Origin of the sequence: Brevundimonas abyssalis TAR-001, assembly GCF_000466985.1 — a bacterium.
GTDB lineage: Bacteria > Pseudomonadota > Alphaproteobacteria > Caulobacterales > Caulobacteraceae > Brevundimonas > Brevundimonas abyssalis.
Map to the genome: position 1 here is coordinate 1 of NZ_BATC01000014.1, position 49,633 is coordinate 49,633.

46 protein-coding genes, 1 tRNA gene, 1 other RNA gene and 5 pseudogenes are annotated in these 49,633 nt (G+C 69.0%); 14 read left to right on the plus strand and 39 right to left on the minus strand.

Annotated features, from left to right (window positions below; genetic code table 11):
* Window positions 1-108 (minus strand): 7-cyano-7-deazaguanine synthase (locus MBEBAB_RS16095; protein ID WP_200865109.1); only part of this gene is annotated, 108 nt, incomplete at its 3' end.
* A gap of 51 nt (window positions 109-159) precedes the next feature.
* Between MBEBAB_RS16095 and cutA the strand changes: the two genes are divergently transcribed.
* The 6 genes from cutA to MBEBAB_RS17340 all read left to right on the plus strand — a co-directional run bounded on the left by cutA (window position 160) and on the right by MBEBAB_RS17340 (window position 3,961).
* Window positions 160-498, plus strand: coding sequence for a divalent-cation tolerance protein CutA (cutA, locus tag MBEBAB_RS05675; protein WP_021696986.1), 339 nt, complete (start codon window positions 160-162; stop codon window positions 496-498).
* Between the two features lie 92 nt (window positions 499-590).
* Window positions 591-2,219: a response regulator gene (locus tag MBEBAB_RS05680; RefSeq protein WP_021696987.1), complete on the plus strand. Its 1,629-nt coding sequence runs from the start codon at window positions 591-593 to the stop codon at window positions 2,217-2,219.
* A 219-nt stretch (window positions 2,220-2,438) separates the two neighbouring features.
* A complete protein-coding gene (locus tag MBEBAB_RS18605; RefSeq protein ID WP_373852867.1) occupies window positions 2,439-2,897 on the plus strand; it encodes a PaaI family thioesterase in 459 nt (152 codons plus the stop codon).
* Window positions 2,791-3,126: a PaaI family thioesterase gene (locus MBEBAB_RS05685; protein ID WP_373852868.1), complete on the plus strand. Its 336-nt coding sequence runs from the start codon at window positions 2,791-2,793 to the stop codon at window positions 3,124-3,126. Before MBEBAB_RS18605 ends, MBEBAB_RS05685 begins: the two co-directional genes overlap by 107 nt.
* 65 nt (window positions 3,127-3,191) lie before the next feature.
* Complete coding sequence (locus MBEBAB_RS05690) at window positions 3,192-3,545, plus strand: hypothetical protein (RefSeq protein ID WP_021696989.1); 354 nt, start codon at window positions 3,192-3,194, stop codon at window positions 3,543-3,545.
* A gap of 230 nt (window positions 3,546-3,775) precedes the next feature.
* Window positions 3,776-3,961, plus strand: a complete 186-nt coding sequence (locus MBEBAB_RS17340; RefSeq protein WP_021696990.1) for a hypothetical protein — start codon at window positions 3,776-3,778, stop codon at window positions 3,959-3,961.
* Window positions 3,962-4,064: 103 nt separating this feature from the next.
* On the opposite strand, the gene MBEBAB_RS05700 is transcribed toward MBEBAB_RS17340, so the two are convergent.
* A complete protein-coding gene (locus MBEBAB_RS05700; protein ID WP_045318928.1) occupies window positions 4,065-4,307 on the minus strand; it encodes a hypothetical protein in 243 nt (80 codons plus the stop codon).
* Between the two features lie 221 nt (window positions 4,308-4,528).
* Here MBEBAB_RS05700 and MBEBAB_RS05705 point away from each other — a divergent pair, with 221 nt between their 5' ends.
* Window positions 4,529-5,161 (plus strand): S24 family peptidase, encoded by a 633-nt coding sequence (locus tag MBEBAB_RS05705; protein ID WP_021696991.1) that lies wholly within the window; start codon window positions 4,529-4,531, stop codon window positions 5,159-5,161.
* Window positions 5,162-5,218: 57 nt separating this feature from the next.
* Here MBEBAB_RS05705 and MBEBAB_RS05710 read toward each other — a convergent pair whose 3' ends face one another.
* The 11 genes and pseudogenes from MBEBAB_RS05710 to murC form a co-directional block, all read right to left on the minus strand.
* Window positions 5,219-5,758, minus strand: a complete 540-nt coding sequence (locus tag MBEBAB_RS05710) for an SH3 domain-containing protein (protein ID WP_021696992.1) — start codon at window positions 5,756-5,758, stop codon at window positions 5,219-5,221.
* A gap of 297 nt (window positions 5,759-6,055) precedes the next feature.
* Complete coding sequence (locus MBEBAB_RS05715; RefSeq protein ID WP_021696993.1) at window positions 6,056-7,732, minus strand: lysine--tRNA ligase; 1,677 nt, start codon at window positions 7,730-7,732, stop codon at window positions 6,056-6,058.
* Between the two features lie 52 nt (window positions 7,733-7,784).
* On the minus strand, window positions 7,785-8,684 hold the full coding sequence (gene lpxC / locus MBEBAB_RS05720) for a UDP-3-O-acyl-N-acetylglucosamine deacetylase (protein WP_021696994.1): 900 nt from the start codon (window positions 8,682-8,684) through the stop codon (window positions 7,785-7,787).
* A gap of 153 nt (window positions 8,685-8,837) precedes the next feature.
* Window positions 8,838-10,430: a cell division protein FtsZ gene (gene ftsZ, locus MBEBAB_RS05725; RefSeq protein WP_021696995.1), complete on the minus strand. Its 1,593-nt coding sequence runs from the start codon at window positions 10,428-10,430 to the stop codon at window positions 8,838-8,840.
* A 232-nt stretch (window positions 10,431-10,662) separates the two neighbouring features.
* On the minus strand, window positions 10,663-11,316 hold the full coding sequence (locus MBEBAB_RS17940; protein ID WP_158332121.1) for a TonB-dependent receptor domain-containing protein: 654 nt from the start codon (window positions 11,314-11,316) through the stop codon (window positions 10,663-10,665).
* Window positions 11,301-13,967 (minus strand): annotated as a pseudogene (locus MBEBAB_RS05735) (TonB-dependent receptor domain-containing protein); the annotation flags it as partial. The gene MBEBAB_RS17940 and the pseudogene MBEBAB_RS05735, both read right to left, overlap by 16 nt.
* Before the next feature lie 206 nt (window positions 13,968-14,173).
* On the minus strand, window positions 14,174-15,496 hold the full coding sequence (gene ftsA / locus MBEBAB_RS05740) for a cell division protein FtsA (protein ID WP_021696997.1): 1,323 nt from the start codon (window positions 15,494-15,496) through the stop codon (window positions 14,174-14,176).
* A 12-nt stretch (window positions 15,497-15,508) separates the two neighbouring features.
* Window positions 15,509-16,393 carry a cell division protein FtsQ/DivIB gene (locus tag MBEBAB_RS05745; protein ID WP_045318931.1) on the minus strand — a complete coding sequence of 295 codons (885 nt, stop codon included), beginning with the start codon at window positions 16,391-16,393 and terminating at the stop codon, window positions 15,509-15,511.
* Complete coding sequence (locus tag MBEBAB_RS05750) at window positions 16,381-17,319, minus strand: D-alanine--D-alanine ligase (RefSeq protein ID WP_021696999.1); 939 nt, start codon at window positions 17,317-17,319, stop codon at window positions 16,381-16,383. Before MBEBAB_RS05750 ends, MBEBAB_RS05745 begins: the two co-directional genes overlap by 13 nt.
* A 15-nt stretch (window positions 17,320-17,334) precedes the next feature.
* A pseudogene (gene murB / locus MBEBAB_RS05755) lies at window positions 17,335-18,233 on the minus strand (UDP-N-acetylmuramate dehydrogenase).
* A gap of 148 nt (window positions 18,234-18,381) precedes the next feature.
* Window positions 18,382-19,824: a UDP-N-acetylmuramate--L-alanine ligase gene (gene murC / locus MBEBAB_RS05760; RefSeq protein WP_021697001.1), complete on the minus strand. Its 1,443-nt coding sequence runs from the start codon at window positions 19,822-19,824 to the stop codon at window positions 18,382-18,384.
* A gap of 83 nt (window positions 19,825-19,907) precedes the next feature.
* Here murC and MBEBAB_RS05765 point away from each other — a divergent pair, with 83 nt between their 5' ends.
* On the plus strand, window positions 19,908-20,378 hold the full coding sequence (locus tag MBEBAB_RS05765; RefSeq protein WP_045318932.1) for a surface-adhesin E family protein: 471 nt from the start codon (window positions 19,908-19,910) through the stop codon (window positions 20,376-20,378).
* Here the strand turns inward: MBEBAB_RS05765 and MBEBAB_RS05770 are convergent.
* Entirely contained in the window at window positions 20,323-21,465 is a 1,143-nt protein-coding gene (locus MBEBAB_RS05770; protein WP_021697003.1) for a mechanosensitive ion channel family protein, read from the minus strand. The genes MBEBAB_RS05765 and MBEBAB_RS05770 overlap by 56 nt on opposite strands.
* Before the next feature lie 113 nt (window positions 21,466-21,578).
* Between MBEBAB_RS05770 and MBEBAB_RS05775 the strand changes: the two genes are divergently transcribed.
* Window positions 21,579-22,049, plus strand: coding sequence for a hypothetical protein (locus tag MBEBAB_RS05775; RefSeq protein ID WP_021697004.1), 471 nt, complete (start codon window positions 21,579-21,581; stop codon window positions 22,047-22,049).
* Here the strand turns inward: MBEBAB_RS05775 and murG are convergent.
* The 15 genes and pseudogenes from murG to sppA all read right to left on the minus strand — a co-directional run bounded on the left by murG (window position 22,046) and on the right by sppA (window position 38,014).
* Window positions 22,046-23,132, minus strand: a pseudogene (gene murG / locus MBEBAB_RS05780) (undecaprenyldiphospho-muramoylpentapeptide beta-N-acetylglucosaminyltransferase). The gene MBEBAB_RS05775 and the pseudogene murG overlap by 4 nt on opposite strands.
* Window positions 23,129-24,316 (minus strand): putative lipid II flippase FtsW, encoded by a 1,188-nt coding sequence (gene ftsW / locus MBEBAB_RS05785; RefSeq protein WP_021697006.1) that lies wholly within the window; start codon window positions 24,314-24,316, stop codon window positions 23,129-23,131. Before ftsW ends, murG begins: the two are co-directional and overlap by 4 nt.
* Entirely contained in the window at window positions 24,313-25,752 is a 1,440-nt protein-coding gene (murD, locus tag MBEBAB_RS05790; RefSeq protein ID WP_021697007.1) for a UDP-N-acetylmuramoyl-L-alanine--D-glutamate ligase, read from the minus strand. Before murD ends, ftsW begins: the two co-directional genes overlap by 4 nt.
* A gap of 1 nt (window position 25,753) precedes the next feature.
* Window positions 25,754-26,865 (minus strand): annotated as a pseudogene (gene mraY / locus MBEBAB_RS05795) (phospho-N-acetylmuramoyl-pentapeptide-transferase).
* The gene (locus tag MBEBAB_RS05800) at window positions 26,862-28,295 is read right to left on the minus strand and encodes a UDP-N-acetylmuramoyl-tripeptide--D-alanyl-D-alanine ligase (protein ID WP_021697009.1); all 1,434 of its coding nucleotides are present in this window, start codon (window positions 28,293-28,295) and stop codon (window positions 26,862-26,864) included. The pseudogene mraY and the gene MBEBAB_RS05800 overlap by 4 nt, the downstream one beginning before the upstream one ends.
* Window positions 28,295-29,731 carry a UDP-N-acetylmuramoyl-L-alanyl-D-glutamate--2,6-diaminopimelate ligase gene (locus tag MBEBAB_RS05805; protein WP_045318935.1) on the minus strand — a complete coding sequence of 479 codons (1,437 nt, stop codon included), beginning with the start codon at window positions 29,729-29,731 and terminating at the stop codon, window positions 28,295-28,297. Before MBEBAB_RS05805 ends, MBEBAB_RS05800 begins: the two co-directional genes overlap by 1 nt.
* Before the next feature lie 23 nt (window positions 29,732-29,754).
* Complete coding sequence (locus MBEBAB_RS05810) at window positions 29,755-31,491, minus strand: peptidoglycan D,D-transpeptidase FtsI family protein (RefSeq protein WP_021697011.1); 1,737 nt, start codon at window positions 31,489-31,491, stop codon at window positions 29,755-29,757.
* Window positions 31,488-31,856, minus strand: a complete 369-nt coding sequence (gene ftsL / locus MBEBAB_RS05815) for a cell division protein FtsL (RefSeq protein ID WP_021697012.1) — start codon at window positions 31,854-31,856, stop codon at window positions 31,488-31,490. The genes MBEBAB_RS05810 and ftsL overlap by 4 nt, the downstream gene beginning before the upstream one ends.
* Window positions 31,853-32,809, minus strand: a complete 957-nt coding sequence (rsmH, locus tag MBEBAB_RS05820) for a 16S rRNA (cytosine(1402)-N(4))-methyltransferase RsmH (protein WP_148291451.1) — start codon at window positions 32,807-32,809, stop codon at window positions 31,853-31,855. Before rsmH ends, ftsL begins: the two co-directional genes overlap by 4 nt.
* Window positions 32,806-33,282, minus strand: coding sequence for a division/cell wall cluster transcriptional repressor MraZ (locus tag MBEBAB_RS05825; protein WP_021697014.1), 477 nt, complete (start codon window positions 33,280-33,282; stop codon window positions 32,806-32,808). Before MBEBAB_RS05825 ends, rsmH begins: the two co-directional genes overlap by 4 nt.
* Window positions 33,283-33,549: 267 nt before the next feature.
* An RNA gene (gene rnpB / locus MBEBAB_RS15050) (RNase P RNA component class A) lies at window positions 33,550-33,932 on the minus strand.
* Between the two features lie 39 nt (window positions 33,933-33,971).
* Entirely contained in the window at window positions 33,972-34,880 is a 909-nt protein-coding gene (locus MBEBAB_RS05830) for a hypothetical protein (RefSeq protein ID WP_021697015.1), read from the minus strand.
* Window positions 34,881-34,969: 89 nt separating this feature from the next.
* Window positions 34,970-35,737 (minus strand): N-acetylmuramoyl-L-alanine amidase, encoded by a 768-nt coding sequence (locus MBEBAB_RS05835; RefSeq protein ID WP_021697016.1) that lies wholly within the window; start codon window positions 35,735-35,737, stop codon window positions 34,970-34,972.
* A gap of 42 nt (window positions 35,738-35,779) precedes the next feature.
* Window positions 35,780-36,112, minus strand: a complete 333-nt coding sequence (locus tag MBEBAB_RS05840) for a hypothetical protein (protein ID WP_021697017.1) — start codon at window positions 36,110-36,112, stop codon at window positions 35,780-35,782.
* A gap of 126 nt (window positions 36,113-36,238) precedes the next feature.
* Window positions 36,239-38,014 carry a signal peptide peptidase SppA gene (gene sppA / locus MBEBAB_RS05845; RefSeq protein WP_021697018.1) on the minus strand — a complete coding sequence of 592 codons (1,776 nt, stop codon included), beginning with the start codon at window positions 38,012-38,014 and terminating at the stop codon, window positions 36,239-36,241.
* Between the two features lie 210 nt (window positions 38,015-38,224).
* Between sppA and panD the strand changes: the two are divergent.
* Window positions 38,225-38,580 (plus strand): annotated as a pseudogene (gene panD, locus MBEBAB_RS05850) (aspartate 1-decarboxylase).
* 165 nt (window positions 38,581-38,745) lie between these two features.
* Here the strand turns inward: panD and MBEBAB_RS05855 are convergent.
* Window positions 38,746-39,540, minus strand: coding sequence for an SIMPL domain-containing protein (locus MBEBAB_RS05855; RefSeq protein ID WP_021697021.1), 795 nt, complete (start codon window positions 39,538-39,540; stop codon window positions 38,746-38,748).
* Window positions 39,541-39,735: 195 nt separating this feature from the next.
* On the opposite strand from MBEBAB_RS05855, the gene MBEBAB_RS05860 reads away from it, so the two are divergent.
* Window positions 39,736-39,808, plus strand: a tRNA-Ile gene (locus tag MBEBAB_RS05860).
* A gap of 59 nt (window positions 39,809-39,867) precedes the next feature.
* On the opposite strand, the gene MBEBAB_RS05865 is transcribed toward MBEBAB_RS05860, so the two are convergent.
* Genes MBEBAB_RS05865 through MBEBAB_RS18295 form a run of 4 tightly spaced genes read right to left on the minus strand, consistent with a single transcriptional unit; the run spans window position 39,868 to window position 42,876 of the window.
* On the minus strand, window positions 39,868-40,974 hold the full coding sequence (locus tag MBEBAB_RS05865; protein WP_021697022.1) for a hypothetical protein: 1,107 nt from the start codon (window positions 40,972-40,974) through the stop codon (window positions 39,868-39,870).
* Between the two features lie 25 nt (window positions 40,975-40,999).
* The gene (locus MBEBAB_RS17345; RefSeq protein WP_021697023.1) at window positions 41,000-41,368 is read right to left on the minus strand and encodes a hypothetical protein; all 369 of its coding nucleotides are present in this window, start codon (window positions 41,366-41,368) and stop codon (window positions 41,000-41,002) included.
* Window positions 41,369-41,380: 12 nt separating this feature from the next.
* The gene (locus MBEBAB_RS05875; protein ID WP_021697024.1) at window positions 41,381-42,382 is read right to left on the minus strand and encodes a tetratricopeptide repeat protein; all 1,002 of its coding nucleotides are present in this window, start codon (window positions 42,380-42,382) and stop codon (window positions 41,381-41,383) included.
* Window positions 42,343-42,876 (minus strand): hypothetical protein, encoded by a 534-nt coding sequence (locus MBEBAB_RS18295; RefSeq protein ID WP_021697025.1) that lies wholly within the window; start codon window positions 42,874-42,876, stop codon window positions 42,343-42,345. The genes MBEBAB_RS05875 and MBEBAB_RS18295 overlap by 40 nt, the downstream gene beginning before the upstream one ends.
* Before the next feature lie 253 nt (window positions 42,877-43,129).
* Between MBEBAB_RS18295 and msrC the strand changes: the two genes are divergently transcribed.
* Complete coding sequence (gene msrC / locus MBEBAB_RS05880; RefSeq protein WP_021697026.1) at window positions 43,130-43,621, plus strand: free L-methionine (R)-S-oxide reductase MsrC; 492 nt, start codon at window positions 43,130-43,132, stop codon at window positions 43,619-43,621.
* Here msrC and MBEBAB_RS05885 read toward each other — a convergent pair.
* The 4 genes from MBEBAB_RS05885 to MBEBAB_RS17950 are packed head-to-tail and all read right to left on the minus strand — an operon-like array spanning window position 43,618 to window position 47,667.
* Complete coding sequence (locus MBEBAB_RS05885) at window positions 43,618-43,899, minus strand: SemiSWEET family sugar transporter (protein ID WP_021697027.1); 282 nt, start codon at window positions 43,897-43,899, stop codon at window positions 43,618-43,620. The genes msrC and MBEBAB_RS05885 overlap by 4 nt on opposite strands.
* 32 nt (window positions 43,900-43,931) lie before the next feature.
* Window positions 43,932-45,422, minus strand: coding sequence for an amidase (locus MBEBAB_RS05890; protein ID WP_045318936.1), 1,491 nt, complete (start codon window positions 45,420-45,422; stop codon window positions 43,932-43,934).
* On the minus strand, window positions 45,422-47,047 hold the full coding sequence (locus MBEBAB_RS17945; RefSeq protein WP_277905834.1) for a S9 family peptidase: 1,626 nt from the start codon (window positions 47,045-47,047) through the stop codon (window positions 45,422-45,424). The genes MBEBAB_RS05890 and MBEBAB_RS17945 overlap by 1 nt, the downstream gene beginning before the upstream one ends.
* Complete coding sequence (locus tag MBEBAB_RS17950) at window positions 46,993-47,667, minus strand: DPP IV N-terminal domain-containing protein (protein WP_277905835.1); 675 nt, start codon at window positions 47,665-47,667, stop codon at window positions 46,993-46,995. Before MBEBAB_RS17950 ends, MBEBAB_RS17945 begins: the two co-directional genes overlap by 55 nt.
* A 142-nt stretch (window positions 47,668-47,809) precedes the next feature.
* Between MBEBAB_RS17950 and MBEBAB_RS05900 the strand changes: the two genes are divergently transcribed.
* On the plus strand, window positions 47,810-48,625 hold the full coding sequence (locus MBEBAB_RS05900) for a ferredoxin--NADP reductase (RefSeq protein WP_021697030.1): 816 nt from the start codon (window positions 47,810-47,812) through the stop codon (window positions 48,623-48,625).
* Between the two features lie 42 nt (window positions 48,626-48,667).
* Window positions 48,668-48,994 (plus strand): chorismate mutase, encoded by a 327-nt coding sequence (locus MBEBAB_RS05905; RefSeq protein ID WP_021697031.1) that lies wholly within the window; start codon window positions 48,668-48,670, stop codon window positions 48,992-48,994.
* Here MBEBAB_RS05905 and MBEBAB_RS05910 read toward each other — a convergent pair.
* Window positions 48,991-49,633 (minus strand): ATP dependent DNA ligase (locus tag MBEBAB_RS05910; RefSeq protein WP_045318934.1); only part of this gene is annotated, 643 nt, incomplete at its 5' end. The two genes, MBEBAB_RS05905 and MBEBAB_RS05910, sit on opposite strands and share 4 nt — an antisense overlap.

Consider the following 49,633-nt stretch of genomic DNA (forward strand, 5'->3'; position numbering starts at 1 on the left):
GACCCGCGCGAAACGGCCCAGCGCCCAGGCCAGGCACGTGGCGCTGTCCTGCCCGCCCGAGAACAGAACCAGGGCGGAGGACGAAGGGTTGATCGAGGAAGCGCTCATGACAAATCTGCGGTCGGCCCGGGGGCCGCGCGCATGCAAGGGAGTCCAGTGATGAAAAACGAAGTGGCGGTGCTTTACACCACATGGCCCGATGCGGAAAGCGCGGCGGCGGCCGGGCGGACTCTGGTGGGTGAGCGGCTGTGCGCCTGCGTCAACATCCTGGGGCCCATGCGGTCGATCTATCGCTGGGAGGACGCGGTGGAGGAGAGCGTGGAGATCCCGGCCCTGTTCAAGACCACCGCCGACGTCGCGGCCGTCCTGAAGAGCCGCATTCTGGCGCTGCACCCCTACGATACCGCCTGCGTCCTGATGCTACCGGTATCAACGGAGGGGTCCTCAGGGGCCTTCACCGCCTGGGTCACGGACAATGTAACAGCGATATCAGAATGATTTTGCTGACCTTTCCCGATTCATCCCCAGCTTAACCCTTCCGCAAAGCCTGCTGGGGCATTGTCGCTCGGTAACAGGGAGTTCTCGGCCGTATGCCGACGATCGAGTCCATTGCCGAACGGGCCACCCCGGCCGGCCTCAAGACCCTCGGTCACGAGGTGTACGCGCGGTTCCAGGCGGAGCCCGACACCCTTGTCATACCTGTCGTCGAGAACGGTCGCCCGATCGGCCTGATCGAACGGGATAATTTCCTGCTGAAGTTCGCCGGCGATCACGGTCATGCCCGCTACGCCCACCGGACCATCGACATTGTCATGGACGCCGAGCCCGCCGTTGTGGAGGCCGGGGTCCACATCGACGCCTTCGCCGGCCCCATCCTGAACAGCGGCCCCGGCGCCCTTCTGCGCGGCTTCATCGTCACCCGTGACGGGGCCTACTGGGGCGTCGGCTCGGCCGTGGCCCTGCTGCGCGCGGCCAGCGAGGGCAAGGATCGTCAGATCCGCGCCCTGGCCGAACAGGAAGAGACCCGCGCCCAGGAGCAGGAACGCGCCGTGGCCGTGGCGCGCGGCCGCTATGATTTTCTCAATGCCCTGAACCATGACCTGCGCACCCCCCTGAACGGGGTGCTGGCGGTGGGCGAACTGTTGCAGCGTCAACCGCTGGGCGCCAACGCCCAGGCTCACGTGCAGACCATCGTGGACTCCTCCGAGACCCTGCTGCGCATCCTGCAGGACGCCATGGACCTGAGCCGCGCCGAGGCGGGCGAACTGGCGCTGGAGCCCGCGCCGACGGTGCTGCGCGGCGTCATGGACGCGATCCAGGCCGAGTGGGAGCCCCGGGCCCTGAACCAGGGTGTGCGCCTGATGGTCCGCTACGACGGCGACACCGAACTGGCCGCAGAGATCGACAGCCGACGTCTGAAACAGGTGTTCGACAATCTGATCGGCAACGCCCTTAAATTCTCCCGCGGCGGTCTGGTGGAAGCCGGACTGAAGACCCGCGCCGCCAGCGGTTCGGTGGTGATGGAAGCGCGGGTCCGCGACAGCGGCTCGACCCTGGCGGACCTGAAGGACGACGACCTGTTCGCCACCTTCATCAAGGCCGCCGACGAGGGCTCGGCGCCCGGCGGCGTCGGGCTGGGCCTGGCCATATGCCGGCACATCGTCCAGGCCATGAGCGGCCGCATCTGGGCCGAGCGGAACCAGGGCAAGGGGGTCACCTTCGCCTTCGACCTGTGCGCCCCCCAGGCCGTGATCGAGGCCGAGGCCGATTCCAACGTCTCCGAGCTCGGCGGCCTGTCGCTGCAGAGCCAGCCGCATGTGCTGATCGTGGACGACAACGCCACCAACCGCGTGGTGGCCCAGGCCCTGTGCGAGATGTTCGGCTGCACCTCCGAGACCGCCGAGGACGGCCTTGAAGCGCTTGAAGCCGTACAGGCGACCCGCTTCGACCTGATCCTGATGGACATCAAGATGCCCCGCATGGACGGGGTCGCCGCCACCAGGGCCATCCGCGCCCTGGACGGGGACGTGTCCCATACGCCCATCATCGCCCTGACCGCCAACGCCGACCCGGACGACGCCCGCAAATATGTGGCCTCGGGCATGTCGTCGGTGGTGGAGAAGCCCATCAAGCCCGAGCGCCTGCGCATGGCCATCAACACCGCCCTGTCCGAGGGCGAGGCCCACGCTTCGAAGGACGCCGCCCGCCGCGCGGGATAGGTGCTTTCCCCGCCTGCGCCCCACGGATAAGAACGGCCCATGGCCGCAACCATCGAATCCCTCCTGCCCCAACTGGCCGCCGGCGCCGCGCACACCCATGCCCTGGGGTTCGCTTACGAAGCGCTGGACGGCGACGCGGTCACCCTGCGGGCCCCGTATCGCGAGGACCTGGTCGGTGATCCCAACGCCGGCGTGCTGGCCGGCGGGCTGGTCACGGCGATGCTGGATCACGTGGGCGGCCTGGCGGTGTGGGTGGCGCTCGGCGAATTCCGGCCCATCGCGACCCTGGACCTGCGGGTCGACTACATGCGGGCCGCCGAACCCGGGCGCGATCTGCTGGCGCGCGCGCGCTGCTATCGCCTGACCCATTCGATCGGCTTCGTGCGCGCCTTCGCCTATGAGAGCGATCCCGACGATCCGGTCGCGGCGGCCCAGGCCGCTACATCATCAACTCTGACGGGGAACGGGGCGCCGGTACGAACGGGCCGCGCCCCGGGGCCGCGACATGAGCGAGACGGCCGCCTTCGATCTGGACAGCATCCCCTACGCCCGGTTCCTGGGCCTGAAATCGCTGGCGTCCGGCGACGAGCTGACGGTGGTGATGCCGTTCTCGCCCCATCTGATCGGCAATCCGATGCTGCCGGCGCTGCACGGCGGCGCAACCGCCGCCCTGCTTGAGCTGACCGCGACCGCCCAGCTGGCGTTGCTGCACCCGCGCCCGCGGCTGCCGCGCCCCATCAATGTGACGGTGGCCTATCTGCGGTCCGGCAAGCCGGTGGACACCTTCGCCCGCGCCCATGTCAGCAAGGCCGGACGCCGGGTGGCGTCCGTGACCGTCGAAGCCTGGCAGGAGGAACGGCGCCAGCCCATCGCCACCCTGACCGCGCACTTCCTGCTCGACAACTGAAACGAGTATTGTTGCGAAACAAGCGTTTTGCGTGTCTGCTCCCGTCATTTGCGGGGAGTGAAGTCATGCATCACGAAGCCGTCGGCCGGGATCTGAGCCGGAAAGTCCATGCCGCCGAGGCGGCGGTGGACCACGCCCTGATCGAGATCGCCGCCCTGACCGCCGCCCTGCCCGAGGCGCGGATGCGCGCCGGCGTTTCGGGGGTCACAGGCCAGTCCGCCTTTGATGACCTGGCGGCCTCGCTGTCGGCCCTGACCCAGGCGCGCGCCCGGCTGGGAGGGGCGCACCGGACCCTCGCCGCCCTCGCCCGGCGGATGGGTCTTGGCGCCCTGGCCGCGGGTCCCATGGACAAGCCGGACGATCAGCCGCCGCTGGACGGGACCGGCGGGGTGCGGGCAAACATGGTGAACGAGAAGTAAACACCCTATCCAAAGGGGCTGAACCGTGTTAACACTTGGCTAACCACAGTGGAGGGTTTGCACGTGTACAAGGCTGAAATCGTCAACGGCGTCGCCAATGAGCTTTACGCCACGGAACAGGCGCTCGACGCCGCCATCGCCCAGGCCAGCGGTCTGGTGCAGACCATGATCGCCGGCCGTGCAGAGTTGAGCGTTTCGGCTCTCTCGGCGCCGGCGCCCAGGCCAAGGCCATGGAAGCGATCGCCGCTCTCGGCCAGGCCCGCGAAGCCATCGTCGCCACCCACCAGGAGCTGGCCAAGGATCACCGCCGCATGGGCTGGGGCGTCTACGCCGCCGGTCCGCTCGACAAGCCCGATGACATGACCCGCCCGGTCGAAGTCCCGGGACGTCCGGGCGTGAAGCTGCGCGTCGCTTAATTCGCTGTAAGAATTCCCTTCAACCGTATCGGTTGAGGCTAAATCAGCGCATTATCGCCTCCGGACCACAGGTTCGGGGGCGATTTTGCATGTTTGACACCCTCTACACCCAGATCGGCGCGATCGTGATGGTCGCCGTGCTGGCCTTCGCCATGCTCAAGGGCGAGGAGCCGGAGCGGGCCTTTGCGGGTGTGTATCTGGTGGCCTGGCTGGCCTCGATGCTGGTCCAGCACGAAAGCAATCTCTTCGACTGGCAGCCGGTGATCGCCATGCTGGACATCGTCATCCTTCTGTTTCTTGCCGGTCTGAGCTGGAAAAGTAAGCGCAGCTGGCCAGCCTGGGCCATGGGCTTCCAGCTTCTGGCCCTGATGGGCCTGATTCTGCCCTGGGTCGATGTGCGCCCGCCCATGTGGTCCTATATCGCCGTGGTCAACATCGCGACCATCGGCATACTGGGCAGCCTGGCCGTCGGCACCTTCTGGCTTGGCAGGAGCGCCGCGCCGCGGGCCTCGAGTAGAGGCTTTTATTCCTATTTCATGTTAAGTTCGGGCGATTCGGGAGGTCGCCTTGGCGCTGACGCACGCCCAGTTGTGGAGAGGTCTGGACGCGCTGGCGGCGCGGCAGGGCATGACGCCGTCGGCCCTGGCGCGGGCGGCGGGGCTGGATCCCACAAGCTTCAACCGGTCCAAGCGGTTCGGGCCGGGCGAGCCGCCGCGGCCGCGCTGGCCGTCCACCGAGAGCCTGACCCGGGCGCTGGATGTGGCCGAGGTCAGTCTGGGCGACTTCGCGCGGCTGGCGCGAGACGCGGCCTCGGCCGAGAGCGTGCCCCTGCTGGGCATGGCCCAGGCGGGGGCGGACGGCTTCTTTGACGACGCGGGCTATCCGACCGGACAGGGCTGGGACCGCACCCTGCTGCCGGCGGCCGGGGATGCGCGCTTCAGCCTGAAGATCAGCGGGGACTCCATGACGCCCCTGTACCGGGAAGGCGACGTGGTGATCGTGGACCGGGCCGTGACCGACGTGCGCAAGGGCGACCGGGTGGTGGTGTGCACCACCGGCGGCGAAGTGATGGCCAAGGAGGTCACACGCCTGACCGCCACACGGGTGGAGCTGGGCTCCATCAATCCCGCCCATCCGCCGCGCACCCTGCATCCCCGTGACGTCGACTGGATGGCGCGCATCCTGTGGGTCAGCCAGTAGCCACGAAGAAGGGCCGCCCCTTTCGGAGCGGCCCTCGCCTCGCGCACGGTGGGAGGATCAGTACGCGCGGCGGACGTAGCCGGAGTGGACATAGCCGCCCCCGGCCAGCTGCAGCCACTGGCCCTGCGACCCGGCGACCTGGAAGCTCTGACCTGCGCTGAGCGAGCCGATCTGGCCGTAGCCGGTGGAGGGGCCGGAGCGGATGCGCAGGTTGCTGACGGCCACATAGGCGTTGGCTTGGGCCGTGGCCTCCGCATGGCCGTTGTTGTAGCCGGCGTTGTAGTTGTCGAGGCGGGCGCGCTGCTGGCGGCAACCGACATAGGAGCCGGCCGCTGCGCCGAGGACGCCGCCGCCCACCGCGCCGAGCTCCCGCTCGTTGCGCGAGATCTGGGTGCCCAGGGCCGCGCCGAGGATGCCGCCGATCACGGCGCCGGCCTGCTGGCGGCCGCCAGGGGCGTCGCAGCCGAGGACGCCGGAGCCCATGGGGCGCTGGGGCTGCTGACCATACGACTGGGCCGAGGCGGTTCCGGCCAGGCCCATGGCCCCGGCCATCAACACCGCCAGAGCGGCTTTCGAGGAAGACTTCAGGTTCGACATGACGCTCTCTCCTTTGTTCGATCGCTATCGATGAGGAGAGGCTAGGCGCGCGAAGCTGAAGCGGTTCAGACGAGGGCGGTTATATTGGGTTCATGTTTTTGGGGCGGGCGTCTTCCCTCTCCCGGCGGGAGAGGGCCGGCTCCGCGCGGCGAGATGCGTAGCAGATCGCCACTTGCGCGGAGGGTGAGGGCTTACAGTGTGACCGGGGGCCAGCGAACGCCCTCATCCCCCGCGCAAGAACCGGATCGCGTCGCGCTCCGGTGCGCGGGTTCCCCCCTTCTCCCCTCGGGAGAAGGATCACGCCGCCGCCAGTTCTCCCCGGGCGCCCTGTTCCAGCAGGGTGATGGTGCGGTTCAGGCCGTAGATGGCGGCGAAGGAGCCGAAGCGGGGGCCCTGCGACTGGCCCAGCAGGACCTCGTACAGGGCCGCGAACCAGGCGCGCAGGGGCTGGAAGTCGTGTTCCTTGCCCACCGCATAGACCTCGTTCTGGATCACCTCGCCGTCAGTGGTGTCGGCCGGCAGGGCGCGCAGGCGCTCAGCCAGGTCCAGGAAGGCCGCGGCCTCCGCCTCCGTAGGCGCGCGGAAGGCCTTCGTGGGCTTCACGAAGTCCTCGTAGTAGTTCAGCGCATGGCCCATCAGCCGGTCCAGAACGGGCTCGTTCTCGGGCGTGGCCTCGGGCAGGTAGCGGGCGAAATAGGCCCACAGCTCCGCCTTGTTCGACGCGTTGGCGACGCCCACCAGATTCAGAAGCAGCGAGAAGGACGCCGGGCTGGCGTCTTTGGGCGGCGCGCCGGAATGGATGTGCCAGACCGGGTTGTCGATCTGCTTGGGCGGCTCCTGCTCCGGGAAGCTGGTGATCGCCTGCAGATAGTCGTCGATGGCGCGCGGGATGACGTCGAAGTGCAGCTTCTTGGCCGATTTGGGCGACTGGAACATGTACCAGCTGAGGGACTCCGGCGTGCCGTAGCGAAGCCATTCGTCCATGGTCAGGCCGTTGCCCCTGGACTTGGAGATCTTCTGGCCGGCCTCGTCCAGGAACATCTCGTAGTTGAACCCCTCGGGCGGGACGCCGCCCAGGGCGCGGCAGACCTTTGAGGAGACCTTGACCGAGTCGATCAGGTCCTTGCCGCTCATCTCGTAGTCCACGCCCAGCGCGGCCCAACGCATGGCCCAGTCGGGCTTCCACTGCAGCTTCACATGGCCGCCGGTGACGGGAACCTCGGTGCGGCCGCCCGCCGGGTCGTCGAACACGATGGTCCCCCGATCCAGATTGCGCTCCAGCGTCGGCACCTGAAGCACATGGCCGGTGACGGGGCTGATTGGCAGGAAGGGCGAGTAGGTGGCGCGGCGGTCCGGCCCGAGGGTCGGCAGCATGACCGCCTGAACCGCGTCGAACCGCTCCAGCAAGGTCAGCAGCGCCTGATCGAACCGGCCGGAGCGATAGGCCTCGGTCGAGCTCATGAACTCGTACTGGAAGCCGAAGCCGTCGAGGAAGGCGCGCAGGCGGGCGTTGTTGTGGGCGCCGAAGCTGTCGTGGGTCCCGAACGGGTCGCGCACCTGTGTCAGGGGCTTGTGCAGATCCTCGGCCAGCATCTCCGGATTGGGCACGCCGTCGGGCACCTTGCGCAGGCCGTCCATATCGTCGCTGAAGGCGATCAGACGCGTGGGCCAGTGGTCGCCGGTCAGGGCGCGGAAGGCGTTGCGCACCATGGTGGTCCGGGCCACCTCGCCGAAGGTGCCCATGTGCGGCAGGCCCGAGGGGCCGTAGCCGGTCTCGAAGATCACCGGGCGCGCGAGGGCCGGCAGCGTGGACAAGGCCTCGTCCGTCTTGTTCCTGCCGATCAGGGTCGCGGCCAGGTCGCGTTCGCCGTCCGTGTCGAGGCGGTGTTTGAGCAGGTGGGCCAGCAGATTGCGGGCTTGCTCGAACGGCCACGACCGGGCCTCACGGGACAGGGCTTCGATGTTTTGCAGCATGGGGTGGGCTTAGGGCGCGGAGCGCCCGGCGGTCAATGGATTCCGCCGTGGATCAGCCGACCTGGGCCAGTTCCGGGACGCGGGTGACCTCGCGCCAGGCGTGGGGCGCGGCCAGAAGGGCGCGGACCAGCTGGTTGTTCAGGGCGTGGCCCGCCTTGACCCCTTCGTAGCGGCCCAGCAGGGGCGCGCCCAGCACATAGAGGTCGCCGATGGCGTCCAGCGCCTTGTGCTTGACGAACTCGCGCTCCATCCGAAGCCCGCCGGGGTTCAGGATGGTGTCGCCGTCGATGACCACGGCGTTCTCCAGGCTGCCGCCACGGGCCAGGCCGGCGCGGCGCAGGGCCTCGACCTCATGGGCGAAGCCGAAGGTGCGCGCGGCCATGATCTGGTCGCGGAAGGTGGCCTCGTCGACCACGAAGTCCACCACCTGATTGCCGATGACCCTGGAGTCGAAGTCGATCTCGAAGCGCATCTCGTAGCGGTCGCAGGGCAGCAGGGCGGCGCGCTTGTCGTCCTCCTCCACCACGATGGGCTCGAGGATCTCGATGTAGCGGACCGGGGCCAGCTGACGGCGGAAGCCCGCGCGGTCCAGAAGCTGGACGAACGGCAGGGCCGAGCCGTCCAGGATGGGCAGTTCGGGGCCGTCGACCTCGACGATGACGTTGGAGACGCCCAGGGCTGCGAAGGCCGCCATCAGGTGTTCGATGGTGGACAGGCGCACGCCGTCGGCGTTCTCGATCATGGTGTTCAGTCGCGCCTCGACCACCGCTTCGCCCGACACCGGGATGCGGTTGTCGCGGTCGGTGACGTCGGTGCGCACGAAGACGACGCCCGTGCCCGTGGGGGCCGAGCGGATGGCCAGACGCACGCGCTCGCCCGAATGCACGCCCACACCCGCGCAGATGGCGGGCGCGCTGAGCGTGCGTTCGTGATGATCGTCGCGTCCAAACAAATCGAGATACCCGTAATGCAACCGTCACAAGACGGTCTGCGCCCCGTCATGCAGTTAATGACGGGGCGTCAGAGGGTAAATGAAATCCGGGTTTCGGATTGTTTCGAGCCATCGGGAAACCCTTGCGCCGCAAGGGATCGCGATGGTTACGAATTAGTTGGCGAGACGGCGCAGGAAGGACGGGATCTCGAGATCGTCGTCGGCCTGGGTCTGCTGGGGCTCGTCCACGGGCTGGGCCTGATGGGTCGGGCGCATCTGGGGCGCGGCCGGGGCGGGCGCTTCCTGCTGGTAGCTCTGGCTGGTCGGAGAGCGGCGGCCGCGGCCGAACAGGCTCCATCCGCGCTTGGGCTCCTGGCTTTCGAACAGGCTGTCGTCGGCGTACTGCGCCGGCTGGGCCGGTTGCGGAGCCGGGCGGCGCACGGGGGCAGGCTCCGGACGACGGTCGAAATACAGGTCGCCCTGCTCGGCGTCCGACGCCTCGTCCTCAAACTCATCGACCGAGGGGTCGACGATGCGGCCGATGACGCGCTCGGGGTCGGCCGAGGCGGCGGCGGGCTGGGCCTGCCGGATGACGGGGTCGGCGTCAGCCTGCGGCGGGGGCGCCGGGGTCTGGGCGGCCGGCTGGACCGGTTCACGGGCGTAGGACGGCGTGGCGGGTTCACGGGCCGTCATGGGCTCGTGGCGGGTGGCGGCGGCGTAGCTGGTGGCGGCGGTCGGCATGACCGGCGCGCGCGGGGTCTCCACCGGACGCTGTTGCGGGGGTTCGATGGACTGGGTGGCTTCCTCGTCCATGCCGGTGGCGACCACCGACACGCGCAGCTTGCCTTCCAGCGCCGGATCGAAGGCGGCGCCGAAGATGAAGTTGGCGTCCATGTCCACTTCGGCCGAGATGGCGTTGGCGGCTTCGTCCACCTCCATCAGGGTCATATCCATGCCGCCGGTGATGTTGACCAGCACGGCCTTGGCGCCCTTCAGGCTGGTTTCGTCGAGCAGGGGGTTGGCGATGGCGTTCTGGGCGGCCAGCAGGGCGCGGTCCTCGCCCGAGGCCTCGCCGGTGCCCATCATGGCCTTGCCCATTTCGGACATGACCGCGCGCACGTCGGCGAAGTCCAGGTTGATCAGGCCCGGCAGGATCATCAGGTCGGTGATGGAGCGCACGCCCGAGTGCAGCACCTGGTCCGCCATGCCGAAGGCGTCGGCGAAGGTGGTCTTCTCGTTGGCGACCCGGAACAGGTTCTGGTTGGGGATGACGATGAGGGTGTCGACGTAGCGCTGCAGCTCCGCGATGCCGGCGTCGGCCAGACGCATGCGGTGGCGGCCCTCGAAGGTGAAGGGCTTGGTGACCACGCCGACGGTCAGGATGCCGCGATCACGGGCGCATTTGGCGATGACGGGGGCCGCGCCGGTGCCGGTGCCGCCGCCCATGCCGCCGGTGATGAACACCATGTGAGCGCCTTCCAGGTGCTCGTGGATCTCGTCCACGGACTCCTCGGCGGCGTTCATGCCCACTTCGGGGTGAGCGCCCGCGCCCAGCCCTTGCGTGATGGTGGCGCCCAGCTGGATGCGACGGTCGGTCTTGGCGAACGACAGATGCTGCGCGTCGGTGTTGGCCACGACGAACTCGACCCCTTCGAGGCCGGCGTCGATCATGTTGTTGACGGCGTTGCCGCCGGCTCCGCCGACACCGAACACGACGATGCGGGGCTTGAGTTCAGTGTGTTGCGGCTTGACCAGCGACAGCGACATGTTCGTTTCGACCTTCCGACCCGTTTGTCCGGGACCCTGCGCGACACACCCCCGCGAATCACATGGGTCCGAACCCTGCGTTAATGAAAGAACCATCAACGTTAAGAGATGGTTACCCCCTAGCCTGAGTCGGTGAATTGGAAAGGCCTTTCGGCGTTCCCCGAACCCTTGCCCACAAAAGAAAAAGGGCGGCCCCGAAGGGCCGCCCTTTCCCGTTTCGGATCAGCAGATCCTACCAGAGGCGGTAGTTCATGCCGATGAAGAAGCGACGACCGAAGGCGTCGAACTGGTTGTAGAGCGTCGTGCCCAGCCAGGGGTGCTGGCTGTTGTCGAACGCGTTCACAACACCGGCCCGCAGGGAAACGTCGTCGTTCACGTTCCACCGGACGGTGAAGTCGTGACGGGCGAAGTCGCCGGTGTCGAGCTCGGAGGCCGGACGGCTGTCCGGGTTGTTCACGAAGGTCGACGGGCGAACCATGTGCTGGGCGGTCTGCCAGTCCATGGTCCAGTTCACGCTCCAGGTGTCGTTCGGCGTGTAGGTCAGCGACGAGGTCAGACGGACACGCGGGTAGTAGAGGTTGCCCGACAGGACCGTGGCGTCGGTCGGATCGTCCGTGTTGGTGTACTGCTCCTGCTTGAGCAGCCACAGACCACCCAGACGGTAGCTGAGGCGGCCCCAGTCGCGGCCGAGCCAGTCGTAGGTGTCGATCGCGTAGTTGACCGCGAAGTCCAGACCTTCGGTCTCCAGGGCGGCGTAGTTGAGCGAGCCTGGATGAAGCCGCCGATCGGATCCCCGGTGGGGGCGCCGACGCCGAACGGAATGCTCGGGTTGTTGCGGAAGATCGTGTTGCAGGCCGCGGTGTTGAGCGTCGCACCGTTGACGCAGTTGGTGGCCGCGACCGCCGCCGACACCGAGGCGATCACGTCAGTGACCTCGATGCTGTAGTAGTCCAGCACGATCGACAGGTTGTTGATGAAGCGGGGCTGCAGGATCACCGAGAAGGTGAAGCTTTCCGACTCTTCCGGCTCCAGGAACGGGTTGCCCGCGTTCACACCCGCGATGCCCGAAGTATAGGCGGGCAGGTAGGCGTTGGGGGCCGACTCGTCGGTCCAGTTGAACTGACCGCCGAACCCGTACTGCTGAGCGAGGAGCTCGCAGTTCTGGATGCGGTTGGTGCGCTCCTCGGCCGTGCGGTTCGGCGAAGCGATCTGCCGGGTGTCGCAGGGATCGACCACGCCGTTCCAGAAGGTCTGGGTGGCCGGGGAGAAGTTCTCGCCCAGGTTCGGCACGCGGATCGAGGTGTTGAAGCTGGAGCGGAAGGCGATGTCCCGGATGGGACGATAGACCAGGTTCACGCCCCAGGTCTCGATCTCACCGACGGTGGTGTAGTCCGAGAAGCGGTACGAACCGCTGATCTCGGCGTACTCACCCAGGAACGAGTCGCGCATCAGCGGCACCGAGATTTCGGTGAAGACCTCGTCGCTGCTGTACTCGGCGCCCAGGAAGTCGGGGCCGGTGTTCAGGAACAGGAAACGACCGGCGGTGCTGGCGTCACGGCCGACACCCTCGGTGTATTCCTTGCGGTACTCATAGCCCAGGGCCATGCCGATCGGGCCGGCGCCCCAGAAGTCCCACAGCTGGCCGGCGATGCGGGCCATGCCCTGGTGCTGCTTGTTGGTCTGGGTCACGTCCAGGAAGGCGCTGGAATAGGCCAGGCCCTCTTCAGACTGGTTGCCCGCGCCGAAGATGTTCAGCGGAACGCACTCGTCGATCGACTGCTGACCGTAAGCCGTGTCGCGGATGTCGCCGCCACGGAAGTAGTCCACCAGTTGGCCGTTCGGGGCGCCTTGGGCGTCCAGCAGGCTTACGCGGCAGACGATGGCGCCGGGCGTGCCCATGACGCCCGCGGTGTCGACCACGGCGTCGGCCGACCACTGGAAGCGCTGGACGTCCAGGCCGTACTCCAGGTTCTGGTTGTCCACCTCACCGTAGGTGTAGCCGATGTCCCAGTTGACGTTGTTCACGAAGGCCAGGCGATCGAAGGTGCCCTCGAAGCCGCCCACGAAGCGGGTGACTTCGCGGGTGTTCTCCTGGAAGCGCTCAGGACCGAACATGGTGTGCTGCGCGTAGGGCGCGGCCACGAAACCCAGAACCGGAGCAGGCGCATCCGCGGTCGGCGGGCCATAGACCGGCACAACGTTGGCGGCGATGGCATCCTTCACCGCCTGGGGCAGGAAGGCGTTGTCCGAGTAGCGCAGGTCGAACTGCGACGAGGCGCGCAGGATGCTGGCCGAGTTCGGACCGTAGGTGTTGTCCCACAGGTTGACGGTGAAGAAGCTCGGCTGACCGATGAAGTTGGCTTCTTCGGTGACGAACTTGGCTTCGAAGAAAGCCCGCACGTTCGGGGTCAGGTCGAAGTTGAGGCCGGCCTGGTAACGCTGGGACTCCATCTCCGGGTACTGCGAGAACAGCGAGAAGTCCGCCGGGTTCACGCCGTCGCCGCCCACGTTGAACGGACGGTTGATGCCGGTGTTGCCCACGCGGGTGCCGAAATTGGCCAGACGGGCGCCGCCGCCTTCATACCAGAAGGTGCGGCCGGGGGTGACGGCGAAACAGTTGGTGTTGTTGGTCAGGCCGGCGCACTGGACGTGAGCCACGTTCGGATTGCTGGTCGGGCTGGCCTGCTGGCCGCCGAACAGGGTCGTCTGACCCCAGCGCGGACGATCGAGGCGGTTCAGGTTGAAGAACACGCCCTGGTCGATGATGCCGTCGGAAGGCATCGCGGTCGGATCCGCGTCCAGGCCCAGCACCAGCGGCGCACGGTCCAGCCAGGGCAGGTCGAACGAGTTGACTTCGTCGTTCAGCTCATACTCGGCGTGCAGATAGACGTTCAGGCGGTCGTCCAGGAAGTTGCGGCCGGCCAGCATGGAGATGCGCTGCGAATACCGGTCGTTGCGGCTGGCGATCTCGCTGATGTTGGCGTCGATCTCCAGACCTTCGAAGTCGTCGCGAAGGATGAAGTTCAGCACGCCCGACACGGCGTCGGCGCCGTAGATGGACGAGGCGCCGCCGGTGACGATCTCGATGTTCTCGATCAGCAGACGGGGAACGGTCGACACGTCGACCGACAGCGAGCCGGCCGAAGAGCCGACGTGGCGGCGGCCGTCGATGAGGGTCAGGGTGCGGCCCGTGCCCAGGCTGCGGAGGTTGGCGAATTCCAGACCCAGGGCGTTCAGGACCGAACCGGTGTTGTCGGTCGGGACGCGCGAGTTCATCAGGGCCGGGATGGTCGCCAGATAGTCGATCATCGTGGTCTGGCCGGTTTCCAGAACCTCATCGCGGCTCACCTGGATCAGCGGCGTCGGGGCGTTCACCGGGTCACGACGGATCAGCGAGCCCGTGATGACGATCTCTTCGACCGTGGTGGCATCTTGTTCAGATGCGGGCGGTGCGTCCTGGGCGAGACCCGGCGACGCGAGCGCGAAAGCGGTCGCGAAGGCCGTGCTGCCGAGGAGCAGTTTGCGATTTATCTTCATGGTTTAACCCGAGCTCAGCTGATGTGGAACACAGACAGGCGCCGCAATCGGCTGATGCGCCCCCTAGCGCGACAGTAGCGGCGATTGGCGCTCGGGCAAGCATTGAGGCGACTTCGCGGCGAACTGGCGTCGGTAATGTTACAATCTCGCCACAGTCCCGCAACAGTCGGCCGCAATCCGGGCGGGAAACGGGATGATCTTGCGCGTCAGAGATTCTCGCGCAGCCAGCCTGCGGCGCGGGCGATGAAGCCGCCGGAATGGACGCGGGGGGCGTCGGCGGCGCTGAGCTGACGCGACATCAGCTTGCGGGCCGAGACGGATTCGCGCGGGCCGTAGGCGGCGCGCAGCAGGACGCCGGCGGCCGAGCAGAAGGCGGGACCCGAGGCGGCGTCGGCCAGGTGGGGCGCGCGCTGGGGACGGCCCAGACGCACCGGGCGGTCAAACACGCGGACGGCCAGTTCGCGCACGCCGTTCAGCTGGCTGGCGCCGCCGGTCAGGACCACGCCCGTGCCGGGCTCGAGCCCGGGGCCGGACGCCCTCAGACGGTCGCGCAGCAGCTCCAGCGTCTCTTCCACGCGCGGGGCGATGACGGTCTTGAGCATGGCGCGGGGAACGATGACGGGACCGGCGGAGGCGTCCTCGCCGCGCGGCGGGGCCTCCAGCATCTCGCGGTCCTCGTTGGGCGAGGCCATGGCCGAACCGTGCAGGGTCTTGAGTCGCTCGGCGCCCGCCTTGGAAGTCGACAGGCCGCGGGCGATGTCCGAGGTGACATGCTCGCCGCCCACGTTGAGGCTTTCCACGTGCAGCAGGCTGCCTCCACCCCAGACGGCGGCGGAGGTGGAGCCCCCGCCCATGTCGATGGCGACGCAGCCCAGATCCATCTCGTCCTCCTCCAGCGCCGCCAGCGAGGCGGTGACGGGGGCGGCGGCGACGCCCTGGAGATCCAGGTGGGCCAGCTCGAGGCAATGGCTGAGGGTGGCGAAGACGCCTTCGGCCATGGAGACCACCAGCAGATCGAGGCCCAGGGAGGCGCCGCGCATGGCGCGCGGGTCGCGCACGCCACGGGAGCCGTCCACCGACCAGGCGACGGGCAGGACGTGGATGGGGCGGCGGTTCGGCAGGCGAATCTGGGCCAGGGCGGTGGCGATGGCGCGGGCCAGGTCGGCGTCGCCGACGGGATTGGCGCCCAGCGAGACGCGGGCCTGCACCCGGTGGCTGGCGGTCTGGCCGATGGCGGTGGAGACGATGACGCCCGAAACCGGGGCCCCGGCCGCCCGCTCGGCGCGCTCGACGGCGTGACCGATGGCCTGGGCCGCCTCATCCATGTTGACGATGGAGCCGCCCTTGATGCCGCGCGACTGGACGTGGCTGGCGCCCGCCACGCGCACGGTGCGGTCAGCGTGACGCACGCCCTCGGGCTTCATGATGAAGCAGGCGATCTTGGAGTGGCCCAGGTCCAGCGCGGCCACCACCGGCGCGCGGTTGTGGGCGCCCATGGCCTGACCGGATTCGTTTCGATCTCGCGACATGACGCCCTCCCCCTAGGCTTCGCCGGTCGGCTGCACGGCCACGGCGTCGGGAGCGCGAAGATCCACGCGCTCGAAGCCGAGGTCGAGCAGACGCTCGCGCTGGTCCATGGAGTCCAGCTGGATGAGGGCCGCCTCCTGATTGGTCGCGGGCAGCTGGATGACGCCGCCGTTGCGGAGCCGCACGTCCCAGCGCCGCTCGTCCACGCGGACCAGGGCCTCGACGCGGGTCATCAGGCGCGGACGCTGGCGCAGCAGGGGCAGGATGTCCGAGGCGGCCTCGGCTGCGCCCGTCCCCACCACCAGCGGCAGGCGCGGATAGCGGCCCGGGTCGGCGCCGGGGATCACCTGTCCGGTGCTGTCCACCACATAGTTGCGGCCGCCCGTCTGCCAGACGGCCAGGCGGTCATGTTCGGTCACGGCCACGACGACCGTGTCGGGCAGCAGGCGCACCACGCGCGCCGAGCGGACCCAGCCCACGTCCTCCACCGAGGCGCGCACGGCGTCCAGATCGACGGCGGTGATGGGCTGGCCCTGGGTCAGGTCGATGGCGGCCTGGATGGCGGGGCGGGCCTCGTCGGAGGCGCCGGTGATGTGCACGCGGTTCAGGGCCAGGCCCATACCGGCCAGCTGGTCGTTCACGCCGCTGGAGACGGACGCGCCGATGCGATCGGCGCGCGCGCCTGTGAACAGCACAACGCCCACCAGCACGACGCCGGCGACGAAGCTGATGATCACCGCGCGGGGCGACAGGTCCAGACGCCCCAGCGCCGCCATCTTGCCGGGCGTCGCGGGTGCGTTGCGCGAACCGCCCCGACGCGGCGCCCCTTTCCTGGGAGCGCTCTTTCGGGGGGCCTGATTTGAACTCTGTCGCCGACCGCCGCGCACTACCGCGGGCATGAGGCGTCCTCCACCATCCACCGAACCAGATCCACATACGCCATTCCGGTGAAGGCGGCCTGCTCGGGTGCGAGCGAGGTCGGCGTCATGCCGGGCTGGGTATTGACCTCCAGCAGAACAAGATCGTCGTTAAGATCGTCATAACGAAAGTCCGATCGAGTCACGCCTCGGCAACCCAGTGCGGTGTGCGCACGCTCGGAAATCCGCAGGGCCGCCTCGAACACGCGGGCCGGCAGATCGGCCGGAAGCACGTGCCGCGACCCGCCCGGCGTGTATTTGGCCTCATAGTCATAGAAGCCCTTGGTGGGGGTGATGTCGGTCACGGTCAGGGCGCGGGGGCCGGATTTCTCCCCAAGAACCGTCACCGCCAGTTCGTTGCCGGCGATGAACGGCTCGACCATCACCTGCTCGCCATAGGTCCAGCCGGGCTCGCCCACCTCGGCGACGGGACGGTTCGCGCCCTCGCGCACCAGATAGACGCCGACGGACGAGCCTTCGGCGTTAGGCTTGATCACATAGGGCGGCGCGATGACATGGCGCGCGGCGACCTCGTGGCGGTCGAACAGACCGCCGCCGGGCACCACGATGCCCGCGGCCCTCAGCACAGCCTTGGACTTGTCCTTGTCCATGGCCACGGCCGAAGCCAGGACGCCGGAGTGGGTGTAGGGAATCTGCAGGGTCTCGAGGATGCCCTGGACGCAGCCGTCCTCGCCCCAGACGCCGTGCAGGGCGTTGAACGCCACGTCAGGCTTCAGCTCGGCCAGGACCTGGGCCAGGTCGCGCCCGGCGTCCACGCGGGTGACACGGGCCGCCTGCCCTTCCAGGGCGTCGGCGCACATGCGGCCGGACGACAGGGAGACCTCCCGTTCGGGCGAGATGCCGCCCATGAGGACGGCGACGTGAAGTTCCTGGATCGGGCGATTCATGGTCGAGCTCCGCGCTCAGGCGGGCCGCCCGATGCGCCTGATCTCCCATTGCAGGTCGACGCCGAATTTATCCTTAACGTCGGCGCGGACCGCCTCGCCCAGACCCTCGATGTCGGCGGCCGTGGCGTCGGCGAAATTGATCATGAAATTGGAATGCAGCTCGCTGAACTTTGCGCCGCCGAACGCCTTGCCGCGCCAGCCGGCGTCATCGACCAGCTTCCACGAGGAATGCCCCTCGGGGTTCTTGAAGGTGGAGCCGCCGGTCTTTTCGCGGATGGGCTGGGTGGTCTCGCGCCGCTCGGTGATGGCGGTCATGCGGGCCTGCACCGCCGCCGGGTCGTCGGGACGACCGCGATAGGTGGCCTCGATCCAGATGATGTCGGCGGGCGCCTCGGAATGGCGATAGGTGTAGCCGAAATCGGCCAGCTGATAGTCGACCCGCTCGCCGGCCCGGTTCAGGCCCCAGGCCGAGACCAGCACGTCCTTCGTCTCGGCGCCGTAGCAGCCCGCGTTCATGGTCAGGGCGCCGCCGATGGCGCCCGGGATGCCCGCATAGAACTCCAGCCCGGCCACGCCTGCCTTGGCCGCCGCGCGGGCGACCATGGCGTCCAGGCGCCGGCGCCGGCGGTGACCGTGTCGCCCTCGACCGTCACGCTTCCAAAGGGACGACCGGCCAGACGGACGACGACGCCCTCCACGCCGCCGTCGCGGACGATGACGTTGGAGCCCACGCCCAGCACCTGCACCGGGACCGCAGGGTCCAGCGCTTTCAGAAAGTCGGCCAGATCGTCGGCGTCAGCGGGAATGAACAACACGTCGGCGTTCCCGCCCACCCGGAACCAGGTGTAGGGGCCCAGCGGCTCGTCCCGCAGCAGCTTGCCGCGCACGGTAGGCAAGGCATCTGTCCAGGCCATACTTAACTCCGCTCATCCCGGCGAAGGCCGGGATCCAGATGCAAAATCACAAACCGGGCCCCACGGCCAAGACCGGCAATGCAAACCTTCGGACGCCTCGCCATACGATCTGGATCCCGGCCTTCGCCGGGATGAGCGGTATGAGAAGTCACCCCAGCGCCTCCAGCTGGGCCGGGAGGGCGTAGGACCAGGCGGTGATGTCGCCGGCGCCCAGCAGGACCACCACGTCGCCGGGGTGGGTCTCGTCCTTGATCGCGCGGGGCAGGACGGCGGCGTTTTCCAGCGGCAGGACATGCCTGTGCCCATAGCGGCGCAGGCCCTCGACCAGGGCGTGCTTGTCGATCCCCTCGATGGGCGTCTCGCCCGCCGCATAGACGTCGGCCACCAGCACGGTGTCGGCGTCGGAAAAACAGGTGGAGAAGTCCTCCATCAGGTCGCGCAGGCGGGTGAAGCGGTGCGGCTGGACCACCGCGATCACCTTGCCGCCGGCGGCGGTGTCCACCACCTGACGCGCGGCTTTCAGCACGGCGGCGATCTCCACCGGGTGGTGGCCGTAGTCGTCCACGATGCGGACCCCGTCCACGATGCCGGTGGTGGTGAAGCGCCGCTTGACCCCGCCGAAGCCGGCCAGGCCCTTGCGGATGGACTCGTCGTCCACACCCAGCTCGCGGGCCACGGCGATGGCGGCCAGGGCGTTGGAGACATTGTGCCAGCCCGCCATGGGCAGGTGCAGGCCGCTGATGCGGAGGGGCTCCTCCAGCGCGGCGAGACCGGCGCCCTGGATCACCACATCGAAGCGGGCGCCGTCGGGGCCCATCTCGCAGTGCTCGGCCCGCACCATGGCCTGGGGATTCACGCCGTAGGTGATGAGGCGGCGATTATCGATGGTGGCCACCAGCTTCTGGACCTCGGGATGGTCCAGACAGACCACGCCGAAGCCGTAGAAGGGAATGTTCTCGATGAAGTCCACGAAGGCCCGGCGCACGGCGTCGAAGTCGCCGTAGTGATCCAGATGCTCCGGGTCGATGTTGGTGACGATGGCCACGGTGGACTTCAGGCGCAGGAAGCTGCCGTCCGACTCGTCGGCCTCCACCACGATCCAGTCGCCGTCGCCGACCTTGGCGTTGGTGCCATAGGCGTTGATGATGCCGCCATTGACCACCGTGGGGTCCAGATCGCCGGCGTCCAGCAGGGCCGCAATCATGGAGGTGGTGGTGGTCTTGCCGTGGGTGCCGCCCACCGCGATGGAGAATTGCAGCCGCATCAGCTCGGCCAGCATCTCGGCCCGGCGGACGAGGGGAATGCGGCGCTGGCGGGCGACGACCATCTCGGGATTGTCGGCCTTAACGGCGGTGGAATAGACCACCGCCGACACGCCCTCGCCCACATGAGCGGCGTCGTGGCCGATGAAGATGCGGGCGCCCAGGGCCTCCAGCCGCTCGGTGTTGGCGCTGGCCTTGGCGTCGGAGCCCTGCACAAGATAGCCGATCTTGAGCATGATCTCGGCGATGCCGCTCATGCCGATGCCGCCGATACCGACGAAATGGACGGGGCCGAGATGGAACGGGACGGGTCTGAGGCGCGCGATCATCACAGGGCTATAGCCGTCACAATCCCGCATGCGAAGGGCCAAGGCGCTTTGCCTGTGGTTCCGCGCGCTGCTAGGCGAGGACCATGCTCGCCCTCCTATTCGCCGCCGCTCTTCAGGCCGCCGCGCCGCAGCCTGTCGACCACGATCTGGTCCTCAGCAGCGTCGGTCGGTTCGCCGTGTTCGCCGACCGCGCCAGTCTGGAGCGGGAAGGCGAGGTCGTGACGATCCGGGCGCTTCAGGTGGTGGAGCCGGGCTTCGAGGCGGGCGGGCGGGCCTATGCGGGCGGCTGGTCCAACTGGCGGTTCGACTGCGCGGCGCGCACCGGCGACCGGCTGGATTTCGCTTCGCTTGCCGAGGACGGGACCGAGGGACCGGCCACGCCGGACGCCACGCCGCCCGCCCCGGTCAGCCCCGGCGGCGACATGGGCGATCTGTTCGACATCGCCTGTGGAGAAGCTGCGGCGGAGGCCGAGGTCGTGACCTCTGCGGCGGCGGCCGTCAGTCGGGGTCGCGCGCTTCTGGCAGAGCTGGATGGCCCTGGGTCGACGGACTGACGTCCTCGGCGGCGAAGCGTTCGCGCGGCAGGGCCTCCGGGCACGCGTCGCGCATGAAGGCCATAAGCTTCTCGCGCACCTCGCAGCGCAGGTCGAAGGCGGCGCCCGCGTTTCGCGCGCTCATCAGGGTGCGGACCTGAAGGGTGCGCTCGGTGATGTCGGTGACCTGCAGGGCCATCACGTCGCCGTCCCAATGGGGCGAGGCCCGGACGATGGCTTCGAACGCCGCGCGCAGCCGGTCGATGGGCGCGGCGTAGTCCACGAAGAAGAAGGCCGATCCGATCAGGCGCGAACTGTCGCGGGTCCAGTTCTGGAAAGGGGTGTTGATGAAATAGGTCAGGGGCAGGACCATGCGCCGCCAGTCCCACAGCCGCACCATCACATAGGTGGAGGTGATTTCCTCGATGTTGCCGAACTCGCCTTCGACAATGACCGCGTCATCGATGCGGATGGGCTGGGCCGTGGCGATCTGGACGCCGGCGATCAGGTTGGTCAGGAACGGCTGCAGGGCCAGGCCGGCGATGATGCCCACCACGCCGGCCGAGGCCAGCAGAGAGAGGCCCCACTGGCGGACCTCGGGGATGGTCAGCAGCGCCAGGGCGACGGTGATCAGGGCGATCAGCACGGCCGCGACGCGCTGGAGAATGCGGGTCTGGGTGACGTGCTTGCGCGCGATCAGATTGTCTTCGGACTCCATATTGAAGCGGCGCAGATAGACCACCGCCCACATGTCGACCGCGCCGATCACCATCCAGCCGGTCACCCCGATGAAGGCGAACAGCAGGGTGCGGCGGATGAACTCGCTGGTGGCGGGGTCCAGGGGCGAGATGGTGATGGCCAGGGCGAAGGCGATGATCAGCACCGCCAGCCGCACCTTGAACCGCGCCCGCGCCACCACCCCGCGCCAGAACAGGTCCCGCTTTCGAACCAAGAAGATCAGGATGCGGAACACGATGCTGTTGGCGATCAGTCCCGCCGCCACCGTGGCCAGAATAACCAGCCCGATCACCGCCCATTCCGGCAGCCAGGCGAACTGACGCCAGAGGGCGAAGACCTCGCGGGTCAGATTCAGGATCGGTTCGGGCATGGCTGGAGCCTAGGCGGCATGAGGGCCGGCGGAAAGGCCCGGCGTCAGGGATGATCAGGCCTGTGTGTGCGGGCGGCGGGTATGCTGCGCCCCGAATGACTGAAGAGACAACCATGTCGATGCTCGCCGCCGCCCTGATCGCCGCCGCTCTCGCCCAGCCGGAGCGGAACCCGGATCAGCAATCCCGGGACGAGGTGCTGGAGTTGGTCGCGGTGCAGGGCGCCAATCTCCACGCGCGCGGGACAGTTGATGTGGACCCCGACGGCGGTCGCGCCATGTGGTGGTGGCACTTCTATCCGCGCACCCCCGAGCAGCCGGACTGGGACGGGACGGCCTATCGCGTCGAGGTGGACTGCGTGGCCCGCACGACCCGCACGACGCGGGCCGAGTTCTTCGACGCCATGCAGTACGAGTACGGCCAGCACACGATCCGTCCGGCGCAGCAGGCGGAGCCAGGGACCGTCCGCGAGCGTCTGGTGCAGGCGGCCTGCGAGGACTTCCGGGACGGCGAGCCGTTCTCGGGACCACAGGAGGCCTATGAGCTGTCGCAGGAATATTTCCGGCTGCGCGAAGCGGGAAACTAGAGCCGGGCGGTGCGCTCCGCGATGTCCGCCAGGCGCTTCACGCGTCCGGCATGGCCACGGAGCGGGCGGCGGCGGCGCGGGCGGCCAGGCCCGACGCACTGGACAGCAGGGACTGAACCGCCGCGGTCAGGCTGTCCACCGTCAGGTCGTCCTCGGTGATGACCCAGGCGGAGCCGCATCGGCCAGCAGTTTCGCGTTCGCGCGCTGGTGATCGTCGGTGGCGATCTTCAGCGGGATCAGGACCGAGGGCAGGCCGGCGACGGCGAGCTCGGACACCGTGGAGGCCCCTGCCCGGCCGATCACCAGGTGGGCGCCCGACAGGCGCGCGGCCATGTCGCGGAAGAAAGGCGCCACCTCGGCGGCGATTCCGGCCTCAAGGTATATCTGCTGCGCGGCCTCCAGTGACTCGGCGCGGCTCTGCTGCTCCACCTTGAGCCGGGCGCGCAGGGTCTCGGGCAGGGTCGCGAGAGCGCGAGGGACGGTCTCGGACAGGATGCGCGCGCCCTGGCTGCCGCCCGTGACCAGCACCCGGATGCGGTAGTCGGGCGCCACATAGGCGCGGTCGTGCAGGGCGCGGATTTCGGCGCGCACGGGGATGCCGACCACCTCAATGGGGGCGCGGATCTTGTCGGGCGCCCGCTCCAGCGTCGGGAAGGCCGAGGCCACCTGATCCACATAGGGGGCCAGCCAGCGGTTGGTGCGGCCCAGCACGGCGTTCTGTTCGTGGATCAGGGTGGGCCGCTTCTGGCTGATGGCGGCCAGAAGGGCGGGGGCGGACGGATAGCCTCCGAAACCGACGACCACCGCCGGATTCAGACGGTCGAACGCCTTGCGGGCCTGCAGCACGCCCTGGGCGATGGCGCTCGCCGCCTTGAGCATGCCCAGCGGGCCTGAGCCCGTGGCCGCGTCCAGATCGAGGCGCTCCTCGGCGGGGAAGCCGTGGGCGTACTGCTCGCCGCGCCGGTCGGTGGCCAGCACGATGCGCCAGCCGCGCGCGGCCATCTCCCGGGCCAGAGCCTCGGCGGGGAACATGTGGCCGCCGGTGCCGCCGGCGGCGAGGACGCAAACTCGGGAAGGACTCATCGCGGCAGGATGCGACGGCGGTTGCGCGGCAGCAAGGCGCCCGGTTCATAGGCGCCCGGACGACGGCGGGTCAGGGCCAGGGCGAACCCCATGGTCAGACCCATGGCCAGCATGGACGAGCCGCCATAGCTGACGAACGGCAGGGTCATGCCCTTGGTGGGGATCAGGTTCAGATTGACCGCGATATTGATGGTGGCCTGCAGGCCGATCAGCATGAACAGGCCCGCCGCCGCCGTCTGCTGGTACGGGTCGGCCAGCTTCATGGCGCGCGACAGGCCGCGCAGCACGATGAAGGCGTAGAGGGCGATCAAGATCAGCGAGAAGACAAGGCCGAACTCTTCGGCCGCCACCGAATAGATGAAGTCGGTGTGCAGGTCGGGCACGTTGCGCTTCATCACGCCCTCGCCCACCCCGCGGCCCAGCAGGCCGCCGGCCGAGATGGCCTCGGAGGCGCGGTCGATCTGATAGGTGTCGGCGGCGCCCGGCGACAGGAATTTGGCCACCCGGTCGCGCACGTGGTCGAACACCACGTAAACCGCCACCAATCCGGCCATGAAGATGCCGCCCAGCACCGCCATCCAGCGGATCGGCACCCCGGCCATGAAGAACACGGCCATGAAGGTGGTGGTGATCAGCAGCGTCTGGCCGATGTCCGGCTGGATCACCAGCAGGCCCACGGTCAGGACATAGACAGCGAAGGCGATGGAGACGCCCGGCACCCCCTGCCCCTTCTGCGCCTCGGCGAACATCCAGGCGGCGAAGACGATCAGGCCGGGCTTGGCGAACTCCGACGGCTGCAGGCCGAACGGGCCGAGGTTAATCCAGCGGGCGGCGCCCTTCACCTCGTTGCCGATGAAGGGCAGCAGGATCATGACGATGATGGCGCAGATCAGCGCCAGCACGGCGATGCGCCGCACCCCGCGCGGCGACAGCAGGGAGGCGATCAGCATGGCCCCGCCCCCGGCCCCCGCGAACACGATCATGCGCCAGGCGTAGTGGAAGGGATCGGTGATGGACTCATCGGCCCGGATCGCGGCCGGGCTGGAGGCGAAGGACAGGGCCACGCCCAGGAAGATCAGGGTGGAGGCGGCCGCCAGCAGGCCCTTGTCCACCGTCCACCACCACTGGGCGATGGGCGAGGTGTCGTTGCGCGAGAACGGATGGGCGTAGCTGTTCACGGTCATGACGCGGCATCCTCGATCACGGGCGGCACGGCGCCGAGGCTCAGCACGGCGGCGCGGAACGCCTCGCCCCGCGCCTCGAAGTCCGGATACTGGTCGAAGGAGGCGGCGGCTGGGCTGAGCAGCACCACCGCGTCCTCATCGTTGGCCTCGGCCCAGTCGGCCGCGTCACGGGCGGCCGCGGCGACGGCGGCCTGGATGTCGCCGCACAGGGAGACGGGCGCCGCGTCGTCGATCTCGGCGGCGAAGGCGTCGGCCGCCTCACCGATCAGATAGGCGTGGGCGATGTGCCCAAACAGCGGGACCAGGTCGGCGATCCCGCCGTCCTTGGCGCGGCCGCCGGCGATCCACCAGACGCGCGGATAACTGGCCAGGGCCTGTTTCGCCGCGTCGGTGTTGGTGGCCTTGGAGTCGTTGATGAACACCACGCGGCCGAGCCGGGCGACCGGCTCCATCCGGTGTGCCAGTCCGGGGAAGGTCAGCAGGCCCCGCACGGCCTCGTCGCGGCTGAGGCCCACGGCGCGCACGGCGGCGTAGGCGCAGGCCGCGTTCTGGGCGTTGTGGCGGCCCGGCAGGGAGACCGCCGTGGACAGATCGGCGACGCGCTCGTCCCCGTCCATCAGCCAACCGCCCCGCAGGCCGACGCCGTCCATGTCATCAACGCGGGGCGTCCATTCGTCGTCGCTGTCCGGCGCAGCCACGGTGACCGGAACGAAGGCGGACAGGCCCCGGGCCACGCCTTGGCTGTACGGGTCGTCGACACCGATCACGGCCACACCGCCGGGCGGCTGCTCCTGAAAGATGCGGCGCTTGGCGGCCACATAGCCCGCCATGCCGCCGTGACGATCCAGATGATCCGGGCTGATGTTGGTCAGCACCGCAACGTCCGGCCCGAAGCGGCTGGTCAGGTCCAGTTGATAGGACGAGACCTCGATCACATAGATGGCGTCGGGCGTCGGCTCGGGCAGGGCCAGGACGCCGATGCCGATATTGCCCCCCACATGGATCGTGCGGCCCGCCTGCCGGAGGATCCAGCCGATCAGGGCGGTGGTGGTGGACTTGCCGTTGGTGCCGGTGATGGCGATGACCTTGGGCCGCTCGACCTCGGCCAGGGCGGACACGGCGCGGGCGAACAGCTCGATGTCGCCCATGACCCGCACGCCCGCGTCCTTGGCCATCTGGACGGTCCAGTGTGGCGAGGGATGGGTCAGGGGCGCGCCGGGCGACAGGATCAGGGCGGCGAAGTCCGACCAGTCCGCGCGGGACAGGTCCTCGACCGCGAAGCCTTCGGCCTCGGCCTGCAGTCGGCTGGACAGACTGTCGTCCCAAAGCACGGGCTCGGCGCCGCCGGCCTGCAGCGCGCGGGCGGCGGTCAGGCCGCTGCGCCCCAGCCCGAAGACCGCGACTCGCCGCCCTTCAAAACCGGGGACGGTGATCATGCTATCTCAGCTTCAGGGTCGAAAGGCCGACGAGGGCCAGCATCGCCGCCACGATCCAGAAGCGGACCACCACGGTGGATTCGGCCCAGCCCATCTTTTCGAAATGGTGGTGGATGGGGGCCATCAGGAAGATGCGCTTTCCGGTGGCCTTGAAGTAGGCCACCTGGATCATCACCGACAGGGCCTCGACCACGAACAGGCCGCCGACGATGGCCAGGACCAGTTCATGCTTGGTGGCCACGGCCATGGCACCCAGGGCGCCGCCCAGCGCCAGCGATCCGGTGTCGCCCATGAAGATCTTGGCCGGGGGGGCGTTGTACCAGAGGAAGCCCATGCCCCCGCCGATGATGGCGGCGCAGAAGATGGCCAGTTCACCCGCGCCGGGCACATGGTGCACCTGCAGGTATTCCGAGAACAGGAAGTTGCCGACCAGATAGCTGATGATGCCGAACACGGCGGCGGCCATCATCACCGGCACCACCGCCAGCCCGTCGAGGCCGTCGGTCAGGTTCACCGCATTGGACGCCCCGATGATGACCACGGCGGCGAACACCACATAGAACCAGCCGATGTTCAGCAGCACTTCCTTGAAGAACGGGAAGGCCACCGAGGTCTCCAGACCCGGCGAGGTGGGCGAGATCTGCATCCAGACCACGGTCAGGACCCCGGCGATGACCGCCACCACCACCTGGGCAAGCAGCTTCTGCTTCGAGGTCAGGCCGGCGGAGGATTGCTTGGTCACCTTGGCGTAGTCGTCGATGAAGCGAGGATGCCGAAGGCCGCGGTCACCAGCGAGACGATCCAGATGTAGGGGTTGGTCAGATCGCCCCACAGCAGCACAGCCGCCGCGATGCCTGCCAGAATCATCAGCCCGCCCATGGTGGGCGTGCCCTGCTTCGTCAGAACGTGGCTTTCCGGCCCGTCAGCGCGGATGGGCTGGCCCCTGCCCTGACGCGCCCGCATCCAGTCGATGAAGCGCTGGCCCATGGCCACCGCCACGATCATGGCCGTGACCAGCGCCAGACCCACGCGCACGGTCTGGTACTGGACCAAGTTCAGCAGAGGGTAAGCCTGGGCCACGTCGGCGTAGTAGAGATACAGCAGATAAATCATGAGGCGGCGCCCTCTTGCGCGTCGCGGCGACGCTCCATGTCGGCCAGGGCCGCGGCGATCGCCGAAGCCTTCGAGCCGTTCGATCCCTTGACCATGACGATGTCGCCGGGCCGCACTTCCTCGACCAGGGCCTCGGCCAGGTCGGCGGCGGTCTCGCGCCAAAGGCCCCGGCGCTCGGGGCGCAGGGCGTCATGCAGGCGCTTCATCTGCGGGCCGGCGGTGTGGACCAGATCCAGACCCGCCGCGTCGATGGTCTCGGCCAGTCCCGCGTGCAGGGCCTCGGACTGGTCGCCCAGCTCCAGCATGTCGGTCAGGGCGACCATGCGCCGCCCGCCAGCCGCCACGGGCCGCGCGCCCAGGCTGAGGAAGCCGGCCCGCATGGACAGGGGGTTGGCGTTGTAGCTTTCATCGATCAGCAGGAAGGAACCGCCGCGAATGGCGACGCTCTTGTTCTGTCCCCGTCCGGCCAGCGGCTGGAATTCCGACAGGGCCTCCAGCGCCGTCTCGACGGGCACGTCCAGGGCGTCCAGCATCAGGATGACGGCCAGGCAATTGTGGCCCCAGTGGAAACCGGACTGCTTGAGCGAAAACACATAATGGCGGCCGAAGATCTCAGCCTCGACCCGTGCACCGTCCGGATTGGGCGTGAAATCGATCAGCCGGGCGTCGGCGTCGGCCGAGGCGCCGAAGCTGACCACCCGCGCACTGGCCCGCAGGGCCGCCTGCCGCAGAAGGGGCGCCCAGTCGTTGTCGCCGTTGATCACCGCCACGCCGCCGGGCCCCAGGCCCTCGAACACGGCGGCCTTTTCATTGGCCACCCCGGTTTCACCGTCGGCGAAGCCCTCGATGTGCACCGGCCCCACGGTGGTGACGCAGGCGGCATGGGGCTGGACCATGCGCGACAGGGGCGCGATCTCGCCCGGCGCGTTCATGCCGATCTCGAAAACGGCCCGCTCCACATCCGCGGGCATGCGGGCGAGGGTCAGGGGCACGCCGATGTGGTTGTTGAAGCTCTTGACCGAGGCGTGGGCGGGACCGGCCAGATCGAGACCCGCCTTGATGGCCTGGGTGACGCTGGTCTTGCCGACCGAACCGGTGACTGCGCCGCGCCGCACCTGGGGCGCCCGGTCACGGGCGGCGGCGGCCAGCGCCTCGAGCCCCTTCAGCGTATCGGGCACCACGATGCAGGGACCGCCGTCGACGGGCCGCTCCACAAGGGCGCCGGCCGCGCCCGCCTCGAAGGCCGAGGCGACGAACTCATGGCCGTCGCGCGCTCCCTTCAGCGCCACGAACAGGTCGCCGGGCTCGACTTCCTTGCTGTTGAAGGTGATCCCCCGGGCCTGAAACCCGGCGCCGTCCATGCGGCCGCCCGTGGCGACGGCGATGTCGACGGCCGTCCAGAGGGGGTCTTTCCCCGACGATTGGGGCATCACGCGTCTTCCTTCAGGGCCTCGGCGATTTCCTGGGCGTCGTCGAAGGGATGGGTGATTCCGCCGACGATCTGACCCTGTTCATGCCCTTTTCCGGCGACCACGACCACATCCCCGTCGCGCATCATGGACAGGGCGTGGCGGATGGCCTCGCGCCGGTCGCCGATCTCGATGGCGTCGGGGGCGGTGATCTTCGCGTCCGCGCGAATGGCTGCGGGATCCTCGGAGCGCGGGTTGTCGTCGGTCAGGATGGCCACGTCCGCCAGTTTCTGGGCGATGGCGCCCATCAGGGGCCGCTTGGCCCGGTCCCGGTCGCCGCCGCAGCCGAACACCACGATGAGCCGGCCCGTCGCATGGGGCCGCAGGGAGGTCAGCACCGTCTCCAGGCCGTCGGGCGTGTGGGCGTAGTCCACATAGGCGTCGCCGCCCCGGGGGCCCGTGGCCACATGCTGCATGCGCCCCTCGGCGCCCTGCAGATGCTCCAGCGCCGCCAGCACGCGGTCGGGCGCCTCGCCGGCCGCGATGCACAGGCCCGCCGCCACCAGGGCGTTGGAGGCCTGAAAGGCGCCGACCAGCGGCAGCATCAGTTCGAAGACCTCGCCCTTCGCGTCAATGGTCAGGCGTTGGCCCTCGCTGGTCGTCTGGCGGGCGATCAGGCCCAGGTCACGGCCGCGCTGGCCCACGCCCATGATCGACAGACCCGCCATCAAGCCGTGCGCGGCGAAACCGGAGTAGGCGGGCGAATCCGCGTTCAGCACCGCCGTGCGGCCGCGCGGCAGCAGGGAGTCGAACAGGCGCAGCTTGGCGGCGCGATAGGTCTCCATATCGCCGTGATAGTCCAGATGGTCCTGGGTCAGGTTGGTGAAGGCGGCGGCCTTCAGCGACACGCCGTCCAGACGGCGCTGCTCCAGCCCGTGGGAAGACGCCTCCAGCGCCACGTGGGTGACCCCGCGCCCGGCGAGCTTGGAGAGGATTCGGGCCGAGTCTGCGGCGTCCGGGCTGGTCAGGCTGGCGCGGGTCAGGGCCTGGTCGCCGTGCCAGACGCCGAGGGTGCCGACGCTGGCCCCTTCGATGCCCAGCAGGGTCCAGATCTGGCGACAGAAGGCGGCCACCGAGGTCTTGCCGTTGGTGCCGGTGACGGCCACGCAGGTCTTCGGCTGCGTCCCGAAAAAGCTCCGCGCGGCCAGGGCGTAGGAGCGCCGCACATCGCCGCAGGGCACCAGCACCGGCGCGGCCTCGCCCGGCGTGTCGCTGGGGGCCAGAATGGCGGCGGCGCCCGCCGACAGGGCCTGGGGGATATAGGCGCGGCCGTCGGCCGACGCGCCGGGAATGGCGGCGAACAGGGTTCCGGGCGCGACCTTGCGGCTGTCGGCCGTCACGCCGGTGATGACCGGGTCGTGACCGACGTCGCGGCGCAGCAGGTCGGACAGACGCATCTCGGGGCGCGCGTCGAGCAGGCTCACTGGGCGGCCCCCGCGCGGTCTTCGGGCTGGGGGATGGGCGCGCCGGTCGCCGTGCGCCAGCGGTCGGCGCCGCGCCCCACGTTCAGGAAGCCGGCGATGCGGTCGATGACGCGCCCGGCCACCGGCGCGGCGACGAAGCCGCCGGTGCGCGGATAGCCCTGGGGCTCGTCCATCAGGATGAAGACCATGTAGCGCGGCGCATCCAGCGGCCCGTCGGTGGGGAAGACGGCGGCGAAGGTGCCGATGGCGACGGTGGGGTCATAGCGGCCGTTGACCACCTTGTTGGCCGAGCCGGTCTTGCCGCCCACGCGCAGGCCGGGCGCGTCGGCGCGTGAACCCGATCCGCGCACCACATTCGCCCTCATGAGCGCCAGCATCTCGCGCGAGGTGTCCTCACTGACCACGCGGCGCAACCCGGGATGGGGGCCGTCGGCGGGGCGCAGGGTCAGGGGCACATAGCGGCCGCCGTTCAGCAGCGAGCCCATGGCCGCCGCCGCCTGTGCGGGGGTGACCATGATGCCGTAGCCGAAGGACAGGGACGCCAGGGTGGTGTCGCGCCAGTTCACCGGACGGCGCGGGGCGGCGGATTCGTGCAGTTCGATGGGCGCGGCGTCCAGCAGGCCCAGATCCTGGAAATAGCGCTGCATGGTGTCGCCGCCCATCTCGATGGCCAGGCGCGAGGTGCCGATGTTGGACGAGTGCAGGAACACGTCCTCCAGCGTCATCACGCGGTTCTGGGCGTGGAAGTCGCGGATGGTGCGGTTGCCGATCTGCAGCGGGTCCGAGGCGTCGAAGGTGGTGGTCATGTCGGCCTGGCCAGTGTCGAGGCCAGCGGCGACGGTGAAGGCCTTGAAGACCGACCCCATTTCGTAGTGGGCGGAGGTGACGCGGTTCAGTTCGGCGTCGCCGGTCTCGCCCCGGCGGTTCGGGTCGAAGTTCGGATAGCTGGCCATGGCCAGGACTTCGCCGGTCTGGATGTTGGTGATGACGCCGACCGCGCCGCGCGCGCCCATCTCGGCCGCGGCGGCGTAAAGCTCGTTCTCCAGCGCCGCCTGGACCCGCAGGTCGATGGACAGGGGCACCGCCTCGCCCGTCGCTCCGGCGCGGCGGATCTCGCGGTCGAAGGCCAGTTCGGCGCCGGTGACGCCCCGTTCTCCGGCGAAGCCGATGACATGGGCCGCAGAGCCGCCCAGCGGATAGACCCGCGCATTCTCGGCCTCGAAATAGACGCCGCCCAGGGCCAGGTCGTGCAGGGCGGCGCGCTCGGGCGGGGTCAGGCCGTTCATGACCACCACGCGTCGGTCGCCGTACAGCGCCTCGCGCAGCCGGTCGTGGGGCAGGCGCGGCAGGGCGGCGCTCATGGCCTCCAGCGCCGTTTCGCGGTCCCAGACCTCGGCGGGCTCCACATAGAGGCCGTAGTGCCGGATGTTGGCGGCCAGCAGGTTTCCATTGCGGTCGGTCAGGTCGCCGCGCGCCAGCACAGGACCGGCGCGCCAGCCGCCCGCGCCAGGGTCGCCCGACAGCAGGGCCGCGTGTCCCGCGCCGCCGACCAGGGCGATGAACAGGACGCTGAAGACGATCAGCATCAGGGCGATGCGGACGCGGGTGTCCTCCTCGGGCCGCTGGTCCGCCTTGGCGCGCTCGAAGGCGTGCTCGATCCACCAGATCAGGCCGGTCAGCCAGCGCCAGGACGGCGTCGCGGAGGGAATGTGACGCGGTTCGACCGAACTCACTGGGCGGCCTCCGCTTCGACATCGGCGGGTTCGGGCGTCGTTTGTCCGGACGCCAGCGCGGGCAAGGAGTCCAGATCGGCGCGCTGCTCCACGGAGATGGGCGCCAGACCGGCCTGACGCGACAGGGCCTCCAGCCGACCCGGCTCTTCCAGGCGGGCGGTCTCGGCGGTCAGCAGACGGACGCGCTGGCGTTCGTCGCTGATGTCGCGTTGAAGCGTGGCGATCTCGGCGCTCTGGCGGGCGGCCTGGGCCTTCACGAAATAGACGGACACGACGACGGCGGCCAGGATGGCCACGCCGATGATCTCGGTCACGCGGAAGCCGCGGACCTTCCAGTCGAACACGGAGCGCAGGACGGCGGTCATGCGGCCATCCTCCCCCAGGCGGGCGCCTCGGTGCGCACGGCGGCGCGCAGCCGGGCCGAGCGGGCGCGGGGGTTGCCGGCGCGCTCCGCCTCCCCGGCCTCGCGGGCGCCCTTGAACATCAGGGTGAAGCTGGGCGCGCGGGTCTCGATCTGCAGCGGCGCATGGCGCGAGCCGCCCGGGGTGTTGCCGGTGCGCTCGGTCAGGAACGCCTTGACGATGCGGTCCTCCAGCGAATGGAAGGTGACCACCGCCAGCCGTCCGCCGGGCGCGAGGGTCGCCTCGGCCGCCTCCAGACCGGCGGTCAGTTCGCCCAGTTCGTCGTTCACGGCGATGCGCAGGGCCTGAAAGGTGCGGGTGGCCGGATGGATCGGGGCCCCGCGACGGCCGCCCAGGGCCTTCTCCACCACCTCGGCAAGATCCAGCGTGCGGGTGAAGGGCCGCTCGACACGGCGGCGCAGGATGGCCGTGGCCACGCGGCCGGACTGACGCTCCTCGCCATAGAGCTTGAGGATGTGGGCCAGCGGGCCGTGGTCCCAGCTGTTGACGATGTCGGCGGCGCTCTCGCCCTCGCTGGACATGCGCATGTCCAGCGGGCCGTCGCGCATGAAGGAGAATCCGCGCTCGGCCTGATCCAGCTGCATGGACGAGACGCCGATGTCGAACACCGCACCGTCCAGACGGTCATGGCCGGTCTCGGCGAAGGCGGCGGACAGGCCGGAGAAGGGCGTCTGCTTCAGCTCGAACCGGCCGGGGAAATCGGCGGCGACCTTGTCGGCGTGGGCGCGCACGGTGGGATCACGGTCCAGCCCCACCACGGCCGCGCCGCGCGCCAGGATGGCCCGGGTGTAGCCCCCGGCGCCGAAGGTGGCGTCGATCATGACGTCGCCCGGCTTCGGGTCCAGCGCCTCGATCACTTCATCCAGCAGGACGGGGGCGTGGGGAGAGGTCATCAGCCGCCCTCCCCGCGTACGGCCAGGCTGGCGCGGCGGCGCGCCTCGCCCATCTCGCGCATGGCCTGCTGGGCCAGCTTGCGCTGCTCGGCCTCATGCTCGCGCCAGCGGGCGCGGTCCCAGATCTGGAAGCGGTCGCCCAGGCCGACCATCACCACCTCGGACGTGAGGCCGCCGCGTTCGACCAGGGCCTCGGTCAGGGTGATGCGCCCGGCGGTGTCGTAGGAGAGCTGCTTCAGTCCGCCGTAGAACTGGCTTTCCATGGCCGCGCGGAAGGGGTCGCCGAACGGGATGCTGTCGATGAAGGCGCGATAGGCGGCCACGAACCCTTCGCCGCCCGCCTCCAGGCAGTCAGCCTCGATGGAGGGAAAGCAATAGAGGCCCGTGACGGCGCCGTTTTCGGCGGTGCGGAATTCCTGCGGCGCCTGCAGGCGCCGTTTTGCGTCCAGCTGCTTCTCGTGGGTTGAGAGAAACACCCTTGCCCGCCTCGGATCCGTCGATCCGTCCCGACACCCGTCGCCGCATGCGGACCGACACAATGCCGACCCTCCCCAGGTTCGCTATTGGGGTATCATGGGATCAGTTGGGAGACAATGGGATTAGTTGACACTTCTTAACCATGAAGACCCGATCTGGGCGGCCGTTTCTGTTAACTTTCAGAACATTCGTAGAACAAATAAGTATTCACAGCCTGTGGATGACTGTGCCCGCCACATGGGCGCCTCACCGGTTAACGGGGTTGAAATGCCAGACGGCCTGTAAGCCGGGTTCTGTTCCGGTCCGAAGACCGGCGACGATCATTCCTCTGGACCGGCCATTGCTGACCGGTTCTCGCGACCTACCCGGACGTCCCAGGCGGTGAGCCCTGCGGCCGAGGCCGCGCGACGTCCCTATTCGGTCTTGCTCCAGGCGGGGCTTGCCGTGCCGTCTGCGTTGCCGAAGACGCGGTGGGCTCTTACCCCACCCTTTCACCCTTACCTTCCGAAGAAGGCGGTTTGCTTTCTGTGGCGCTGTCCCTCGGGTCACCCCGGGCGGAAGTTATCCGCCGCCTTTTCACCGTGGAGCCCGGACTTTCCTCGACGAGACAGGATCTCTCCTGGCCCGCCGCGACCGCCCGGCCGTCTGGCGTGGTCAGTCTAACACGCCGGGGATGATCTTCAGAAGGCTATTCGTCGTCGGTCTCGGCCTGGGGCTCGGCCCGCTCACGGTCCCGGCTCATGGACGAGGCGATGGCTCCGCGCTGGGCGCTTGATGATCTCTGGTTCAGCTCGGCCGAGTACAGGGATCTGAGATAGGCCATGTCCCAATCGGTCATGCGCGGCGGCGCCGCTTCATCCTCGAAGAGGTTTAGGATGGTGTCGAAAGCTAGGGTCCGCGCCTCGGGGTCGACCTGGGCGAAGGCGACCATGGCCACATAGTCCGCCAGCTGCTCCAGGCTGACGCCCTCCGCCCTGACGAAATCGACAATGATGAAGGCTCGCGTCAGGTCATTGCGAATTTCGGTCCGCAACAGACTGCCCTGAACGCTCACCATGGCCGGGCCCTCGCCCGGCATCGACACGGCGGCGACGCCGGTGTCGGCGTCCACGGGCAAGCTCACGTGCCACCAACGCACCGGGCGCTCAGTGGACTGGAACCGCTGCAGGCTGGCGCGGCTCTGGGACGCGCCGGCATAACCCGGCCGAAACGCATAGGGCCGCTCGCTGACCAGGGCCCGCGCCAGGCCCGGGCCGTCCTCGGTGGCGAGGACGAGGATATTGGGGCTGCACCCCGGCTCACCGATATCCAGGCCCAGATCCAGGGCGACCTCGGAGACCCGGTCGACCACGTACTGACCTGACTCGCGCCTGAGATTGACCGCGCCCACGCAGACGCTGTCGCTCCAGCGTGCGGGCCCCCGACCACGCGGCGGATCCGTGACCTCGTCGAGGAAGTTGTTCACGGCCTCCCGCACACGCTGACCCGTAACGGTGACTTCATCCACCTCGGTCACGGGGGTGTCGGGCGCGGTTTGCGGCTCCTGGGCGGTCTGTCCGAACAGGGTCAGGGCGAAAAGCAGAGGGGTGATCATCATGAAGTCCCGCTAGCAGAGGGTGACGTGCGGCGACAGCCGTTCACGCCGAAACGTCGCGCTTTTCACCATGCTACACGCTAAAGTCGAATTTATGGCAGCACGCCGGTGAGTGTCTCGACCTGGGCCAATTGCAGAAGACCCATCAGACGGGCGCGGGTTTCGCCGTCGGCGATGCCGTCCACCTTCTCGGGCCGCCAGTGGCGCTGAAACGCCTCGACCACGACACGGGTGTCCTCGTCATAGACCCCCGACGGCGCGGGCTCGTAGCCGAAGCGGTGCAGCCCGGCCTGAAGCACGTGAACGCCCAGACCCTCGTCGCCGGGCCCCAGCGGCGGGCCCAGGGCGGCGATGCGTTCGGCGGCCGGTTCAAACCACAAGCCATGGCCGGCCTCGGCCAGCCGCTTCCAGGGAAACAGTTCGCCGGGATCGGTCTTGCGGCGCGGGGCCACGTCGGAATGCCCCAGAATGCGATCGTCGCTGATGGTCCAGCGCGATCGGATGTCGGCGACCAGGGCGAGCACCGTCTGAATCTGGACCTCCGGAAAGGCGCGATAGCCCCATTCGTGGCCGGGATTGACGATCTCTATGCCGATGGAGGCGGCGTTGATGTCCGTGTCGCCCTTCCACCAGGACACGCCCGCATGCCAGCAGCGGCGTTCCTCGGGCGCCAGGCGGAACACCCGGCCGTCCTCCTCCACCACATAGTGGGCCGAGACGCGCGCCTCGGGATCGCGCAGGCGGTCCAGCGCCTCGGCGCCGGTCTGCATGCCGGTGTAGTGCAGAAGGATCATGTCCGGCGGGGCGCGCCGGGCGTCGGTGTTGGGGGTCGGGGCGTCGATGAAGTCGAGGGCGGTCATGGGGTCATATTCGACCGGACCGCGCCTGATGGGAAGCGCAGGTTAGCGGCCCTGGCGTTCCCAGCCGTGGGCCACCCAGGTGTCGCCCACCTTCTCGGCCTCGATCACGCCGTCAGGGCCGGCCGCGGCGGTGCGGGCGCGGGCCGAACGGCGGGCGCGCAGGGCGAAGCCGGTCAGGAACATCACGATGCCGGCGACAAGGGCGATCACGGCCACGGCGGCTGCGGTGAAGATGGCCAGCAGGGCGCCGATGGTCACGGCGATCCCGGCGGCGATCATGCCGCCCAGCCACATGACCGAGCCCATCAGCCCCGATCCGCGCGCGGGACGCGTGGTGAAGCCGATGCGGGTGAAGCGGGTCTGGAACTGGGTCATGAGCTACCTTGGGGACGCCGTCATGAATGATCACTGAAGAGGCGGTGATCCTGCTCAACGCTTGAACGGCAATGTCGGTCCGCGAGGGGACGCCGTCAATGCGACATCCCCTCACAGGTGAGTGTGTCAGCGCAGGGGCTGATCGGCCATGACCACGGCGCCCTGGGAGCGCATGCGTTCGGCCCGGGCCCGGGCCATCACGGCCTGGACGTCCGGGTCGTCCATGACGGCCCCCACGCGAACCAGGGTCTCGGCCGCCTCGCTGGACGAGCCGAACGCTTCGCCCAGCGCCTCCCAGGTGGACAGGGGACGCGGATAGCGGCGGAAGCGCACCGATTCATCGGCGGGGATCTCGGCCAGGGCCTTGGCCCGCTGGATGGCTTCATGGATGCCGCCGACCTCGTCGACCAGACCCAGCTGGCGCGCCTGGGCGCCGGTCCAGACGCGGCCGCGCGCGATCTCGCGCACCCGGGCGGCGGGCAGATTGCGGCCCGTGGAGACGCGGGTGACGAAGTCCTCGTAGACCTGGTCCATCCAGCCGGAGAAGGCGGCCCGCTCGGCCTGGTTGAAGGGCCGCTCGGTGGTGAAGGCGTCGGCGTATTCGCCGCCCACGGTCAGACCGCTGATGTCCACGCCGAACCGGCCCAGGGCCTCGTCCAGCACGAACTTGCCGCCAAACACGCCGATGGAGCCGGTCAGGGTCGAGGGCTGGGCCACGATGGCCGAGGCCTCGGACGAGATCCAGTAGCCGCCCGAGGCCGCATAGGCGCCCATGGACACAACCACCGGCTTGCCCGCCGCCTTGGCCGCGCGCACCGCGTCCAGAATCTGTTCGGAGCCTTCCGGCGAGCCGCCCGGCGACGAGACGCGGAAGACGATGGCACGGACGGAGTCGTTTTCGATGGCGTCATAGATGGCGGCGGCGATGTCGTCGGAGCTCATCATCGATCCGGCGCCGAACGGATCGGCGGAGCTGCGTCCGGTGAGGATGGCGCCCTCGCCGCCGACGATGGCGATGGCGTTGCGGCCCGAGCCGGTGCGCTCGCCCACGGCGTTCGAATACTCGCTGAACCGGATGATGCGGCCGTTGTCGCCGGCGAGGCGACGGGCCTCGGCCTCGGCTTCATGCACGCCGCCGGTGTTGTCGATCAGGCCCAGGGCTTCGGCCTCGGCCGGGGTGTGGGGGCCGGATTCGAAGGCGGTGCGCAGAGCGTCCAGCTCCATGCTGCGGTCGCTCGCGGCGTTGGCCAGGGCGCTCTCATAGATGGAGGTCATCCAGCCTTCGGCCGCCTCGCGGTGCGACTCGGTGAAACCGCTCTGGGTGAAGGTGTTGACCGCGTTCTTGTACTCGTAGCGCTGCTCGAAATCGGCGGTGATCCCGTAACGCTCGAAGGCGCGGCCGAAGAAGATTTCCTCGCTGGCCAGGCCCGTGGCCTGGAAGCTGGCGTTCTCCTGCATCCAGAACTCGCTGGCCGAGGCACCCAGCATGTAGGTGGAGACCACCGCGCCCAGCGGCATCAGGCCCTGGGAGTGGGCGATCACCGGCTTGCCCGAGGCGCGGAAGCGCTGGATGGCCTGGCGCAGCTCGTCGGCCGAGGCCGGGGTCATGCCGCTTTCCGGCAGACGCACCAGCACCACCTTGATGCGGTCATCGTCCTGGGCCTGGGCCAGCACGTCCACGACGCGCATCACCGACAGGCCCGACCCGCCGAACCCGGCGAAGGGATTGGTGGGCGCCTGGTCGGTCAGGCCGCCGCGCAGATCCAGCTCAAGCACCGCCTGGGCCGGCACCGCAGGTTTGGACGACCCGGCGGCGGAAGCGATCAGAAGGACTGGAATTCCAATAATGAACAACAGAAGCCCGACAAAGACCCCGGCGATGGTGAGTGCGAACTGCTTCATCGGATTCCTGAAAACCGTCGTTCGGCCAGTAGGAGGCCACCCCGGACCATAGGGCCTGACCCGTCACCGTCAAATGAACGTCCCGTAACGCGCGAACTTCAATGCTGCACCGCCGCAGTCCTGATTGAAGACGGGCTTCGAAACCCCTATATGCGGGCCACCAACGGGGGACGTGCCCCCGCCCACGGACATAGGAGGCCGGAGCTCCCCATGCTGGTCACCCTGATGAAATCCAAGCTGCACCGCGCGACGGTGACCCAGGCGGACCTCGACTACGAGGCTCCATCGCCATCGACCGCGATCTGCTGGACGCCGCCGACATCTATCCGCACGAGCAGGTGGATGTGCTGAACATCACCACCGGCGCGCGCTTCACCACCTACGCCATCGAGGCGCCGCGCGGCTCCCGCGTCATCGGCGTCAACGGCGCCGCCGCCCGTCTGGTGCAGAAGAAGGACAAGGTGATCATCGTCACCTATGGCCAGCTGCCCGCCGAACAGGCGCGCAACTACACGCCCAATGTGGTGCTCCTGGACGACGGCAACCACATCAAGGACGCGGCTTGATCATTCCTGGTGCGCTAACGCTCGGCGCGCGGCGCCTCGCTGCTTGAGCGCGTTTTTGGTGCGCTAACGCTCGCGCCGCGGACGCTCGCTGCTTGAGCGCGTTCCTGATGCACAATTGAAAAGGCCCGCCGGGCGGCGGGCCTTTTTGTTGTCTGGCGCGTAGCCTTATCGCACGATGTCGTAAACACCGTTGATGTTGACGCGGATGGTCAGCTCGCCGGGCGCCACGCTGGTGCTTTCCATGCTGTCCATGGGCGCGGCCGCCATACGGGCGAACATCTGCGGCTGGGGCGCATAGCCGCCGCCTTCCGACAGGTTGCGGATGCCCGCGAGGCGCACACCGAGCGCATTGGCGTACAGATTGGCCTTGGCCTGCAGCGCCTGGACGGCGGCCATGCGGGCCTGATCCTCGGCCTGCCGAGGGTTGATCAGGCCGAAGCTGATGCCGTCGATCTGGTTGACCCCGGCGTTCACCACCGCGTCGGCGGTCGAGCCCACACGCTCCAGATCACGAATCTCAACGGTGACCCGGTTGGACGCCTGATAGCCGCGCAGGCGGGGCGGCTCGTTCTGCACATAGTCATACTGCGGCGACAGGTTCAGGCCCGAGGTCTGGATGAACCGCTCCTCGATCCCGGCGGACCGCAGGGCGCGCATCACCTCGTTCATGCGGGTGCGGTTCTGGGCCATGGCCTCGGCGGCGGTGGTCGCCTCGGTCATGACGCCGAAATTGATGCTGGCCATGTCCGGCGCGGCGCGCACCTCGCCATGGGCCGACAGGTTCAGGGTCGGGGTCTCGGGCTGGACCAGAATGGTCTGGTTGGCGGGCGGGGCCTGCTGGGCCAGGGCGGGGGCGGCGGTCATGACCGCGCCGGCGGCCAGCACGGCGGCGCCCAGCATCAGGGGCAGGTTCGGGCGGGGCCGGGCCACGGCGACGGCGCGGGCGGGAAAACGGGGCATGATGTCTCCTTCGGAGCTTCCTGTTGTGCGTCCGGCGGGAGCGTGCGCCCCAGCCGTGGCCGAACCTTGGCCTTTTGCATCTGAATGAACGCTTGGCGCCATGGTGCAGGTTCCATTCATGCAGCCGCGCATCGCTGCAATCTTGCAGGCTTTCCCATGACCGCCCGGCCTGCTAGCCAGACGCTCCGCCACGGCGGGCGCGTAGCTCAATGGTTAGAGCCGACCGCTCATAACGGTCTGGTTGGGGGTTCGAGTCCCTCCGCGCCTACCGACGGCCTTGCGGGCCGCTTGACGCCGCCGCCTGGCGAAGCGCGCCTGGGCTGACGCCTACCAGATGCCGCGGCGGCCGCCCCGGTTCCAGCGCGCGTCGCCCAGATAGCGGCTGTCGTCGATGTAGCGGCCGTTCTGGTCGTACCAGCCGTAGCCCTGGTTGTAGCGGTCCCAGCCGTCCAGACCGTAGGCGTAGTCCTGATAGGGATCGCCGTACCAGCCGTCGTCCTGGGCCCACCAGTCGCGGGGGTAGGGATCGTACTGGCACTGCCAGGACTGGCCCCGCGCCGGAGCGAAGGCGTAGCGATCACGGTAGCGGGGCTGGAACTGGGGCCGGCAGATGTCGTGGCGCGACCAGACCCGGTTGCCGTTCTCCTCGACCGAGGCGCGATCCTCGGCGAAGACCAGCTGACGCACGCCCACGAAGACGTTGTCGGTGATGACGGCCCGGCCCGAGGCGGCGGCCACGCCCAGGGTGTCGGCGCGCACGCGGCTGTCGGCCAGAACCAGCTCACCGTTGTAGAGCACCACGCCCTTGTCGGCGCGGCAGATGCGGCTGTCGCGCACCTCCACCGAGGCCCCCTCGATGGCCACACCCTCCACATAGCCGCAGATGCGCGAGCCCTCGACGATGACCCGGCCGTAGTCGCGGCCCGAACGGATCATCAGGCCGATGGAGCGGGGGCCGAAATTGTTCGGCGCCTCGGTGCCCTTCATGGACACACGGGTCAGCTGGGCGGTCTGGCCCGGGCCGGGGATCAGCTCCATGCCCGCCTGGGCGTGGGTGATGTCCACCTCATAGACCGTGACGCCCGCGCCGTCGGCGACGATGGCCGGGGCGATGGTGTGGGCCTCGATGACGCTGTTGCGGATGTCCAGCGTCCCGCCGTCCGCATAGATGGCCGGTTCGTCCCCGCCATGCCGGAACCCGGTGCGGTCGAAGATCATCTGGGCGCCGTAGCCCACCACGCAGGCCGCCTCGCCGGCGTTGCGGGATTCAAACACGATGTCGCGCACCTCGACGCGCACCCCCTGGGCCACCGTCATGCAGGGCAGGCCGTCGGGCGCCTGGATGGTGGCCGACGGCGACCGGTCCCAATCGCGGCGGTCGAAGCCGGCGTCGCCCATGATGGTCATGGGCTTGTCGATGTTGAGCCAGCCCACGCAGCGCCCGCCCGTCCCCGGATGATCAGGGTGCCGCCCGGCGCCACGCGGGCCACCGCGTTCTCCAGCCGCCCGAGCCGGGATTGCCGCCGCAGTCGATCAGCACCACCTGCTCGCTCGCCACCGGCGGGGGCGGATAGCCGGGGCCGCGACCGTATCCGTGATCCCAGCGGCGGCGGTGATCGCCATAGCTCCAGCGGCGCTGGGGCCGGGCGCGGGTGCGGGTGGGCGGGTCCAGCAGGATGCCGAAATTGGGCCGGGTCTGGCTTTCCACCTTGGCGGCGGTCTGGGCGCTTGCCGGGCCATCCGCCAGCCCAGCCAGGCCGATCAGGGCCATGCCGGAGACGGCGGCGGCGAGGGTGACGCGGGCGGGGGTGAAGATGGGCTTTTTCATTTTCCAGCGCCTCTATCGGCTTTGCGCGCGCGAGACCTGGGCCAGGACGGCCTGCAGGCGGGACGCTGAGGGGGTGAAGCCCGACAGCGCGGATTCGATGCGGTAGACCACGGCCTCGGCCTTGTCCTGATCGGCCACCCCCGCCACCCCCAGGGCGAAGTAGCTGGACATGGCGAACTTGGCCTCGGGCGAGCCCTGGCGGTCGGCTTCCTGGAACCAGTGGAACGAGCGGGCGTAGTCGGCCGGCACCCCGACCCCTTCCGCATACATGACCGCCAGCACCAGCTGGGCCTCCGACGAGCCGTTGACCGCCGCCAGCTGGATGGCGCGCAGCCGCTCCTGATAGGACAGCCGCCCCTCCATGGGATGGCCCAGCATGGCTTCCAGGGTCTCCACCTGCCGCCTGGACAGGGCGTTGGGCGCCGAGGCGACGGTGTCGGTGACCCCCAGATAGCGCAGGGCGCGGCCCACATGGACGAAGGGGAGTTCGGTGATCCGCGTCAGGGCGTAGTCATAGGCGTCGCCCCGTGACCGGCTCTCATCCGAATGGGGCACGCCCGAGCGCGGCGCCTCGTTGGGATAGAACTCGAAGGGCGGCACCCACTGGCGGGCCTTGGCCTCCACGAAGGCGCCGTAGCGCGACCGGGCGGGCGTCGAGGCCTCGAAGTCGCGCAGCAGCACATAGGCGCCCACGTCACCGGTCTGCACCGCCAGATAGTTGTAGAGATAGGCATCCACATCATTGCGCGGGAACAGGTTCACCGCCGCATGACGGCCCGTGCGGCCCACGCGCAGCGGCTCGCCGGGCCGATGGCCCTGGCCCCAGGCGGCGCGCGCCTCGCGGTTGTCGATGGGCTCGCCGAAGGGACCGTAGAGTTCGTCGTGCAGACGGGCCAAGGTGCGGTAACCGTCCGCGTCCTGGGTCGACAGCACATAGATGACCCGGTCGCGCACCTCTTCCTGTTCCTCGCGCGTCATGCGCGACAGCTGGGCGTCCAGACGCTGGTAGGCCACGCGCCGCTCGAAGGCGCGGCAGTCGTCATAGCCCGACAGGGGCCGCCACGAGCCGAGACCGGCGCGGCGCGCGCTGTTGATCGGGGCGAAGCCTCGGTGTTGGCCAAGGACATGGCGTACCAGACCGAGCTCTCGATCGGATCTTCCAGATTGCGGTCGGTGGCGCGCACGGCGGCGTAGCGCCCGCCCAGCTCCAGCTGGGCGAAGAAGTCGCCCCGGAACGCCAGACGGCGCAGACGGCGGATGCCGGCTTCCTGATCGTTGAACTCGGCGCCCGTCACGGACGCCGGGCGCGGACACGCCGCCGAGGCCGGATCGCCGCGGGACCAGAACCGCAGCCCCCGGTCCCCGAAGCCGGACAGCATCAGCGCGGCCAGGATGGCCAGAACAACCACCACCGCCGCCGCGATGAACGGCAACGGTCCGGCCCCGCCGGAGCGGTTGAACCGATCGAATCCACGCCTTCTGGACTCAGGGTGGTCGTGATCGTCCATAACGCCCCGCTGACTGGAGGACCCTGGCGGCCCGCGCGTAACCCTGTTCGACCGGGACGATCCGGTCGAGTTAACCTTCTGTCAAGGTTAACGAGAGCTTAACGTCAAGCTCGCTCAAGCGTTGCCGGATGGTGGCGAAATTATGCGTTCATGAGGCGAATCAGTGGCTTGGCTATTCGCGTGAAACACGAGGGCACGGGGGCTGTCACAAAGGTTTCTGTGGACCTATATCCCGGGCGCAACAGGAGAGCCCATGGCCTACGCCGCCCGCGATAATCGCCCCGCCGACAAGGCCGCCCGCTACGCCGAGGTGGAGGCCGAAATCCTGGCCGTTCTGGACGGCGAGCCGGATCGTGTCGCGCGCATGGCCACAGTGTCGTCGATGCTGGCCGACGCCTTCCCGGCCTTCTTCTGGACCGGCTTCTATGTGGTGGACCCGGCCAGGGAGACCGAACTGGTCGTGGGCCCCTATCAGGGCACGCTCGGATGCCTGCGCATCCCGTTCGGACGCGGCGTGTGCGGGGCTGCGGCCGCCGAGCGCCGCACCCAGGTCGTCGAGGACGTGCACGCTTTCCCCGGCCACATCGCCTGCGATTCGCGCTCGGCCAGCGAGATCGTGGTCCCGGTCCTCGATCCGTCCGGCGCCCTGATCGCGGTGCTGGACGTGGACGCGACCGAAAAGGCCGCCTTCGACGCCGTGGACGCCGAATGGCTGGAACGTCTGATGGCGAAGGTGTTCGGCTAGTCCTCCGGGTCGCCGTCCCGGAAGCGCCATTTGCAGACCAGGGCCGTGACCGCCAGGGTCAGGGAGATGCTGTTGGCCGCCACCAGCGGCCAGGCCCCCAGCATGACGCCGTAGATGGTCCAGAGCGAAAAGGCGCACACCGTCAGGGCGTACATGCGCAGCGACACCGACGAGGCGTCGCGCTCGCGGATGATCTTGATGATCTGCGGCACGAAGCTGGTGATGGTGCACAGGGCCGCGCCCGTGCCGATGACATTGATCAGGAGCTGGCTTTCCACCGGCTCTCAACGGCGGCGGGCACGGGCGGTTCCTATTGCGAGACGGCGGGGCTCAACAGAGGCGCGATCGCCTCATTGTCGTTGACGCTGTTGAGGAAGGCCGGAGCCCGGAACGCCCGGCTCTGCTGCTCATAGGCGTAGCCCAGAGACAGGATGCGCGCGTCATCCCATTGGGCGCCGAAGATCGACAGCCCCACCGGCAAGCCCTGCACGAAGCCCATGGGCACGGTCAGGTGCGGATAGCCCGCCACGGCCGCCAGGGTGCTGGACGAGCCTGTGAAATTGTCGCCGAGAACAGGATCGGTGGGCCAGGCCGGGCCGCCCGTGGGGGCGACCAGGGCGACCACGTCATGCTCGGCCAGCAGCCGGTCGATGCCTTCCGGCCCGGCCAGACGCCGGGCCGTGTCGCGGGCCTCGATGTATTCAGGATCGTCCAGTCCGCCGGTGGCTTCGGCCTGGACGAAATACTCCTGGCCGAACAGGGCCAGTTCGCGCGGCGTCGCCTCGTTGAACGCGATCAGATCGGCCAGGGTGCGGGTGGGCACCTGCGTCGGGTCGGTCGAGGCCAGATAGGCGTTCAGCCCGGCCTTGAACTCGGTCAGCAGCACTGTGAACTGGGCCCGGCCGATGGGCCCCATCTCCGGCCCCTCGGTGATCTCCACCAGCTCGGCCCCGGCGGCGCGCAGGTCGGCCAGCGCCGCCTCGAACACCGCGTCGGTCCCATTGTGATAGCCCGAGGCGAACCGCGCCACGCCGATGCGCACCCCCGCCAGCGATCCGGCGTCCAGCGCTGCGCGATAGTCGGTGCGGCGGGCGTCCGCCTCGGCCGTGGCCGGATCGGCCGGGTCGGTCCCGGCCATGGCGCTCAGGATCAAGGCCGCGTCCGCCACCGTGCGGGTGATCGGCCCGGCGGTGTCCTGGCTTTCGCTGATGGGAACGATGTGGGTGCGCGACACAAGACCGACCGTGGGCTTGAAGCCCACCACGCCGTTGGCCGCCGCGGGACAGACGATGGAGCCGTTGGTCTCTGTGCCGATAGCCGCCGGGACCAGCCCCGCCGCCACCGCCGCCGCGCTGCCCGAGGACGAGCCGCAGGGGTTGCGGTCCAGGGCATGGGGATTGCGCGTCTGGCCGCCCACGGCGCTCCAGCCGCTGATGGAGTCCGCGCCGCGGAAATTGGCCCATTCGGACAGATTGGCCTTGCCCGCGATCACCGCCCCGGCCGCGCGCAGCCGCGCCACCAGCGGCGCGTCACGCCCGGGCGCATTGTTCACCAGCGCCAGCGACCCGGCGGTGGTGGGCATGTCGGCGGTCTCGATGTTGTCCTTGATGAGGATGGGCATGCCGACAATCGAACGATCCAGCGCCTCCGCGTTCCAGTTCGCCGCACTGGCCGCCGGGCTCCAGGCGATCACGCTGTTCACCGTCGCCCGGTCGCGGACCTCCAGACCCGTCGGCCCCGACGTGGCACAGGCCGAAAGGGCCAGCCCCGCCAGCGCCGCAAGAACAGCCCCCTTGCGCATCATTCGCTTCTCTCTCCGATCGTTCGGTCCAGAAAGTCCAGATAGGTGCGCCACTGGTGCAGTTGGCGCGGATTGCCCCGGATGCCGTGGCGCTGGCCGGGATAGAGCATGGTCTCGAACGGGACGCTTTGCTCCTGCAGCGCGTTGAGCACCCGGGTGGTATTCTCGAAGATGACGTTGTCGTCGGCCATGCCGTGCAGCAGCAGCAGCCGCCCGGTCAGTCGGTCCAGTTGATCGACCACGTCCGAGGCGGCGTAGCCGGCTTCGTTGGCCTGCGGCGTCGACATGAACCGCTCGGTGTAATGGGTGTCGTACAGGCTCCAGTCCGTCACCGGCGCGCCCGAAATGGCCGAGGCCAGCCCCATCTCCGGCTCGGTCAGCATGTGCAGGGTCATGAACCCGCCGTAGCTCCAGCCCATGGCCGAGATGCGGTCCGCGTCGACGTAGGGCAGGCTGCGCAGATACTCGGCGCCCAGCACCTGATCCTCGACCTCCACCGTGCCCATGCGCAGGTACAGCGCGCGCTTGAAGGCGGCGGACCGATAGCCCTCGCCCCGGTTGTCCATGCGGAAGACCACATAGCCCGCCTCGTTCAGAAGGCGCGTGGTCATGGGCTGCCAGCCCCGGCGCACGCCGCCGCCCGACGGCCCGCCGTACACCTGGATCACCGCCGGATAGCGCCGCGACGGATCGAAATCATGGGGCGTGGTCATCTGCCAGACCAGCGAATGCCCGTCCGGCGTCTCCAGCGTGCCGTACTCCGGCGTGCGGTGGCGCGCGAGATAGGGGTGGTAGGGATGGGCTTCGCCCAGCCGGTTCTCCTCGATCCAGCGGATGAAGGTCCCGTCGGCGCTGTAGAGGCCGCTCTGCGACGGCGTGGTCGGATCGGAATAGTTGCCCACGAAGGCCGTCGCCGGCCCGTTCATGCTCACGCTCCACCAGCCGCCGTCCGACGTGACAGGCGTCGGCGCCCCACCGTCCAGGGTGGTGCGCCACAGGCGCTGTTCGATAGGCAGTTCGCGCGCCACGCCGTCCGCGATCTCGAGGGAGGCCGTGAAGAACACCTCCCCCGTCTCGGCGTTGATCCCGTCGAGGGACTTCACCGCCCAGTCGCCGTCGGTGATCTGGCGCACCAGCGTTCCGTCGGCTTCGTACAGATACAGATGCCGCCAGCCGTCCTCCTCGCTGGACCAGACGAAGCGGCCGTCCTCCAGCGCGCGGAAGTCGTGGGTCAGGCCCACCCAGGCGTCGTCGGTCTGGGTCACGATGACCCGGCTCTCGCCCGTGGCCGGATCCACGGTCAGCAGGTCCAGGGTCTGCTGATCCCGTGACTGGCGCTGCACATACAGCGTGCCGCCGTCGGCCGACCAGTTCACGCGGGCCAGATAGATGTCGTCGTTGTCGCCCAGATCCACCTCGATCCGCTCGCCCGAGGCCACGTCATGGATGAACAGGTCGACGACGGCGTTGGGCCGGCCGGCGCGGGGGTAGCGTTGCTGGATGGTCGTGGCGCCGCCGCCCTGGATGTCCAGGCGCGGGATCACGTCGACGGTGCTCTCGTCCACGCGGGTCAGGGCGATGCGGGCCTCGTCCGGGCTCCACCAGTAGCCGGTGTCCCGGTCCATCTCCTCCTGGGCGATGAACTCGGCCGTGGCCAGGTGATCAGGCCGTCGCCGTCGGTGGTGACCGCGCGTTCGTCACCGCCGGCCAGCGGCTGGATGTACAGGTTCTGGTCGCGCACCCAGGAGGCCCACGTCCCCTGCGGCGACACCTTGGCGTCGATCTCGTCGCCCTCGGTCTCGGTCAGGCGGCGCACCTCGCCGTTGCGGTCGGCCAGGAAGATGTCGCCTTCCAGCGGGGCCAGGATGTAGCGGCCCTGCTCGTCCCAGGAATACTCCACCACCCCGCGCTGGCTGATGCGCATGCGCTCACGCCGCGCGATCTCGGCCTCGGACAGTTCGCCGGCTTCCGGGACCAACGCTCGGGCGTCGATCAGCTTGTAGGGTTCGCCCTCGCCGGTGGGCGCGGCCCACAGGTCGAGGGTGTTCACGTCATCCTCGCGCGAGCGCAGGAAGGCCACCAGCTCGCCGTCCGGCGACAGGCTGACCCCCCGAGCCACCGGGCCGTTCAGGCTGGGGTCAGCGAAAACCCGCTCGGGGGTCAAGACCGGGGCGGCCGCATCAATCGACTGGGCGAAGGCGGGCGGGGCGATAAGCAGGCTCGAGGCCAGAAGCAATGTGCGCATGGCGGCCAAGCTAGCGGCTCAGCGCCCCGTGACAACTGTTTCCGCGCCGACGGCGGAATAAGAACGGGTATCCGTCCCCCGCAGAAAATGTCGCGCCCGCGAACCTTTCGCATCCTCGGCGAAGGGCTTAAGTCGAAGCCCCATGACCGACACCCTCGCCGTCGCCGAAAAACCCGCCAAGCCCAGCCCGTATCACGAGGCCGAGGTGCTGTGGGTGAAACACTGGACCGACCAGCTTTTCAGCTTCGGCCTGTCGCGCGCCGAGGATTTCCGCTTCCGCTCCGGCGAGTTCGTGATGATCGGCCTGCCCACCGAGGGCGGAAAGCCGCTGGTGCGCGCCTATTCGGTGGCCAGTCCGTTCTGGGCCGAGGAGCTGGAGTTCTTCTCCATCAAGGTGGCCGACGGCCCCCTCACCTCGCGCCTGCAAAAGATCCAGCCCGGCGACACGGTTCTGGTGGGCAAGAAGCCCACAGGCACCCTGGTGCTGGACGCCCTGACCGGCGGCGAGCGGCTGCACCTGATCGGCACGGGCACCGGCCTGGCGCCCTGGCTGTCGGTGGCGCGTGAGCCGGAGACCTATTCCCGCTTCGGCCGGGTGATCGTGACCCACACGGTGCGCAAGGCCGAGGATCTGGCCTATCGCGCGTTCTTCGAGGGCGGCATCCACGAAGACCCCCTGATCGGCGACGAGGCCAGGGCCCAGCTGACCTACTATCCCACCGTGACCCGCGAGCCGTTCCACAACGCGGGCCGCATCACCGACCGCATCCGTTCGGGCGACTACTTCCGCGATCTCGGCCTCGAAGAGGGCTTCGATCCGGCGAAGGACCGCGTCATGCTGTGCGGCTCCATGGCCATGATCAAGGAGACGGCCGAGCTGCTGGAAGGCTACGGCATGAGGGAAGGCTCCAACGCCGAGCCCGGCGATTTCGTGCTGGAACGGGCCTTCGTGGGCTAACCGGGCTTGGCGGGCGCGGCGCCCTCCCCTAAAGCCAGCGCCATGACCGCGCTCATCTCCATCGACCCTCGCACCCCGCCCGAAGACTGCGCCGACATGAGTCAGGTGCGCGAGGGCGTAGACGCGCTGGACCGCGCGCTGGTGACCCTGCTGGCCGAGCGGCAGCGCTACATGGAGGCCGCCGCGCGCATCAAACCGAGCCGCGATGTGGTCCACGACGACTGGCGCATCGAGGACGTGGTGGCCAAGGTTCTGGCCGCGTCGGAAGACGCCGGCCTGTCCCCCGCCATCGCCGAACCCGTCTGGCGCAAGCTGATCGCCCAGTGCATCGCCCACGAGTTCGGGGTGTGGGACCGCATCCGCAGCTAGTCCAACATCCGTTCCAGCGTCGCCAGTTCGTCCGCTTCCTTTGACGGCTTGTCCCAGCGGATGCGGCTGATGCGGGGGAAGCGCATGGCGACGCCGGATTTGTGGCGTTTCGACCGCTGCAGCCCCTCGAACGCCACCTCCAACACCAGGCCGAACTCCCGGTCCGCCCGCACGGCGCGCACGGGGCCGAAGCGGTCGGTGGTATGGTCGCGCACGAACTTGTCCAGCTGCTTCAGCTCCTCGTCGGTGAAGCCGAAATAGGCCTTGCCCACCGGCGTCAGAACATGGGCGCCGTCCGCGTCCTCCACCCAGACGCCGAAGGTGAAGTCGGAGTAGAAGCTGGACCGCTTGCCGTGGCCGCGCTGGGCGTACATCAGCACTGCGTCGATCAGGTGCGGGTCGCGCTTCCACTTGAACCAAGGCCCCCTGGGACGCCCGGCCTCGTAGGTGCTGTCCAGCCGCTTCAGCATCAGGCCTTCGGCGATGGCGGGATCGCCGGGCGGCGGCGCGAGACGCAGGGCGGCGAGCTCGTCCCACGACCCGAACGGCTGGATCGGCGACAGGTCGATACGGTCCGACGCCGCCGCCACGAACGCCTCCAGCCGCGCCCGGCGCTCGGCGAACGGCAGCCCGCGCAGG

What these genes read in the sequence shown, in the direction of transcription:
- cutA (WP_021696986.1), top strand. Translation starts at nt 160, where the DNA reads ATGAAAAACGAAGTGGCGGTGCTTTACACCACATGGCCCGATGCGGAA.
- MBEBAB_RS05680 (WP_021696987.1), top strand. Translation starts at nt 591, where the DNA reads ATGCCGACGATCGAGTCCATTGCCGAACGGGCCACCCCGGCCGGCCTC.
- MBEBAB_RS18605 (WP_373852867.1), top strand. Translation starts at nt 2,439, where the DNA reads ATGCTGGATCACGTGGGCGGCCTGGCGGTGTGGGTGGCGCTCGGCGAA.
- MBEBAB_RS05690 (WP_021696989.1), top strand. Translation starts at nt 3,192, where the DNA reads ATGCATCACGAAGCCGTCGGCCGGGATCTGAGCCGGAAAGTCCATGCC.
- MBEBAB_RS17340 (WP_021696990.1), top strand. Translation starts at nt 3,776, where the DNA reads ATGGAAGCGATCGCCGCTCTCGGCCAGGCCCGCGAAGCCATCGTCGCC.
- MBEBAB_RS05700 (WP_045318928.1), bottom strand. Translation starts at nt 4,307, where the DNA reads ATGGCCCAGGCTGGCCAGCTGCGCTTACTTTTCCAGCTCAGACCGGCA.
- MBEBAB_RS05710 (WP_021696992.1), bottom strand. Translation starts at nt 5,758, where the DNA reads ATGTCGAACCTGAAGTCTTCCTCGAAAGCCGCTCTGGCGGTGTTGATG.
- MBEBAB_RS05715 (WP_021696993.1), bottom strand. Translation starts at nt 7,732, where the DNA reads ATGCTGCAAAACATCGAAGCCCTGTCCCGTGAGGCCCGGTCGTGGCCG.
- ftsZ (WP_021696995.1), bottom strand. Translation starts at nt 10,430, where the DNA reads ATGTCGCTGTCGCTGGTCAAGCCGCAACACACTGAACTCAAGCCCCGC.
- ftsA (WP_021696997.1), bottom strand. Translation starts at nt 15,496, where the DNA reads ATGTCGCGAGATCGAAACGAATCCGGTCAGGCCATGGGCGCCCACAAC.
- MBEBAB_RS05745 (WP_045318931.1), bottom strand. Translation starts at nt 16,393, where the DNA reads ATGCCCGCGGTAGTGCGCGGCGGTCGGCGACAGAGTTCAAATCAGGCC.
- MBEBAB_RS05750 (WP_021696999.1), bottom strand. Translation starts at nt 17,319, where the DNA reads ATGAATCGCCCGATCCAGGAACTTCACGTCGCCGTCCTCATGGGCGGC.
- murC (WP_021697001.1), bottom strand. Translation starts at nt 19,824, where the DNA reads ATGATCGCGCGCCTCAGACCCGTCCCGTTCCATCTCGGCCCCGTCCAT.
- MBEBAB_RS05765 (WP_045318932.1), top strand. Translation starts at nt 19,908, where the DNA reads ATGCTCGCCCTCCTATTCGCCGCCGCTCTTCAGGCCGCCGCGCCGCAG.
- MBEBAB_RS05770 (WP_021697003.1), bottom strand. Translation starts at nt 21,465, where the DNA reads ATGCCCGAACCGATCCTGAATCTGACCCGCGAGGTCTTCGCCCTCTGG.
- MBEBAB_RS05775 (WP_021697004.1), top strand. Translation starts at nt 21,579, where the DNA reads ATGTCGATGCTCGCCGCCGCCCTGATCGCCGCCGCTCTCGCCCAGCCG.
- ftsW (WP_021697006.1), bottom strand. Translation starts at nt 24,316, where the DNA reads ATGACCGTGAACAGCTACGCCCATCCGTTCTCGCGCAACGACACCTCG.
- murD (WP_021697007.1), bottom strand. Translation starts at nt 25,752, where the DNA reads ATGATCACCGTCCCCGGTTTTGAAGGGCGGCGAGTCGCGGTCTTCGGG.
- MBEBAB_RS05800 (WP_021697009.1), bottom strand. Translation starts at nt 28,295, where the DNA reads ATGCCCCAATCGTCGGGGAAAGACCCCCTCTGGACGGCCGTCGACATC.
- MBEBAB_RS05805 (WP_045318935.1), bottom strand. Translation starts at nt 29,731, where the DNA reads ATGCGTCTGTCCGACCTGCTGCGCCGCGACGTCGGTCACGACCCGGTC.
- ftsL (WP_021697012.1), bottom strand. Translation starts at nt 31,856, where the DNA reads ATGACCGCCGTCCTGCGCTCCGTGTTCGACTGGAAGGTCCGCGGCTTC.
- MBEBAB_RS05830 (WP_021697015.1), bottom strand. Translation starts at nt 34,880, where the DNA reads ATGATGATCACCCCTCTGCTTTTCGCCCTGACCCTGTTCGGACAGACC.
- MBEBAB_RS05835 (WP_021697016.1), bottom strand. Translation starts at nt 35,737, where the DNA reads ATGACCGCCCTCGACTTCATCGACGCCCCGACCCCCAACACCGACGCC.
- MBEBAB_RS05840 (WP_021697017.1), bottom strand. Translation starts at nt 36,112, where the DNA reads ATGACCCAGTTCCAGACCCGCTTCACCCGCATCGGCTTCACCACGCGT.
- sppA (WP_021697018.1), bottom strand. Translation starts at nt 38,014, where the DNA reads ATGAAGCAGTTCGCACTCACCATCGCCGGGGTCTTTGTCGGGCTTCTG.
- MBEBAB_RS05855 (WP_021697021.1), bottom strand. Translation starts at nt 39,540, where the DNA reads ATGCCCCGTTTTCCCGCCCGCGCCGTCGCCGTGGCCCGGCCCCGCCCG.
- MBEBAB_RS17345 (WP_021697023.1), bottom strand. Translation starts at nt 41,368, where the DNA reads ATGAAAAAGCCCATCTTCACCCCCGCCCGCGTCACCCTCGCCGCCGCC.
- MBEBAB_RS18295 (WP_021697025.1), bottom strand. Translation starts at nt 42,876, where the DNA reads ATGGACGATCACGACCACCCTGAGTCCAGAAGGCGTGGATTCGATCGG.
- msrC (WP_021697026.1), top strand. Translation starts at nt 43,130, where the DNA reads ATGGCCTACGCCGCCCGCGATAATCGCCCCGCCGACAAGGCCGCCCGC.
- MBEBAB_RS05890 (WP_045318936.1), bottom strand. Translation starts at nt 45,422, where the DNA reads ATGCGCAAGGGGGCTGTTCTTGCGGCGCTGGCGGGGCTGGCCCTTTCG.
- MBEBAB_RS17945 (WP_277905834.1), bottom strand. Translation starts at nt 47,047, where the DNA reads ATGGACCGGGACACCGGCTACTGGTGGAGCCCGGACGAGGCCCGCATC.
- MBEBAB_RS17950 (WP_277905835.1), bottom strand. Translation starts at nt 47,667, where the DNA reads ATGCGCACATTGCTTCTGGCCTCGAGCCTGCTTATCGCCCCGCCCGCC.
- MBEBAB_RS05900 (WP_021697030.1), top strand. Translation starts at nt 47,810, where the DNA reads ATGACCGACACCCTCGCCGTCGCCGAAAAACCCGCCAAGCCCAGCCCG.
- MBEBAB_RS05905 (WP_021697031.1), top strand. Translation starts at nt 48,668, where the DNA reads ATGACCGCGCTCATCTCCATCGACCCTCGCACCCCGCCCGAAGACTGC.